General features: G+C 72.7%; 52 protein-coding genes (2 of these 52 cut by a window edge). 22 read left to right on the plus strand and 30 right to left on the minus strand.

Annotated features, from left to right (window positions below; genetic code table 11):
* Positions 1–6: the start of a class I SAM-dependent methyltransferase gene (locus tag AB0B33_RS02955; RefSeq protein WP_360766047.1), read on the minus strand. The gene continues 669 nt to the left of window position 1, outside the view; only the first 6 of its 675 coding nucleotides appear in the window; the start codon lies at positions 4–6; its stop codon lies beyond the left edge, outside the window.
* A 93-nt stretch (positions 7–99) separates the two neighbouring features.
* Here AB0B33_RS02955 and AB0B33_RS02960 point away from each other — a divergent pair, with 93 nt between their 5' ends.
* Positions 100–4095 (plus strand): alpha-(1->3)-arabinofuranosyltransferase, encoded by a 3996-nt coding sequence (locus AB0B33_RS02960; protein WP_360766049.1) that lies wholly within the window; start codon positions 100–102, stop codon positions 4093–4095.
* Between the two features lie 287 nt (positions 4096–4382).
* Here the strand turns inward: AB0B33_RS02960 and AB0B33_RS02965 are convergent, their stop codons facing one another.
* A complete protein-coding gene (locus tag AB0B33_RS02965; protein ID WP_360766052.1) occupies positions 4383–5585 on the minus strand; it encodes a polysaccharide biosynthesis protein in 1203 nt (400 codons plus the stop codon).
* A gap of 70 nt (positions 5586–5655) precedes the next feature.
* Here AB0B33_RS02965 and AB0B33_RS02970 point away from each other — a divergent pair, with 70 nt between their 5' ends.
* From AB0B33_RS02970 to AB0B33_RS02980, 3 genes are read left to right on the plus strand one after another with little or no spacing between them, the layout of a single operon-like run.
* Positions 5656–7338 carry a hypothetical protein gene (locus tag AB0B33_RS02970; protein WP_360766054.1) on the plus strand — a complete coding sequence of 561 codons (1683 nt, stop codon included), beginning with the start codon at positions 5656–5658 and terminating at the stop codon, positions 7336–7338.
* A 3-nt stretch (positions 7339–7341) separates the two neighbouring features.
* A complete protein-coding gene (locus tag AB0B33_RS02975; protein ID WP_247019567.1) occupies positions 7342–7524 on the plus strand; it encodes a hypothetical protein in 183 nt (60 codons plus the stop codon).
* A gap of 4 nt (positions 7525–7528) precedes the next feature.
* Complete coding sequence (locus tag AB0B33_RS02980) at positions 7529–8581, plus strand: hypothetical protein (RefSeq protein WP_360766057.1); 1053 nt, start codon at positions 7529–7531, stop codon at positions 8579–8581.
* Positions 8582–8633: 52 nt separating this feature from the next.
* Here AB0B33_RS02980 and AB0B33_RS02985 read toward each other — a convergent pair whose 3' ends face one another.
* Positions 8634–9773, minus strand: coding sequence for a glycosyltransferase family 4 protein (locus tag AB0B33_RS02985; protein ID WP_360766224.1), 1140 nt, complete (start codon positions 9771–9773; stop codon positions 8634–8636).
* 160 nt (positions 9774–9933) lie between these two features.
* Between AB0B33_RS02985 and AB0B33_RS02990 the strand changes: the two genes are divergently transcribed.
* Positions 9934–10629, plus strand: coding sequence for a class I SAM-dependent methyltransferase (locus tag AB0B33_RS02990; protein WP_360766059.1), 696 nt, complete (start codon positions 9934–9936; stop codon positions 10627–10629).
* Here the strand turns inward: AB0B33_RS02990 and AB0B33_RS02995 are convergent.
* Complete coding sequence (locus tag AB0B33_RS02995; RefSeq protein WP_247019573.1) at positions 10626–11690, minus strand: DUF3068 domain-containing protein; 1065 nt, start codon at positions 11688–11690, stop codon at positions 10626–10628. The genes AB0B33_RS02990 and AB0B33_RS02995 overlap by 4 nt on opposite strands.
* 249 nt (positions 11691–11939) lie before the next feature.
* On the opposite strand from AB0B33_RS02995, the gene AB0B33_RS03000 reads away from it, so the two are divergent.
* The gene (locus AB0B33_RS03000) at positions 11940–12449 is read left to right on the plus strand and encodes a hypothetical protein (protein ID WP_360766064.1); all 510 of its coding nucleotides are present in this window, start codon (positions 11940–11942) and stop codon (positions 12447–12449) included.
* Positions 12450–12452: 3 nt separating this feature from the next.
* Here the strand turns inward: AB0B33_RS03000 and AB0B33_RS03005 are convergent, their stop codons facing one another.
* From AB0B33_RS03005 to AB0B33_RS03025, 5 genes are all read right to left on the minus strand, one after another.
* On the minus strand, positions 12453–12935 hold the full coding sequence (locus AB0B33_RS03005; protein WP_360766066.1) for a DUF4234 domain-containing protein: 483 nt from the start codon (positions 12933–12935) through the stop codon (positions 12453–12455).
* Between the two features lie 109 nt (positions 12936–13044).
* Positions 13045–13251, minus strand: a complete 207-nt coding sequence (locus AB0B33_RS03010; protein WP_072476895.1) for a helix-turn-helix transcriptional regulator — start codon at positions 13249–13251, stop codon at positions 13045–13047.
* Entirely contained in the window at positions 13251–13730 is a 480-nt protein-coding gene (locus AB0B33_RS03015; RefSeq protein WP_360766069.1) for a DUF2975 domain-containing protein, read from the minus strand. The genes AB0B33_RS03010 and AB0B33_RS03015 overlap by 1 nt, the downstream gene beginning before the upstream one ends.
* Before the next feature lie 39 nt (positions 13731–13769).
* On the minus strand, positions 13770–14948 hold the full coding sequence (locus tag AB0B33_RS03020; RefSeq protein ID WP_247019577.1) for a helix-turn-helix domain-containing protein: 1179 nt from the start codon (positions 14946–14948) through the stop codon (positions 13770–13772).
* Positions 14949–15045: 97 nt separating this feature from the next.
* Positions 15046–15675 (minus strand): methyltransferase domain-containing protein, encoded by a 630-nt coding sequence (locus AB0B33_RS03025; protein ID WP_360766073.1) that lies wholly within the window; start codon positions 15673–15675, stop codon positions 15046–15048.
* A gap of 132 nt (positions 15676–15807) precedes the next feature.
* Here AB0B33_RS03025 and AB0B33_RS03030 point away from each other — a divergent pair, with 132 nt between their 5' ends.
* Positions 15808–17736 (plus strand): glycosyl hydrolase family 28-related protein, encoded by a 1929-nt coding sequence (locus AB0B33_RS03030; protein WP_360766075.1) that lies wholly within the window; start codon positions 15808–15810, stop codon positions 17734–17736.
* Positions 17737–17778: 42 nt separating this feature from the next.
* On the plus strand, positions 17779–18255 hold the full coding sequence (locus tag AB0B33_RS03035; protein ID WP_360766078.1) for a nitroreductase family deazaflavin-dependent oxidoreductase: 477 nt from the start codon (positions 17779–17781) through the stop codon (positions 18253–18255).
* Here AB0B33_RS03035 and AB0B33_RS03040 read toward each other — a convergent pair.
* Complete coding sequence (locus AB0B33_RS03040) at positions 18245–18778, minus strand: GNAT family N-acetyltransferase (RefSeq protein WP_247019581.1); 534 nt, start codon at positions 18776–18778, stop codon at positions 18245–18247. The two genes, AB0B33_RS03035 and AB0B33_RS03040, sit on opposite strands and share 11 nt — an antisense overlap.
* Positions 18779–18863: 85 nt before the next feature.
* Here AB0B33_RS03040 and AB0B33_RS03045 point away from each other — a divergent pair, with 85 nt between their 5' ends.
* Positions 18864–19448 carry a YdeI/OmpD-associated family protein gene (locus AB0B33_RS03045; RefSeq protein WP_360766081.1) on the plus strand — a complete coding sequence of 195 codons (585 nt, stop codon included), beginning with the start codon at positions 18864–18866 and terminating at the stop codon, positions 19446–19448.
* A gap of 115 nt (positions 19449–19563) precedes the next feature.
* Positions 19564–20910 carry a pyridoxal-dependent decarboxylase gene (locus tag AB0B33_RS03050; RefSeq protein WP_360766226.1) on the plus strand — a complete coding sequence of 449 codons (1347 nt, stop codon included), beginning with the start codon at positions 19564–19566 and terminating at the stop codon, positions 20908–20910.
* On the opposite strand, the gene AB0B33_RS03055 is transcribed toward AB0B33_RS03050, so the two are convergent.
* Complete coding sequence (locus tag AB0B33_RS03055; protein WP_247019585.1) at positions 20904–21296, minus strand: hypothetical protein; 393 nt, start codon at positions 21294–21296, stop codon at positions 20904–20906. The genes AB0B33_RS03050 and AB0B33_RS03055 overlap by 7 nt on opposite strands.
* A gap of 147 nt (positions 21297–21443) precedes the next feature.
* Between AB0B33_RS03055 and AB0B33_RS03060 the strand changes: the two genes are divergently transcribed.
* A complete protein-coding gene (locus tag AB0B33_RS03060) occupies positions 21444–22640 on the plus strand; it encodes a glycoside hydrolase family 18 protein (RefSeq protein WP_360766085.1) in 1197 nt (398 codons plus the stop codon).
* Positions 22641–22685: 45 nt separating this feature from the next.
* On the opposite strand, the gene AB0B33_RS03065 is transcribed toward AB0B33_RS03060, so the two are convergent.
* Positions 22686–23852 (minus strand): MFS transporter, encoded by a 1167-nt coding sequence (locus AB0B33_RS03065; protein WP_360766088.1) that lies wholly within the window; start codon positions 23850–23852, stop codon positions 22686–22688.
* Between the two features lie 54 nt (positions 23853–23906).
* Here AB0B33_RS03065 and AB0B33_RS03070 point away from each other — a divergent pair, with 54 nt between their 5' ends.
* Complete coding sequence (locus AB0B33_RS03070; RefSeq protein WP_247019591.1) at positions 23907–24275, plus strand: MerR family transcriptional regulator; 369 nt, start codon at positions 23907–23909, stop codon at positions 24273–24275.
* A 730-nt stretch (positions 24276–25005) separates the two neighbouring features.
* On the opposite strand, the gene AB0B33_RS03075 is transcribed toward AB0B33_RS03070, so the two are convergent.
* Together AB0B33_RS03075 and AB0B33_RS03080 are read right to left on the minus strand one after the other, a co-directional pair.
* Complete coding sequence (locus AB0B33_RS03075; protein WP_360766094.1) at positions 25006–27756, minus strand: BTAD domain-containing putative transcriptional regulator; 2751 nt, start codon at positions 27754–27756, stop codon at positions 25006–25008.
* A gap of 269 nt (positions 27757–28025) precedes the next feature.
* Positions 28026–28457 carry a DUF5709 domain-containing protein gene (locus AB0B33_RS03080; protein WP_247019596.1) on the minus strand — a complete coding sequence of 144 codons (432 nt, stop codon included), beginning with the start codon at positions 28455–28457 and terminating at the stop codon, positions 28026–28028.
* Between the two features lie 89 nt (positions 28458–28546).
* Here AB0B33_RS03080 and AB0B33_RS03085 point away from each other — a divergent pair, with 89 nt between their 5' ends.
* Positions 28547–29368 (plus strand): cyclase family protein, encoded by an 822-nt coding sequence (locus AB0B33_RS03085; RefSeq protein WP_360766097.1) that lies wholly within the window; start codon positions 28547–28549, stop codon positions 29366–29368.
* 98 nt (positions 29369–29466) lie between these two features.
* Here the strand turns inward: AB0B33_RS03085 and AB0B33_RS03090 are convergent, their stop codons facing one another.
* From AB0B33_RS03090 to AB0B33_RS03105, 4 genes are all read right to left on the minus strand, one after another.
* Positions 29467–31773 carry a bifunctional diguanylate cyclase/phosphodiesterase gene (locus AB0B33_RS03090; RefSeq protein ID WP_360766100.1) on the minus strand — a complete coding sequence of 769 codons (2307 nt, stop codon included), beginning with the start codon at positions 31771–31773 and terminating at the stop codon, positions 29467–29469.
* 87 nt (positions 31774–31860) lie between these two features.
* The gene (locus AB0B33_RS03095; RefSeq protein ID WP_360766103.1) at positions 31861–32679 is read right to left on the minus strand and encodes an ABC transporter permease; all 819 of its coding nucleotides are present in this window, start codon (positions 32677–32679) and stop codon (positions 31861–31863) included.
* Positions 32669–33562, minus strand: coding sequence for an ABC transporter ATP-binding protein (locus AB0B33_RS03100; protein WP_360766106.1), 894 nt, complete (start codon positions 33560–33562; stop codon positions 32669–32671). The genes AB0B33_RS03095 and AB0B33_RS03100 overlap by 11 nt, the downstream gene beginning before the upstream one ends.
* On the minus strand, positions 33471–34013 hold the full coding sequence (locus AB0B33_RS03105; RefSeq protein WP_247019605.1) for a hypothetical protein: 543 nt from the start codon (positions 34011–34013) through the stop codon (positions 33471–33473). Before AB0B33_RS03105 ends, AB0B33_RS03100 begins: the two co-directional genes overlap by 92 nt.
* Positions 34014–34125: 112 nt before the next feature.
* Here AB0B33_RS03105 and AB0B33_RS03110 point away from each other — a divergent pair, with 112 nt between their 5' ends.
* Together AB0B33_RS03110 and sigJ are read left to right on the plus strand one after the other, a co-directional pair.
* Entirely contained in the window at positions 34126–35172 is a 1047-nt protein-coding gene (locus AB0B33_RS03110) for an amidohydrolase family protein (protein WP_360766109.1), read from the plus strand.
* A 41-nt stretch (positions 35173–35213) separates the two neighbouring features.
* Positions 35214–36059, plus strand: a complete 846-nt coding sequence (sigJ, locus tag AB0B33_RS03115; RefSeq protein ID WP_360766113.1) for an RNA polymerase sigma factor SigJ — start codon at positions 35214–35216, stop codon at positions 36057–36059.
* Between the two features lie 4 nt (positions 36060–36063).
* Here sigJ and AB0B33_RS03120 read toward each other — a convergent pair whose 3' ends face one another.
* The 4 genes from AB0B33_RS03120 to AB0B33_RS03135 all read right to left on the minus strand — a co-directional run bounded on the left by AB0B33_RS03120 (position 36064) and on the right by AB0B33_RS03135 (position 39853).
* Complete coding sequence (locus AB0B33_RS03120; protein WP_360766116.1) at positions 36064–36234, minus strand: hypothetical protein; 171 nt, start codon at positions 36232–36234, stop codon at positions 36064–36066.
* A 53-nt stretch (positions 36235–36287) separates the two neighbouring features.
* Entirely contained in the window at positions 36288–37289 is a 1002-nt protein-coding gene (locus tag AB0B33_RS03125; protein WP_360766119.1) for an SEFIR domain-containing protein, read from the minus strand.
* Positions 37290–37342: 53 nt separating this feature from the next.
* Positions 37343–39514 carry a helix-turn-helix domain-containing protein gene (locus AB0B33_RS03130; RefSeq protein WP_360766122.1) on the minus strand — a complete coding sequence of 724 codons (2172 nt, stop codon included), beginning with the start codon at positions 39512–39514 and terminating at the stop codon, positions 37343–37345.
* A gap of 177 nt (positions 39515–39691) precedes the next feature.
* Positions 39692–39853: a hypothetical protein gene (locus tag AB0B33_RS03135; RefSeq protein WP_360766125.1), complete on the minus strand. Its 162-nt coding sequence runs from the start codon at positions 39851–39853 to the stop codon at positions 39692–39694.
* 267 nt (positions 39854–40120) lie between these two features.
* Between AB0B33_RS03135 and AB0B33_RS03140 the strand changes: the two genes are divergently transcribed.
* Positions 40121–41095, plus strand: a complete 975-nt coding sequence (locus AB0B33_RS03140; RefSeq protein WP_360766128.1) for a hypothetical protein — start codon at positions 40121–40123, stop codon at positions 41093–41095.
* 42 nt (positions 41096–41137) lie between these two features.
* Here AB0B33_RS03140 and AB0B33_RS03145 read toward each other — a convergent pair whose 3' ends face one another.
* Together AB0B33_RS03145 and AB0B33_RS03150 are read right to left on the minus strand one after the other, a co-directional pair.
* The gene (locus AB0B33_RS03145) at positions 41138–42736 is read right to left on the minus strand and encodes a protein kinase (protein ID WP_360766131.1); all 1599 of its coding nucleotides are present in this window, start codon (positions 42734–42736) and stop codon (positions 41138–41140) included.
* A 2-nt stretch (positions 42737–42738) separates the two neighbouring features.
* Positions 42739–45549: a toll/interleukin-1 receptor domain-containing protein gene (locus AB0B33_RS03150; protein WP_360766134.1), complete on the minus strand. Its 2811-nt coding sequence runs from the start codon at positions 45547–45549 to the stop codon at positions 42739–42741.
* Positions 45550–45897: 348 nt separating this feature from the next.
* On the opposite strand from AB0B33_RS03150, the gene AB0B33_RS03155 reads away from it, so the two are divergent.
* Together AB0B33_RS03155 and shbA are read left to right on the plus strand one after the other, a co-directional pair.
* The gene (locus AB0B33_RS03155) at positions 45898–46305 is read left to right on the plus strand and encodes a hypothetical protein (RefSeq protein ID WP_247019617.1); all 408 of its coding nucleotides are present in this window, start codon (positions 45898–45900) and stop codon (positions 46303–46305) included.
* Between the two features lie 31 nt (positions 46306–46336).
* Entirely contained in the window at positions 46337–46987 is a 651-nt protein-coding gene (gene shbA / locus AB0B33_RS03160) for an RNA polymerase sigma factor ShbA (RefSeq protein ID WP_360766138.1), read from the plus strand.
* A gap of 67 nt (positions 46988–47054) precedes the next feature.
* Here shbA and AB0B33_RS03165 read toward each other — a convergent pair whose 3' ends face one another.
* Complete coding sequence (locus AB0B33_RS03165; protein ID WP_360766141.1) at positions 47055–47567, minus strand: sigma-70 family RNA polymerase sigma factor; 513 nt, start codon at positions 47565–47567, stop codon at positions 47055–47057.
* 150 nt (positions 47568–47717) lie between these two features.
* Between AB0B33_RS03165 and AB0B33_RS03170 the strand changes: the two genes are divergently transcribed.
* A complete protein-coding gene (locus AB0B33_RS03170; protein ID WP_360766144.1) occupies positions 47718–47852 on the plus strand; it encodes a hypothetical protein in 135 nt (44 codons plus the stop codon).
* On the opposite strand, the gene AB0B33_RS03175 is transcribed toward AB0B33_RS03170, so the two are convergent.
* Complete coding sequence (locus tag AB0B33_RS03175; RefSeq protein WP_247019620.1) at positions 47849–48214, minus strand: RNA-binding S4 domain-containing protein; 366 nt, start codon at positions 48212–48214, stop codon at positions 47849–47851. The genes AB0B33_RS03170 and AB0B33_RS03175 overlap by 4 nt on opposite strands.
* Positions 48215–48423: 209 nt before the next feature.
* On the opposite strand from AB0B33_RS03175, the gene AB0B33_RS03180 reads away from it, so the two are divergent.
* Positions 48424–49986: a GMC oxidoreductase gene (locus tag AB0B33_RS03180; RefSeq protein ID WP_247019621.1), complete on the plus strand. Its 1563-nt coding sequence runs from the start codon at positions 48424–48426 to the stop codon at positions 49984–49986.
* 49 nt (positions 49987–50035) lie between these two features.
* On the opposite strand, the gene AB0B33_RS03185 is transcribed toward AB0B33_RS03180, so the two are convergent.
* Both AB0B33_RS03185 and AB0B33_RS03190 read right to left on the minus strand, forming a co-directional pair.
* Entirely contained in the window at positions 50036–50521 is a 486-nt protein-coding gene (locus AB0B33_RS03185) for a carboxymuconolactone decarboxylase family protein (RefSeq protein WP_360766148.1), read from the minus strand.
* Positions 50518–51597 carry a dihydrodipicolinate reductase gene (locus AB0B33_RS03190; RefSeq protein WP_360766151.1) on the minus strand — a complete coding sequence of 360 codons (1080 nt, stop codon included), beginning with the start codon at positions 51595–51597 and terminating at the stop codon, positions 50518–50520. Before AB0B33_RS03190 ends, AB0B33_RS03185 begins: the two co-directional genes overlap by 4 nt.
* A 113-nt stretch (positions 51598–51710) precedes the next feature.
* On the opposite strand from AB0B33_RS03190, the gene ilvD reads away from it, so the two are divergent.
* Positions 51711–53402, plus strand: a complete 1692-nt coding sequence (gene ilvD, locus AB0B33_RS03195) for a dihydroxy-acid dehydratase (RefSeq protein ID WP_360766154.1) — start codon at positions 51711–51713, stop codon at positions 53400–53402.
* A 21-nt stretch (positions 53403–53423) separates the two neighbouring features.
* Here ilvD and AB0B33_RS03200 read toward each other — a convergent pair whose 3' ends face one another.
* Both AB0B33_RS03200 and AB0B33_RS03205 read right to left on the minus strand, forming a co-directional pair.
* Positions 53424–54788: an AMP-binding protein gene (locus AB0B33_RS03200; RefSeq protein WP_360766157.1), complete on the minus strand. Its 1365-nt coding sequence runs from the start codon at positions 54786–54788 to the stop codon at positions 53424–53426.
* 13 nt (positions 54789–54801) lie between these two features.
* Positions 54802–55215: an SsgA family sporulation/cell division regulator gene (locus AB0B33_RS03205; protein ID WP_247019630.1), complete on the minus strand. Its 414-nt coding sequence runs from the start codon at positions 55213–55215 to the stop codon at positions 54802–54804.
* Positions 55216–55560: 345 nt separating this feature from the next.
* On the opposite strand from AB0B33_RS03205, the gene sigK reads away from it, so the two are divergent.
* Positions 55561–56082, plus strand: partial view of an ECF RNA polymerase sigma factor SigK gene (gene sigK / locus AB0B33_RS03210; protein WP_360766160.1) — the 5' portion only. The gene runs 75 nt beyond the window's last position; the window shows 522 of its 597 coding nt (coding positions 1–522); it begins with the start codon at positions 55561–55563; its stop codon lies beyond the right edge, outside the window.

A 56082-nucleotide genomic window follows, 5' to 3' on the forward strand; every position in this document is an offset into this window, starting at 1 on the left:
GGCCAAGGCCCAGGCATCTTCGAACGAGATGGCGCACCTGCCTGAATTCGGGAGGATCGTCGGCACATGGTAGCCAGGTTTCCGCCTAGTATCTACCGGATGGTAACCGGCACCCGCGAACGAACCCGGGACGACGCCCCACCTTCCGGGCGCGTCCGGAAGGGCGCGTTCTTCCGGCGGCCGGGCACCTGGATCGTGCTGGCGCTGACCACGTTGTCGTTCCTGCAGATGCCGGGCAAGACGACGTTCGACACCAAGCTCGACCTCGCCGTCGACCCGCTCGCCTTCCTCGGCCGCGCGCTGCACCTGTGGAACCCGCAGGCCACGGCGGGGGAGCTGCAGAACCAGGCCTACGGCTACCTCTTCCCGATGGGCCCCTTCTTCGCGCTGTGCCAGGCGGTGGGCGTGCCCGCGTGGATCGCGCAACGGCTGTGGGGCGCGATCCTGCTGTCGGCCGCGTTCGGCGGGGCGCTGCTGCTGGCGCGCGCGATGAAGATCGGCACCGAGCGCACGCGGCTGATCGGCGCGCTCGGGTACGCGCTCGCCCCGCGCATGCTGACCGAAATCGGCGGTCTGTCCGCGGAAATGCTGCCCGCCGTGCTCCTGCCGTGGGTGCTGGTCCCGCTGGTGCGGGCCGGGACGACCGGGTCCCCGCGGCGCGCGGCGGGGCTGTCCGCGCTGGCCGTGCTGTGCATGGGCGGCGTCAACGGCGCGATGGTCGTGATGGCGCTCGTCCTGCCGGGGCTGTGGCTGCTCACGCGCCAGTGGACGCGCGAGCACGTCCGGCTCGTCCTGTGGTGGTTCGCCTTCGTCGTGGGCGCGACGCTGTGGTGGATCCTGCCGCTGCTGCTGCTCGGCGAATACAGCCTGCCGTTCCTGGACTACATCGAGTCCGCGACGAACACCACCGCGCCGATGTCGCTGTTCGAGGTGCTGCGCGGGACCAACCAGTGGGTCGCCTACGTCGTGCAGGGCACGCCGTGGTGGCCGGGCGGCTGGTCGCTGATCGACAACCCGGTGCTGATGCTGGCCACCGGCCTCGTCGCCGGCGTCGGCCTGTTCGGGCTGACCCGCCGCGGCCTGCCGGAGCGGCGGTTCCTCGTCCTCGGCGTGCTCACCGGGCTGACCCTGCTGACCATCGGCTACGTCGGCACGCTCGACAGCCCGGTCGCCGAGCAGGTCCGGCACCTGCTCGACGGGCCGCTCGCCCCGCTGCGCAACGTCCACAAGTTCGAACCGGTGCTGCGGCTGCCGCTGATGCTCGCGTTCGTGCACGGCATCGCGAGCCCGGCCCGGGTGAAGCCCGCGCGCCGGTTCCTGCGGCCCGCGCTGGGCCTGCTGCTGGTGCTGGTGATGGCCGCGCCCGCGTGGCTGCTGAACCTGCGGTCCGGCCCGGGCTGGGACGAGGTGCCCGGCTACTGGTACGACGCCACGGGGTACGTCGCCAAGGCCGACCCGAACGCCCGCACGCTGCTGCTGCCGGCCACCGGGTTCGGCGAGTACGACTGGGGCCGCACGGTCGACGAGCCCGCGCAGGCGATCGCGAAGAGCCCGTGGGCGGTGCGCAACCAGGTGCCGCTGGGGTCCGAGGGCAACACGCGGCTGATGGACTCCGTGGACGCGGCGCTCGCCGACGGCCGCGGCGATCCCGGCCTGGCCGCGCTGCTCGCCCGGTCCGGGTACCGGTTCCTGCTGCTGCGCAACGACATCGAGCGCGAGCGGACGAACGCCCCGCCGATCGCGACCCTGCGCGCCGGGCTGGCCGGCTCGCCCGGCATCGCCAAGGCGGCGGAGTTCGGCCCGCTGGAGGTCTACGAGGTGCGGCGGCCGGTGCCGCTCGCCACCGCGACGTCCACAAAGGACGTCCCGACGGTGAGCGGTGGCCCGGAAAACCTGCTGCCGCTGATCGACTCGGGCCAGCTCGACCCCTCGACGCCGACCGTGCTCACCGGCGACGGCGGCTCGCCCGGCGGCCCGCGGCTGGTGACCGACGGCCTGCGCCGCGCCGAGCGGAACGTCGGTGGCGTCCGCGACAACCTCAGCCAGACGCTGACCGCGGGCGAGGCCTACCGCCAGCAGCGCGCGGCGGGTGACGTGCTGCCGTTCCCCGGGCCGGAGCACCAGACCGTGGCCGCCTACCGGGGGATCCGCGCGGTGACGGCGTCCACGGCGGCGTCCTTCGCGGACGCGTTCGGCGGCTCCGACCCGGGCCACCAGCCGTTCGCCGCGATCGACGGCGACCCGCGCACGGCGTGGCACTCGTCGTCGTTCACCGGGCCGATCGGCCAGTGGCTCGAGGTCGAGCTGGACACCCCGCGGCTGGTCAATGCGGTCGACCTGCAGCTGGTGGACGACATCCGGGTGGGCTGGCCGCCGACCCGGATCCGGATCACGACCGACAACGGCTCGGTCGACCAGCCGGTGATCCGCGGTGCGGGCACGCACAACTACGGCGTGGCGGGCGGGGTCACCCGCAAGGTGCGGATCACGCTGCTGTCGCTGGTGGTCGGGCGGCAGGACGGGAACGTCGGCATCGCGGAGCTGAAGATCCCCGGCACCGAGCCGCAGCGCGCCCTGGAGGTGCCCGCGGACCTGCCGGTCGGCCCGGCGCCCGGCTTCGCGTTCACGCGCGGGGCCTCGCCGCGGTACGCGTGCCTGTCCGCGGGCGACGCCGTGCGGTGCGACGCTTCGACCGCGCGCGACGGCGAGGAACCCGACGGGATCCGGCGCCTGTTCAGCACCCCGGCCGAAGAGACGTACCTGGTCGGCGGCTCGGTGCTGCCCGCGGGCGGCGGGCGCAACCCGGTGCGGCTGCCGGGGGTGACGGTCGCGTCGACGTCCCAGCTGGCCGGCGACCCGGCCGCGGCGGGCTTCGCGGCGGTGGACGGCGACGCGGGCACGACGTGGCGCCCCGACGTGACGGATCTACGCCCGACGCTGACCCTCGGCTGGACGTCGCCGAAGCGGATTTCCGGGCTGCACATCGGGGTTTCGCCGTCGAGCGGGGCGCGGGTGCCTCGCCAGGTGGAACTGGTCGGCCGGTCGGGCGCGCGGACGGTCGAGCTCGACGCGGGCGGGTCGGCGTCGTTCGAGCCGCTGGACACCGACCAGCTGCAGGTCGTGCTGCCGGGCGACGACGACGATCCGACGGCCCGCGCGGTGGTCGGCATCGGCAGCCTGGAGCTGTCCGGCACGGCCGGTCTGCTGCCCGGCCCGGACCCGGCGTTCACGGTGCCGTGCGGGTCGGGGCCGAACATCCACCTCGACGGCCTCGACTACCGGACGTCGGTGCAGGGGACGCTGGCGGACATCACCGCCCACCGCGCCTTGGAACTGCGGATGTGCCGGGACTCCGAAGGCGGCATCGCGCTGCCGGAGGGCGGGCACGAGCTGCGGACGGACCCGGCGGAGTCGTTCGTCGTCCAGGACCTGTGGCTGCGTCCGGCGAAGGCGTCGTCCGCGCCGCCGGGGCACCGGACGGTGCAGGTGGGGACGTGGGACGCGACCGCCCGCACGGTGACGGTCGGCCCGGGCGAGGAGGCGGTGCTGGCCATCCCGGAGAACGCGAACGCGGGCTGGGTGGCCACAGTGGACGGTCGCGAGCTGGCCCGCACCCGGGTGGACGGCTGGCAGCAGGCCTGGCTCGTCCCGGCCGGCGCGGGCGGGGAGGTTTCGCTGACGTTCACGCCGGATTCGTCGTACCGGACGGGCTTGCTGGCCGGCGCGGTCGCGGTGCTGCTGGTGCTGATCGGCACGGCGTGGCCGGCCCGGCGCCGGTCGTTCACGGTGGCCCCGGGTGGCGCCGTCGTGCCGGTGGTGCTGATCGGGCTGCTGGTGGCGCTGGGCGGGATGCTGCCGGTGGTGCTGCTGATCGCGTGCCTGCTGGCCCGCCAGTTCTCCGAGCGGGCACCTCGCTACCTGGCGTTCGGCGGCATGGCCGTGGCGGCGGTCGTGTCGGTGACGGGCCGGGTGCTGGGCCACGGCCAGGAGTGGGCGTACGGCCCGGTCACCCAGGCAGCGCTGTTGCTGGCGGCGGCAGCGATGGTGGCGACCTGCGTGGACTGGTTCACCCGCAAGGACGTCGTGAGTGGTTAGGGCGGTTCTGACCGCCTTAACCACTCACTGCGAGGCCGCTCACCGCGGTCGCGACCTGGGTCGCGGGTCCGCGCGTGAGTCTGTCGGGTGCGGGATGTCAGGAAAGAGTCGTTCATGTCGCTGGGCGTCAGGAAAGAGTCGTTGATGACGTTCGGCGGGCTCGCAGTCGCAGGACCGATCTGGCTACCGTGAGGCGGTCCGCGCTGCAGGCTGCTGCGGTCGCGACCTGGGTTGCGGACCGTGTGACGCGTGGGTACGTCGGACGCCGGACGTCAGGAAAGAGTCGTTCAGGACATCCGGCGTGCCCGCAGCTCCAGCACCGCGCCGGCCACCGCGAGGCCGCCCGCGCAGCAGGCCGCCGCCGTCACCACCTGGGCCGCGGATCCGTGCAGCCAGAACAAGATCAGCGCGGCCTCCGCGCCCACCGCCGTCCACATCAGCACCGTCACGCGCCGGTCGCCGTCCGCCAGCCGGGCGTACAACAGGATCTGCACCAAAGCCAGCATCGAGCCCGCCAGGGCGAACGGCCACACCGGCATCGTGCTCCCGGCGTAGCGGGAACCGCCGATCAGACCCAGCAACGCCGGCCCGACCACCACGGAAACCAGCAGCACCACGGCATCCAGGCAGGCGCACACCGCCAGCGCCACCGGCAGCACCCGCCGCCGTCCCGACGACACCGCGAAGCGGGGCAGCACCAGCACGCCCACCGCCTGCGGCAGCCAGTACGCGATCTTCGTGACGATCGCCCCCAGCGCGTACTCGCCCGCCGCGCCGGCCGGGAGCGTGTGGCGGGCCAGCACCAGGTCCAGGTTCACCAGCAGCACCAGCGCCAGCATCGCTTGCGCCGTGTGGAGCACTTCGCCGCCGTGGCGGTCCGCCCACCGGGGACGCGGACGCCCGCAGATCTGCCAGCCCGCCGCCACGACCACCAGCGACCCGATCGCGGTGCCGGCCAGCGCGCCCGTCGTCGACCTCGTCAGGAGCAGCCCGAAGAACGAGCCGCCGACCTTGCCCAGGCCCTCCAGCGCGATCAGCCCGGCCAGCGTCGCGAACCGGTGTGCGCCCTGCAGGAGGCCGTGGAACAACCCCAGCAGCGTCAACGGCCCGAGCGCGGCGGTCAGCAGCAGCGCCGGCGTCAGGGAACCCAGGTGCAGCAGGAGCACCAGCAACGGGCTGAGCGTCAACGCCGCCGTCGCCACGATCCCGCTCGTCACCAGGCCGAGCGCGAACAACGGCCCCCGGGCCGGCGACGACGACCGCGCCACGCGCAACGCGACGACCGTCTGCAGCCCCATCGCCGGGACGACGCCGATCACCAGCACCGCCAGCAGCGAGCTCAGCTCCCCGAACGCGCCGGGCGCGAGGATCCGCGCGGCCGCCAGGCTGAGCACGTAACTCGCCGCGTTGTTGCCCGCGAGCGCGAGCGAGACGAGGATCGCCGCGACCCGGTTGCCGGTCCGGGCCGGGGCTTCGGTGGCTACGCTCAACGGCGGGCTCCCATTACCGGCGAGTAATGAGCAGCGACCATAACCGCGCGCGCACCGGAAAGGAAGGGCCGTGGACGCACCGGGCAGGCGCCTCGCGCTCCCCGCGCTGTCCGCCGTGCTCGCGTTCGCCGTCTGCACGCCCTTGCTGCGCCGCGGGTTCACCCTCGGCTACGACATGGTGTTCGCGCCGAAGCAGTACTTCGTGCCGGACGCCTTCGGAATCGGCAGCACGCTGCCGCGGTCGGTGCCCGCCGACGCCGCCGTCGCGCTGGCGACCACCGTGCTGCCCGGGGACATCGTCCAGAAAGCCGTCCTGCTCCTGGCCATCTTCGCCGCCGCGCTCGGCGCCGGCCGGCTCGTCCCGGCCGAACGCCTGAGCACCCGGCTCGTCGCCGCGACGACGTACGCCTGGACGCCGTACGTCGCCGAACGGCTGTTCATCGGGCACTGGCCGCTGCTGCTGACCTACGCGTGCCTGCCCTGGATCGCCGCCGCCGGGCTCGCCGCGCGCCAGCACGCGCCGAATTCCCTGCCGAGGCTGGTGCTCGCGAGCGCGGCGGCGGTGCTGACCCCGCCCGGTGGCGTGCTCGCGGCCGCTGTCATGGTCGTGGCCGCCGGTTCCCGGCGGCTCTGGCAGACGCTCCCGATCGCGATCGCGCTGAACCTCCCGTGGCTGGTGCCCACGTTCCTCAACGCCGGAAGTACGTACTCCGACCCGGCCGGAGTGGCGGCGTTCAGCGCCCGCGCCGAAAGCTGGGGCCCCGCGCTGCTCGGCGTGCTCGGGCTGGGCGGCATCTGGAACGCCGAAACGGTGCCCGGCAGCCGGGCCATGCCGCTGGTCCCGGTGCTGACGCTCGTCGTCGCCGCGATCGCCGTGGCCGGGCTCCGGACGCTGGCGAAGCGGTGGGGGAAGGCGCCGGCCTGGTCGCTGTCCCTGCTCGGCGCCGCGGGGGTGCTGCTGGCGTCGCTGGCCACGTTGCCGGGCGGCACCGCATTGCTCACCGCCGCGACGCGGTACGTGCCCGGCGCCGGGCTCCTGCGTGACGCCCAGAAGTGGGTGGCCTGGTGGGCGTTGCCGCTCGCGCTGGGCTTCGCGCTCGCCGTCGAAGCCGCCGCGGCCAAGCTGAAGACCGAGCGCGGCCGCATCGCCTTGGCGGCGGCGGCGATCGCCCTTCCGCTGGTGACCATGCCGGACCTGGCGTGGGGTGGCTGGGGACGGCTCGGCACCGCGCAGTACCCGGCCGACTGGCGGGCAGTGTCCGAAGTGCTCGGTGACCGCCCCGGGGACGTGCTCGCCCTGCCGCTTTCGACGTTCCGCGGGTTCGCCTGGAACGACGACCGCACGCAGCTCGACCCGGCGCCGCGCGCGCTGCCGGAACCCGTGCTGGTGGACGACACGCTGCAAGTGGGGGACGAGCGGATCGCCGGCGAGGACCCGCGGATCGGCGATGTGCGCGCCGCGACGTCCGCGCGGGAGCTCACCGACGCGGGGATCGGCTGGATCCTCGTCGAACACGGGACACCCGGCGACGTCGACCCGCGGTTGCTCGCCGGCGCGACACCGGTGTGGTCGGGTGAATGGCTGACGCTCTACCGGACCCCGGGTGTGCCGGTGGTGAAAGCGATCTCGTGGACGCCCGCCTTGGTGGCGAACGGAGTAGCGCTGGGATTGCTGTGCGTCGCACTGTTGTGCCGCATGTTACCGATGCGTACATTGGGCCGCGGCAGGATTTCCCCGCCGCGGAAGGAGTGACACGTGGGCACGGTCATCGGCGCGGTCGTCGCCGTCATCATCGGCGGCGGGGTGGCGACCGGCGCGGGGTTCGCCCTCGTCAAGGGCGCGGACCCGGACACCTCCACGCAGGTGCAGGACAAGCTCAACGCGCAGGTCAAGTACAACCCGGCCGACCACCCCGGCAAGATCTACGGGAACCGCTGACGCGGTGACCCGGCTCGCCTCCGACCACGCGCACCGCGTCGTCGGGCTCTACGGCGACCCCACCGTTTCCTGGAGCATCCTCCTCGAAGCGGAACTCGGCACGACCGCACCGGAACCGGAAAAGCTCCGCGCGCGCCTCGCCGCCGCGATCCAGCAGTACCCGCACCTCGGTGCCGTGCCCGGAATCGAGCGGGCGGACGACTTGGCCGCCGTGCGCGACCGGTTCGCTTCGGCGCCCTACGAACGCACCGCGCCGCTCATCCGCGTCGCCGTCCGGGCGGACGCACCCACCTTGCTCGTCGCCGCGCACCACGGCGCCCTCGACGGCCTCGGCCTCCTCGCGCTGCTCGGCATCCTCCTCGACGTCCCGGTTTCCTCGGCGGCGACCGGCATCGGCGAACGTGGCGGCGGCAAACCCTTCCTCGTTTCGGCCTTCCAGCGGCTCGCTGAGGCGCTTTTCGCGCCACCGGGCCGGATCGTGCCGGATCGGACCGAGCCGTCCTCAGGGGACGTCTTCGCGGCCCTTCACGAACCCCGGCTGCGGCTCGGCGCGCCCGGGTTCGTCACGGCCGCCGCCCGCGCCACCGAACGCTGGAACCGCGCGCACGGCGCCCGGACCGCCCGGGTCGTGGCCGCACTCGGTGCGTCACGGCGTTCGGGCGCCGCCCCGGAACCGGTGCACGACAGCGCGTTCTTCCGCCTGCGGCTGGGCGGCGCCGACGTCGCCGGGCTGCTGCGGGCGCAGCCACCCGAGCCGGACTTCCCGGCGCGCAGCAGCCGGCTCGCCCGGCTGGGCACGCGGTTGCTGGCGGGGCGGCTGGGTTCGACGTTCCTGGTGTCGAACCTCGGCTTGGTGTCCACTGGGGACACCGTGCGCTCACTCGCGTTCTACCCGGCGGCGAGCGGCCGGTCCGGGGTGGCGTTCGGCGCCGCGACCACCGGCGGCACCACGACCGTGACGGTCCGCGCGCGCCGTCGCGACTTCGACGCGCCGGCGGCGGCCCGTCTCCTGGCCGGGTTCGCCGACGCGGTGCGGGACCAGGGCTCGCCGCAATGACATGAACGACCCTTTCACGTCGCCAGACGACATGAAAGAGTCGTTCATGGCGTCACGGGCGCGGTTCGGCCAGTTCGGGCATCCCGGCCAGCACGCGCGGCCGGGGTGCGGGCCGGCCGGAGACTTCCTTCACCAGTGAAGCGAATTCGGCCGCACTGCGGTCCCAGCTGAACATCCCGGCCCGCTCGACCCCGGCCAGGCCCATCTCGGCGCGGCGCAGGCCGTCCGCGAGCAGGCCGTCGACCTGCGCCGTGAAGTGCTCGAAGTCGTCGGCCAGCAAGCCCGTGCGGCCCTCCACAATGGATTCGGCGACGCCGCCCGCCGCGCGGTAGGCGACCGAGGGCACGCCGTGCGCCGCGGCCTCCATGATGACGATGCCCCAGCCCTCCTTCACCGACGGGCACAGGTGCAGCCACGACCGCGCGAGGATCTCGTGCTTGGCGTGCTCGTCGACCCAGCCGTGCAGCACCACGCGGTCGGTGACCCCGCGGGCAGCCGCGTGCGCGCGCAGCACCTCGTCCCACGGGCCCTGGCCGACGACCTCCAGCCGCAGGGACGGCCAGCGCCCGGCGAGCCGCGCGACGACGTCGATGGCGTGCTCGATCCGCTTGTGCGGCACCAGTCTGCTCACCGCGACCAGGGTCGGCTCGGGATCCCGCTCCGACACGCACGCCGGCGGCGCGTCCAGCCCGTTCGGCACCACGGCGACGCGGCCGGGCTCGACGCCGAGGCCGCCCAGCTCGGTCTTGGTGACCTCGGAAACCGTGACGTACCGGCACTTGCGGAACAGCCACGGCGCCAGCCGCGACTCGATCCACCAGCCCGCCCGGCCCAGCGCCTCGCCGAGCGCGCTGATCCACTGTTCCTTGTGGACGTGGTGCACGAGCACCAGCACGGGACAGCCGGCGACCAGCCGGGCGAAGAACGGCATGCCGTTCTGCACGTCCACGACGAGATCGGCGCGGGCGCGGCGGATCGCGCGCACCGCGTGCGCGTACACGCCGAACTTCCCGCCGCGGCGCCGGTAGCGGACGCCGTCGCGCCATTCGCCCGCGGTCGCGCCCGGGTAGGCCGCGCACTGGATTTCGACCCGGTACCCCGCTTTCGCGAGCCCTTCGGCCATCCGCTCGACGTACCGCTCCGACCCGCCGCCCTCGGGGTGGCCGGTGTCGCGCCAGTTGACGAGGAGCACACGAGGACGTTCCATCGGGTTATCCCAACTGTAGCGACGGTGCTAGGTTACTGGTGCGTACACAGTAGATGAACGTATTCGGGAAAGCGACGGTTCAATGGTAGGTAATCCGGTGCTCTCCGCGACGGCACAACCCCATCGCGCCACGCTCGGTCGTTCCGTGACGCTGTTCCGGGCGTTCCTCACCGAGCAGACCGACCCCGACGGCTTCTATTCGACGCTCGCCGCCGACTCCGTCCGGCAATTGGCGTCCCACACGCCGTTGTCCGGGCGCACGGTGCTCGACGTCGGCGGCGGGCCGGGCTATTTCTCCGACGCCTTCCGCGCGGCCGGCGCGGTCTACCTCGGCCTCGACCCGGACGTCGGCGAGCTGTCCGCACGCGGCGAGCCGGGGGAGAACATGATCCGCGCCAGCGGCACGGATTTGCCCGTGCGCACCGGATCCGTGGACGTCTGCTACTCCTCCAACGTGCTGGAGCACGTCGCCGAGCCGTGGGTCATGCTCGGCGAGATGTGCCGCGTGACCAAACCCGGCGGCACGGTCTTCGCGTCGTTCACCCCGTGGTATTCACCGTGGGGCGGGCACGAGACCGCGCCGTGGCACTTCCTCGGCGGGCACTACGCCCGGCGGCGTTATGCGCGGAAACTCGGGAAGCAGCCCAAGAACAAATTCGGGGAAAGCCTGTTCCCGGTTTCCGTCGGTGCCGCGCTCCGCTGGGCGAAAACGACGCCGCTCGCCGATCTGGTGGCCGGGTACCCGCGCTACCACCCGGGCTGGGCGGTGGGGATCGTGCGGATTCCCGGCCTCCGCGAGATCGCTTCGTGGAATCTGGTCCTGGTGCTGAGAAAGCGTTAGGTGCGGGCGAAGGCCACCTGACGCCGGCGCGGCGGCGCGGGTGGCTCGGCCGGGCGGCGGCGGAGCAGCAGGACGATCGCGACGATGATCAGCACGCCGCCCCCGATCCCGAGCCAGAGCGGGCCGGTGCTCGAGAGGAACTCCAGCCTGCCCTTGTTCGCGTTCACCTGGTCCACCATCTGCGAGATGGTCTTGCCGTTGTAGGCCAGCGTCCCGTCGAAGACGACGGTCGGGGTCGTGGTGCCGGTGCGCAGTTCCTGGTGCTGCTGTTGCTGCTGCTTGACCTGGATCCCGGTCACCGGCTCGACCCACATCGTGTTGACGCCGCGGTAGTAGAGCTCGGCGTCGGCGGTCGGCTGGGTGGAACCGACGAGCGAGCCGGGCACCTGCTTCGTCGCGATCTTCGTGTCGGGGATGTCCTGGACGAACTTGTAGGTCTCGATCCCGTTCACCGTCTCGGTGCCGGTGTACCGGGCGGTGACGGCCGCGCCGGTGTTGTCGTCGTAGACCTGGTAGTCCTTCTGCTCGGCGCCGAAGGGGAACTTGAAGTTCAGCCCGGGCTGCGCCTTGTAGTCGTTGGTCTCCGCCGGCGTCTCGCCGTCCTTGTCCGCCTTGTCCTTGAGCTCGACGACGAAGCTGCTCTTGGCGTCGCACGGCGGATCGGTTTCCCCGCGCGGGTCGTAGCCTTCCCCGGTGCGCCGGTCGAAGCAGACCTGCCGCTTGCTCGCGCTGACGACGGTGTCGTCGGCGTCGTCGGTGACCCGCACCGCGAGCAGCCAGACCGCGTAATCGGTGTCCTGGCGCATCTCCGGCGTGGCGAAGTTCGCCTGCACGTGGGCGACCGCGGTCAGCTTGGCGTTCTCGCGGATCTCGGTGACCGGGCCCTGACCCTTGTCGGTGACGGCGAGGACTTTGCTTGCGGTGCCCTCGAGCACCGACGTCGAGTCCTGGTCCAGTGGCACCTTGGCGAGTTTCGGGTACACGTAGGACGGCAGGAGCACCGCGCCCGCGACCGCGAACACCCCCAGTGCCAGCAAGATCAGGCCGAAAGCTCGTCGCAACGGTCCTCCAGGGTCGTACTCCGGACACAAATTACCCGGCGGTAATCAGTGCACGGATAGTGGCCCGCGCCACGTCGCGCGTCAAAGTGTGACCGGCGGTCACAGCTACCGCGTGCGACCGGAAGGGGGCATGGGCACCCCCGTTCGGACCAAGCGACCAAACATGTTTGTTCCCGGGCACAACGGGCACGGCCCCACCATCGGACGATCCGTATCCGCCGCGCCGGAGAGCGAAGGAGAAACTCCCTGTTGTCGCAGGACCCATCGCTGGTCGCCATCGCGGCCACCGCGCGCTGGCGGGCCCGGATCGTGGCGGCGGCCGCGAGCGCGGGCATCACCATCACCGATCCGCTGGCCGGCGTGCCGGGCGTCCGCGTGCTCACGTGCGCCCCCGGTGACCTCGCCCGCCTGGTCCCGAGACTGGGCGCCGAGCCTTCCCGCGCGGCGATCGGCGCGCACTCGGACTCGATCGCCGACCGCGAGCTGCGCGACGCGGTGGCCGACGTCGCCGCCCTGCTTTCGTTGCACGGCAACGTGGTCCTCGACCTCGACGCAGCGGGCCGCCGCCGCGGAGCCGTGCGGCCGGACGTGGTCGTCTCGGCCGCCCCGAACCGTCCCCAGTGGACGGAACCGGCGGTCGCCCTCCCGGTGGGCACGGACCGGCGCGGGAGCCCGCTCACGGTGGAGCTCACCGCCGGCCCGGGATTCGAGGGAACGCTGCTGGAATTGGCGAGATTGGTGGAAGCCGACGCGGCTTGAGCGTCAGCCGTAAAGGGAGATCTGCGTGCCGGCCGGCACCTCGTAGGCGGCCGTGATCTTGCCGAGTTCGATTTGGTGGTAGAGCACGCCGAGGCCGATGAACAGCATCAGGACGCAGCCGATTCCCGGTGAGCACGATTCCCGCAGCCCGGCCGCGCGCTGGGCGGCGCGGATGCGGACGCCCGTGTTGTAGTAGCTGACCATCGGGGCGACGAACGTCCAGCCGAGGAACAGGATGACCAGCAGCGGACCGGCGGTCGGGACCGTTCGCCTGCGGTCGAACCCGGCCATTTCCCGGTGGATCTTGTAGTACCAGATGTAGTGGTAGATGCCGAAGGTGAGCATCGGCCACAGCAGCCAGACCAGGACGGGGTGGCGGTACTTCATCGCCAGCCCGCTCGCCACCGGCCTGGTGCCGACCAGTGCCGCGGGGTGGGTGCTCGGCGCGGCGATTCCGGTGTAATTCGCCGATACGGGTTCGGTCATGGTGAATTCCTCGCTTTTCGGCGCTCGGATCGAGCGCTCCGGGCGGTGCTGCCCTCCCTATTCGCGGCGCGGGAGAAGCTTGTTACGCCGGCCGGAGAATCGAAATGCTTCAGTCGTCCACCCACTCCAGGAGATCGCCGGGCTGGCAACCGAGGACCCGGCACATCGCTTCCAGCGTGCTGAACCGCACGGCTTTCGCGCGCCCGTTCTTCAGCACCGCGACGTTCGCCGGCGTCAGCCCGACCTTTTCGGCGAATTCCCCGACGCTCATCTTCCGCTTGGCCAGTTCGACGTCGATGCGCACGACGATCGGCATCAGATGACCGCTTCCATGTCCGAGCGGAGCGCGGTGGCTTGGCGCAGCAAGGCGCGCATCACCACCATCAGGAGCCAGAACACCGTGATCGCGACGGTCACCAGGAACAGCAGCATCGGCATCCCCGGGTCGTCGGCGTTGAAGCCGACGAAGAGCAGCATGCCGGCGAACACCAGCCACACCGCGGCCACCGCCCAGACGATCACGTCGACCCACCGCAGCGACGCGGTGGTGAAGATCCGGTCCTTCTTGACCAGGGTCAGCAGCTTCCAGGTCGCGACCAGGACCACCTCGACGCACAGCACGAGGAACACCGCGATGGCGGTCAGCGGCCAGCGCAGGTTTGCGTCGTGGGGATTCTGCGACGTGTTGTAGGCGATCCCGCCCGGCAGCGACATCGTCTGGAACACCACGAGGACGGCGAACAGCACCACCAAAAACACTCTGAGCGCGGCAACAGCCCACTTCTCGGTAACCATGCGACGACTATCGCTTGATTTCTATCGAAAGTCAATCGATCAGTCGAGCTCCGGGTCCAGCCGCACCGACTCCAGGGCGACGTACAGCTCGCCGATGTCGACCGGGTCGGTGAGGTCGCGCTTGGTCAGCTCCTGCACCCTCCGCAAGCGGTAGCGGACCGTGTTGGGGTGCACGAACAGGCGGTCCGCGGCCTCCTTCGCCGAGCCGTGGCCGGCGAACCACGCGAGCAGCGTGTCGAGCAGGACCTTGCGTTCCGCGCCCGGCAGGGTGAGCACCCCGGCCAGCGCGGAGCGGACGACGTCGCGGGCCATCCCCGGGGCCGCGGCCACCAGCGTGGTCACCGGCGAATCGCCGAACACCACCACGCCCGCGGTCGCCGACGGCAGTGAGCGGCGGGCGATCCGGGCGCGGTGCAGTGCGTCCGGGACGTCGGGGAACCCGCTGAACGGACGGCTCATTCCCGCCGCCACCGGCAGCGAGCCCAGCACTTCGCGCAGCCGCCGGACGTCCTCGATCCGGTCGATCGCGACCAGGCCCGCCTCGCCGCCGGGCCGCCACGCCGACCGCCAGCGGCGTGCCCGCAGCAGCGCTTCGACGGAGTCCTGCTCCTCCTGCTCGACGCGTTCGGTGACCACCGCGACGAACATCCCCGCGGTCGGCAGGCCCAGCTCGCGCGCGGCCGCTTCCATCTCGGCCTGGCTCACGAGCCGGCCGCGCAGCAGGTCGTCGAGCAGCCGCGCGTTCGCGTGCGACGGCTCGGCCGCGACCTCTTCGTACGCCGTGGTCAGCGCGTCGGAGTAGAGGTCGATCGCCTTCCAGACGTAGGAGTTGATCTCGATCGTCCGGGTCGGGTTGAGGAAGTCCGGGCCGGCGAGCTCGAGCAGGCCCTCGTAGACGAAGGTGCCGCCGATGCGGAACGCGCGCAGCACCGCGGGCAGCGGGATGCCTTGGCGCGCCTGGACGAGCCCGGTCTTGCGGGCGGCGTCGAGGGCGAGGCCGCGGCCCTCGGCCAGCGCGGTCAGCGCTCGTTCGAGGTTGGCCCGGCAGACCTGGCGCAGCTCACCGGGCGCGACGCGCTCCACCTGGCGGTAGAACTCGTCCTCTTCGCTGAGCAGGCGGGCCAGCCGATCGGCGAACTCCGGCAGCCTGGTCAGCATCTCGCGCACCAGCTCGCGGTGCTCGCGAGGTACCGGCCTGGCCAGAGCTTCGATGCCCATCCCTCACTTTAGCTCGGGTCCCCCGCCCTGGATACGCACGAACTTGAGCAAAATTCATATCCGCCGGGTGATCTTGCCGGTGGGTACTTGACGGAGCTCAGGCCGGCTTGCGCGCGGTGAGGTAGACGTGCGGCTCCGGGCCGGCGTCCGGGTGGTCGGGCACGAACAGCGCCTGCTCCTCGCGGACGATCTCCAGCCCGGCCGCGCGGAGCCGCTCGGCCAGCGCGTCCGCCGCGAAACTGCTCGCGCGGACCGGGTGGCCCATGAAGACGATGTCGACGCCGTCGACGTCGGCCGGCACGGTCGCGAACACCAGCAGGCCGCCGGGCTTCAGCCAGCGCGCCAGCCGGCCGAGCATGGTTTCCTGGTCGGCGCGGGGGAGTTGCAGCATCGAGAAGAACGCCGTGATCGCGTCCCAGCTGCCGTCCTCGAAGGACAGTCCGCGCATGTCGCCGAGCTCGAATCGCGCGGCGGGGACCTGGGCGCGCGCGATCTCGACCATCTTCGGCGCGACGTCGTAGCCGGTCACCGCGCAGCCGGCCGCGGCGAGCTGTTCGGCGACCGGGCGGCCGGTGCCCGAGCCGAGGTCGAGCACCCGTGCTCCCGCGGGCAGCCGCTCGGCGAGCGCGGTGAGCGCGGCCCGCTGCTCGGCCAGGTTCCGGAACGCGTGTTCGTAGTCCGTGCCGAGCGCGTCGAAGACCTCGGCGGCGGATTCGGGGCGAGTCATGGGAGAACTCTGCCAGAAGAAACCTTGCGCAAGGAATCGACTTCTTCTTGCAAGTTACCGGCAGAGTCTTGTTTGATGCGCGAGCGTCGCCTAATCTTCCGCCGCAGTCCCTCCGGCGAAACGAGGCCCTGGATGTCGCGACGCACCTTCGGAGCCGCGCTCGTCGCGGTCACCGCTCTCGTCTCGGTGGCCGCACCGGCGGCCGCCGCCGACCGGCCGGTCGTGACGCGCGCGGCGCTCGACCCCGCGCTGGTCGCGGGGCGCGGCGCCGCCGTCGGTTTCCTGGAGCAGGAAGCGGAGAACGCGCACACCGACGGCGTCGTGATCGGCCCCGACCGCACGGCGTACACGCTGCCCTCGGAGGCGTCCGGGCGGCGGGCCGTCCGGCTGGCGCCGGGGCAGTACGTCGAGTTCACGCTGCCCGCCGCGGCGAACGCGATCACCGTCCGCTACAGCATTCCCGACGCCCCGCGCGGCGGCGGCGTCACCGCGCCCCTCGACGTCACGGTGAACGGCGGCCACCGGCAGCGGATGACGCTGACTTCGCAGTATTCGTGGCTGTACAACCAGTACCCGTTCAGCAACGACCCGGACGCGGACCTGCTGCACCCGGACTGGTGGATCACCGAGTGCGGGTGCGTGCCGTCGGCGACCACGCCGGCGCCGGTGCTCGCGAAACCGTTCCGCCCCAGCCACTTCTACGACGAGCAGCGGCTCCTGCTCGGCCGGTCGTACCGGGCCGGGGACAAGGTGCGCCTGACTGCCTCGGCCGGTGCCGCGTGGACGGTCGTCGACCTGCTCGACTCCGAGCAGGTGGCGCCGCCCCGCGTGGTTCCCTTCGCGGCCAACGCTTTGCTCTTCGGCGCCGACCCGACCGGCCGCCGCGACTCGGCCGACGCCCTCGACCGCGCCATCGCCTTCGCCCGCCGCGTCCACTTGAAGGTCTATCTGCCGCCGGGCACCTACCAGGTCAACCGGCACGTCATCGTCGACGACGTCACGATCGAAGGTGCGGGCAGCTGGTACACGATCCTCAAGGGCCACGGCGTCGGCGTCTACGGCGAAGAAGCCGCCGCCGGGGGCAGCCGCAACGTCCACCTCTCCGGCTTCGCGGTCGAAGGCGACGTCCGGGAACGCGTCGACACCGACCAGGTCAACGCGATCGGCGGCGCGCTCAGTGAGTCCACCGTGGACTCGGTGTACCTGCACCACACGAAGGTCGGTCTTTGGTTCGACGGCCCGATGAGCCGCTTCCGGCTGACGAATTCCGTGATCGCCGACCAGATCGCCGACGGGCTGAACTTCCACACGGGAGTCACGGATTCGGTGGTGGCGAACAACTTCGTCCGCAACACCGGCGACGACGGGCTGGCGATGTGGTCGGAGAAGATCCAGGACGCGCGCAACGCGTTCGACCACAACACCGTCCAGACCCCGGTGCTGGCCAACGGGATCGCGCTCTACGGCGGCGTGGACAACACGGTCTCGGGCAACCTGGTGGCGGACCCGATCCGCGAGGGCAGCGCGATCCAGGTGGGCTCGCGGTTCGGCGCCGAGCCCTTCGGCGGGACGCTGCGGATCGCGGGCAACACGACCGTGCGGGCCGGGACGTTCGAGCTGAACTGGAAGATCGGGCTGGGCGCGATCTGGTTCTACGCGCTGGAAAAGGACATCGCCGCGGACGTCGAGGTGACCGGCGACCACTTCCTCGACAACACCTACAACGCGATCATGCTGGTCAGCGACTTCCCGGTGAAGGACAAGTACTCGATCACCGGGCTGGCGTTCGCGGACCTGCGGGTCGACGGCGCCGGGACGTCGGTGCTGAGCGCGCGGTCGGCGGGGTCGGCGTCGTTCCGGAACGTCGACGCGCGCAACGTCGGTGCGGTGGGGGTGAACAACTGCGGGTCGTTCAGCTTCCCGCCGACGGGCTCGGAGTTCTCGCTGACGGACCTCGGCGGCAACGACGGCGGCTGGCTGGCGCCGTGGCTCCTGCCGAACACGATCACCTGCGACGACCGGCCGCCGGTCGTGCCACCGCCGGCCCCGGCACGGTGGTGAGGTCCGGCAGCGGCGGGCGAGCGTGCACTAGGGTCGTCGACCGTGGCTGGTTGGCGCGGGGTGTTCGCGGGGTTCGGGAAGAGCAAGGCCTTTGCGGTGCTGGGGCGGGCGCTCGTGCCGGCCGACCGGGTGCTGCTGCGGGTCAGCGGCGGCCGGGTCGGCGTCGGCGCGGCGGTCGGATTGCGGACGTTGCTGCTCACCACCGTCGGCCGCCGCAGCGGTGAGCCGCGGCAGGTGCCGCTGCTGTACGTCGAGCGGGACGGCGGTTACGTCGTGATCGGCTCGAACTGGGGCGGCGAGGCCCACCCGGCGTGGTCGGCGAACCTCCTGGCGCAGCCGGCGGCGACGGTCGCGGTGCACGGCCGGACCGTCGAGGTCACCGGGCGGCTCCTGACCGGCGGCGAACGTCAGGAAATGTGGGACGCCGTCGCCGCGTACTGGCCCGCGTACGACCGGTACGCCGTGCGGGCCGAGCACCGCGAAATCCGCGTCTTCCTGCTGGAGCCGGTCAGTCGATGAGGTCGGTCTGCCGGATCCGGTACACCTGGAGCCGCAGGTTGTAGTACTTGTCGGTCTCGCCGACCCACTGCATGCCGAGCCGCTTGGCGACGGCGATCGCCCGCGTGTTGTTCGGCCGCGCGACCGCGAAGAGCTCTTCGGTGTCCTGGGTGAAGGCCCACTCGATGAGCGCGGTCGCCGCTTCGGACGCGTAACCCTGGCCCCAGACACCGGGGCTGAGCTGCCAGGACAGTTCGAGGTCCTCTTCGAACGGCGGCAGCAACCGGATGCCGAGGCCGCCGATCACGGCACCGTCCTCTTTGCGCTCGATCGCCCAGCGGCCCCGCGGCGGCGGCAGGTTCGGCTGCGCCTCCTGCCAGGCGTGCAGCACCGCGCGCATCGCGCCGATGTCCCCGACGCGGTCCATGGCCGGGGTCAGCCAGTGCGTGACGTCCTCCGCGCCGTAGACGGCGAACGCGGCCTCGGCGTCGTCCACCGTCCAGTCCCGGATCACGAGCCGGTCGGTGTTCAGCGGGGTCTCCATACCAGGACGCTACGCCGGGAAGGCCGGGATTGTTCCCGCGGCAAAGTGCTCAGAAGGTGAACAGTTTGATGCCGATGATGTGGGCATGGAGCAAATCGAAGGTGTCGCGGTGGTGGAGGTCACGTCGGCGGCGGGCTGGCGCGACTGGCTGGCCACGGCGTCGGTCCCGTCGGTGTGGCTGGTGATCCGGCGCAAGCACAGCCGGGTGCCGGGCGTCCTGGTGCACGAGGCGATGGAGCAGGCGCTGTGCTTCGGGTGGATCGACAGCAAGGCGCTCCGGCGCGACGCGGAGAGCACGTACCTCTGCTTCACGCCGCGGAAGCCGCGGAGCACGTGGAGCCGGGTGAACCGCGAGCGCGTGGAACGGCTGACGGCGGCGGGCTCGATGACGCCGGCGGGGCAGGAGACGGTCGACCTGGCCCGGCGGACGGGGACCTGGGACGTGCTCGCCGAGGCCCAGGACGGGGTGGTGCCGCCGGACCTGCGCCGGGCGTTCGAGGGGGAGCCGGTGGCTTGGCGGTGCTTCGAAGGGTTTCCGCCTTCGTCGCGGCGGTTGATCCTGGAGTGGATCGCGCGGGCGAAACGACCCGGGACGCGGCAACGGCGGATCGTGGAGACGGTGGAGCTGGCCAGGGAGAACCGCCGGGCCGCCCACCCGAAGGCGGCCTAGCAGCGAGCGCGAACCCGGCGCGCTGCCGGCCTGAGCGCGGTGGCGAGCCGCACGTCCGGCCGGAAACCGGCGGCCCGCTCGCCCCGACCGGCCTACAGTCGGGCGCGTGGACGAGATGCGCACCCTCCTCACCCGCGCCGCCGAGCTGGCCGCCGACTACCGCGCGAGCCTCCCGGAACGACCGGTCGCGACCGCCGCCACCCCCGCGGGCTTCGGCGGCCCGCTCCCGAAGGACCCGGCCCCACCGTCCGAAGTGCTCGAAGAGCTCGCCCGCGCCGCCGAACCCGGGCTCGTCGCCACCGCCGGGCCGCGGTTCTTCGGGTTCGTCATCGGGGGCGCGCTTCCCGCCGCCACCGCGGCCGACGTCCTCGCCGCCGGGTGGGACCAGAACGGCTTCAACGCCGTCCTCTCGCCGGCCGCCGCGGCCGCGGAAGAGACCGCCGGGCGGTGGCTCAAGGACCTGCTCGGCATCCCCGCCACCGCGTCCGCCGGGTTCGTCACCGGCGGCCAGGCGGCGAACACCGTCGGGCTCGCGGCCGCGCGGCACCACGTTCTCGCCGAAGCCGGCTGGGACGTCGAGCGCGACGGGCTCGCCGGTGCGCCGCGCGTCCGGATCGTCGCGAGCGAAGAACGGCACGCCACCATCGACCGCGCGCTGCGGCTGCTCGGTTTCGGCACCAGCGCCGTCGAGCCGGTGGCCGCCGGGAGCCAGGGCGCCATGGATGTCGCCGCTCTGGAACGGACGCTCGCCGCCGGGAGCGGGCCCGCGATCGTCTGCCTCCAGGCGGGCAACGTCAACACGGGGGCCTGCGACGACCTGCGCGCCGCCTGCGAAGCCGCACGCGCCCACCGGGCCTGGGTGCACGTCGACGGCGCCTTCGGGCTCTGGGCCGCGGCGAACCCGGCCACCGCCCCGCTGCTCGACGGCGTCGAGCTCGCCGACTCCTGGGCCTGCGACGGGCACAAGTGGCTCAACGTCCCCTACGACTCGGGGTTCGTCTTCTGCGCCCGGCCGGACGTCCACGCCGAAACGATCGCCTACCGCGCCGCGTACCTCGCCGGCGCCGGCGAACTCGCCGGCATGGGCGACCTGACCCTCGAATCCTCACGTCGCGCTCGGGGCTTCGCGGTCTGGGCGGCGCTGCGCGAACTGGGCCGCGACGGCGTCGCCGAGCTCGTCGACCGCTGCTGCCGGCTCGCGCGCCGGTTCGCCGGGAAGCTCGCGGACGGCGGGGCCGCGATCGCCAACGACGTCGTGCTCAACCAGGTCCTGGTGTCCTTCGGGGACGGAACCGACGACCTCGTCCGGCGGATCCAGGACGACGGCACGTGCTGGATCGGCGGCACCACCTGGCGCGGCCGCCGCTACCTGCGGATCTCGGTCTCCAACTGGTCGACGACCGAGGCCGACGTCGACCGCTCGGCCGCCGCGATCCTCCGCCTGGCCGGCCGCGTTCAGTAGCCTTCGCGCACCGAAAGGGAGTCCGTCCGCCAGCCGATCCGCTTCTCCTCGCCGGTCGGCCAGCTCGAGGAAAGCCGACGCCGGACGCTGCCGAGCGCGCCGAGTTCCGCGAGGTCCACGCGGGACCCCTGCGCCGCCAGCGACGTCACCTCGGTGGCCGTGATCGGGACGAAGTCGAAGTACTGCGCGTCCTCACCGCCCTTCCAGTCCACGAATTCCGTGAAGATCGCGGCGAACGCCTGGCCGCATTCCGGGCATTCGCGCAGCGAAACGCCGAAATGCGACCGCTGGACCAACCGGTGGGTTTCGCGCAGGCGGGTCGTGCAGAACGCCAGCGCGGTGAGGGCGTCGGCGCCCGAGCAGCGCGCGCAGCCGAACTCGGTCATCCGCCGATCATCGCACGCCGTGAATCCGCACCCGGCTGCGGGGGCACCGGGAAACCCTTTGACCCCAACGTTTGGCCCTGGTCCGCAGTGGTCTGGACCTGTTAGCCTCACCGGACCCGCACGGGCGGTTCGCCGAAGGAGATTTTCGTGCACCGTATGAAAAAGAGCATCGCCACTGTCGCGCTTGCACTGGCCGGTGCCGCCGTCATCGCTCCACCGGCCGAGGCCGGGCCGTCCCAGGGCAAGGTGATGGCCTACTTCGCCGACTGGGACGTCTACGCGCGCAACTACCACGTCAAGGACATCGAGACGTCCGGTTCGGCCGCGAAGCTGACCCACATCAACTACGCGTTCGGCAACGTCACGGGCGGCGGCTGCGCCGTCGGCGACCCGTGGGCCGACCACGACATGCCCTACGACGCCGCCACGAGCGTCAGCGGCCAGGCCGACAGCGGCACGCTGCACGGCAGCTTCAACCAGATCCTCGAGCTGAAGAAGCTGCACCCGAAGCTCAAGGTGCTGTGGTCCTTCGGCGGCTGGACCTGGTCGGCCGGCTTCCCCGAGGCCGCGAAGAACCCCGCCGCGTTCGCCGAGTCCTGCTACAACCTCGTCAACGACCCGCGCTGGGCGGGCGTCTTCGACGGCATCGACATCGACTGGGAATACCCCAACGCCTGCGGCGACACCTGCGACACCAGCGGGCCCAAGGCGTTCACCGAACTGGTCAAGGCGCTGCGCGCGAAGTTCGGGCACCGGCAGCTCGTCACCGCCGCCATCACCGCGGACGGCTCGAAGAACGGCAAGATCGACGCCACCGACTACGGCAGCGCGAGCCGGTACCTCGACTGGTACAACGTGATGACCTACGACTACTTCGTCGCGGGCGGCAGCCCGGCCGGGCCCACCGCGCCGCACTCGCCGCTGCGGTCCTACCCGGGCCTCCCGCACGCCGGGTACTACGCCGACGCCGCCATCCAGAAGCTGCGCCACCAGGGCGTGCCGTCGTCGAAGATGCTGCTCGGCCTCGGTTTCTACGGCCGCGGCTGGGACGGCGTCACGCAGAAGCAGCCCGGCGGCACCGCCACCGGCCCGGCGCCGGGCACGTACGAAGCGGGCGTCGAGGACTACAAGGTCCTCAAGACGACGTGCCCGGCCAACGGCAAGGTCGCCGGTACGGCGTACGCGAAGTGCGGTTCGCAGTGGTGGAGCTACGACACGCCCGAGACGGCCTCGGCCAAGGCGGGCTACGCGAAGTCCCAAGGGCTCGGCGGGATGTTCGCCTGGGAGCTGTCCGGTGACACCGCGAACGCGGAACTGCTGCGGGCCATCGCGGGCCGCTGCTGAAAGCTGGAGGGCCCGGGCGCGAACGCGTCCGGGCCCTTCGTCCACTCAGGACGCTGTGCGGGAGGGGAATCCGTGCCGCCGGGCGCCGAGCACCACGGCCAGCACCGGCAGCAGGAGCACGAGCAGCGTCCAGGGGAACGATGAAGGCCCGGCGGCGTCGAGCAGGACGCCGCCGGCCACCCCGCCCGCGGCCATCGCCGCGTTCCACAGCGTGACGAGCATGGCCTGCGCGTTGTCCGCCGCCTCGCCGCCCGCGTTCCCCGCCGCCGTCTGGAGCAACGTCGGGACGCCGCCCCAGCCGAGTCCCCACAGCGCCACGGCGACGTAGACGAGGGCCGGGCTGCCCGAGAACGTCGCCAGCACCGTGGCCGCCACGGCGACCAGGATCGTGCTGAGGACCGTCAGGGTGCGCAGGGCACGGTCGATCAGCGCGCCGACGATCCCGATGCCCGCCATCGACGCGACGCCGAACACCAGCAGGACGACGTCGACGGCGCCGCCCAGCCCGGCGTGGGCCAGGAAGGTCGCGATGTAGGTGTAGAGCACGGTGTGCGCCAGGACGAACACGAGCGTCACGGCGAGCACCGGTGCCACGCCCGGCACGGTGAGCGTGCGCCGGACCGGGAACCGGCCGCCCGCCTGCCCGGGCTGGTCCGGGACCCGCGCGGCGATCCAGGCCAGCAGCACGGCCGCGATCGCCGACATGACGCCGAACGCCCAGCGCCAGCCGAGCAGGTCGCCGAGGAACGTGCCCGCGGGAATGCCGAGCGACAGCGCCAGCGGGATGCCCGCCATCACGACCGCGATCGCTTTGCCCTGGCGGTCCGGGACGAGCCGGCGCGCGTACCCGGCGAGCAGCGCCCAGACCACGCCCGCGGCGATCCCGGCGACGAATCGCGCCACCATCGTCAGCGCGTAGTCCGCCGACAGCGTCGTCACCGTGTTGGCCACGGCGAACCCGGCGACGCCGGCGAGCAGCAAACGCTTGCGGGGCCAGGCCGCGGTGGCCGCGGCGAGCGGGATCGCGGTGAGCGCGGTGCCGAGCGCGTAGATCGTCACGGCCTGCCCGGCGGCGGCCTCGCCGACGCCGAGCCCGGCGCTCATCCCGGGCAGCACCCCGGCGGGCAGCGCCTCGGTGAGCACGGTGACGAACGCGGCGGTGGTCAACGCGAGGAGGGCGGGCGTCGCCGTCCGGCTGCGGGAGATCGTCATGCGGCTATGCTCAGACCTTCACATACGTGTGAAGGTCTACGTGAGGTGGCGCACATGCGGATCGGCGAGCTGGCGGAACGCACCGGCACCGCACGCCGGCTGCTCCGGTACTACGAGGAGCAGGGACTGATCATCGCTTCCCGCGGGGCGAACGGCTACCGGGATTACGACGAGCCGACGGTCGACCGGGTGATCCAGGTGCGCGGGCTGCTCGACGCCGGGTTGCCGACGCGGATCATCAAGCAGATCCTGCCGTGCCTGGACAAGCCGCGGGCGATCTACTTCCCGGACGCCACGCCGGAGATGCTGGCGACGCTGGAGGCGGAGCGCGACCGGATGGCACGGCGCGCGGAGTGCTTGCTGCGCAACCGGGACGCGATTTCGGAGTACCTCGACGCGGTCCGTGAGTACAACCGCGCTTAGCGCCGCGCGTCCGAGGTCCGGTGACCGCGGCCGGGCAAGCGCCCCAATGGGCTTTTTTCATCGTGGTTTGTACTGGTGAGAGCAGTCTGGCCGGGCTGGTTGGCCGAGGGCTTCGACCCCATTTCTTACCAGGTCACCCTCCCGCTCTCTCGCGTCGGAACCTGCAGATGGTCGCCGACCTGATCCGCACCCGACGGCGGCAGGTGCGGTCCCGGTGGCGCAAAGCCACCCCCGCGGAGCAGGCACTGGTGGTGCTGGCGGTGCTGCGCCACGACCAGTGACTGGCTGACATCGGCGGCGGTCAGGGGATCTCGGCCAGCACGGTGCGACGCTGGGTGCCGGAAGTCATCAGGTTGCTCGCCGCCCGCGCATCCCGGCTGGACCGGGTCCTGCGGCGGCTGTGCGCGCGAGGTGCGGCGGTGGTGCTGGTGGATGGGGTTGCGGGAGCGGCTGCACGAGCATGGTCTGTCCCCGGCCGGGGGCAAGGGGTTTCACGGCTGGCACAAAGACGTCCGCGAGACCCGGGACTGCGCGGGGTGCGGCGGGTCGTGTGAGCAGGTTGTGTTGACCCGTACATGGCTGAGGCGAAACGGCCGTTGACCAAGGGACAGCAGCGGGCGAACGCGGATCCTCACCAAGCTCCGCTGCCACCCCCGCCACGCCACCACCTTGTTGCGTGCTCTGCTGGTACTGAGCCAGCACGAGCCACATCGGGGTGCTTGGGCCGACGTCAGCCGGCCGGTTCGAGGGCGAGGAAGCACGCCTCCACTTCCTTGAGCTGTGCGCCTTCCGGGTGCGCCCGGTACCGGGCGAGCGCGTCGTCGAGCACCCGGCGAGCGTCGTCCTCGCGGCCCACCAGGCGATAGCTGTCGCCGAGGGCCACCAGGAAGAACGCCGCGTGGCGCTCGTTGCCGATCGTCGTCAAGATGGCGACCGCCCGCTCCAGGTGGCCGACGGCCTCCGCCCAGTTTCCGCTGCGCAGGGCGACGAAACCCAAGTTGCCGATCGCGTGCGCTTCGCCGTCCGGGTCGCCGTACTCGCGGGCCACCTCGACGGCCCGGTCGAGCCAGTGGCGGGCGCCCGGCCAGTCGCTCCACTGCAGGTGGCAGAAGCCGACCAGGTCGAGGGCCCGGATGTAGAGGCGGGGTGCGTCGTCCGGCTCGATCAGCTCGAAGATGCGTTCGCACTGCTCGAGTTCGGCCCGGTAGTCCTGGGAGTGGTACTCCCACGCGCCGGCCAGGACGTAGTGCAGGTGCGCCTGCTGCAAGCGGTCGCCCGCGCGCTCGGCCAGCGCCAGCGCGCGCGGCAGGCCCTCGAGCGCCACTTCGGGGTGGCCCGCGAAAATGCCGGCGCTGGCGTGGATCCGGTACGCGATCAGCTGCGCGGTGACGTCGCCGAGCTGTTCGGCGGCCGCCAGTGCGAGGCGGCCCGCGGCCTCGCGCTCGCGCAGCTGTCCTTGGCGGGCGCGGAATTCGTTGAGCAGCCAGGCCAGCTGCCAGACCTGCGTGTGCCACGCCCGCGCCGCCGCCAGCTCGGTCGTGGCGGTCAGGCAGGCGTGCTCGGCGGCGAACCAGCGCACCGCCTCGGCCTGGCCGGTGAACCGCTGCGGCTCGACGCCGGGCAGCGGCGGCTCGATCGGGATCGGCGTCTGGAGCGGTTCGATCGCGAGGTGCCCGTGCCAGGACGTCTGGAGGTAGAAGTCGGTCACCCGCCGCAGCGCGGCCTCGCGGACGTCGGCGGGCAGCGCCCGTTCCGCCTCTTCGGACGCGTAGAGCCGGACCAGGTCGTGCATCCGGTAGCGGCCGCTCGCCGTGCGCGTCAGCAGGTGCGCGTTTTCCAGCGCGCGCAGCACCGTCCGCGTCGCGGCGGGCGGCCGGCCGGCCAGCGCCGCCGCCGCGGGGAGGCCGAGGTCGGGCCCGGGTGCGGTGGCCAGCAGGCCGAACAACGCCGACGCCTCGGCCGTCAGGTGGCGCAGGGACCACGAGAACACCGTCCGCAGGCTCAACCCCGCTTCGCCCGCGTCCAGCCCGTCCAGCCGCGCCGCCTGGTCGCGCAGTTCCTCCGCCAGCAGCGACGGCGGCAGTTCCGGTGACGTCGCCGCGCGGGCCCCCACGATGCCCAGCGCCAGCGGCAGCCCGGCGCAGAGCCGGATCAGCTCGGCGGCCGTCGCGTCGTCGAGCCGCCCGGGACCGATCTGCCGGTCGAGCAGTTCCCGCGCCTCGCGCGCGGACAGCACGTCCAGCGGCACCGGCCGGGCCCCGTGCGCCGCCACCAGCCCGCCGAGCCGGTTCCGGCTGGTCACCAGCACGCGGCAGGTGGGACTGCCGGGCAGCAGCGGGGCGGCCTGCCCGCTGTCGGCGGCGTTGTCGAGCACGACCAGAACGCGCTTTCCCGCCAGCAGGCTGCGGTACAGCGCGAGCTGGGCGTCCGGGTCCGGCGGCACCGCGGCGCCGTCCACGCCCAGCGCGTGCAGGAACCCGCGCACCGCGACCGAAACCGGCATCGGCTCGGCGACCGGGTCGAAGCCGCGCAGGTTCACGTACAGCTGCCCGTCGGGGAATTCGGCGAGCTTCCCGGACGCCCAGTGCAGCGCCAGCCACGTCTTCCCGATCCCGCCCGCGCCGCCGATCGCCGAAATCACCACCGGGCCGGCGGTTTCCGCCGCCCGGTCGAGTTCCGCGAGCAGGCCGGCGCGGCCGACGAACGTCGCCGGGGCCGCCGGCAGCTGGTGCGGGACCGGCCGCCCCGCGGCGGCGCGCGGGCGCGAGTCGCCGCGCAGGACCCGTTCGTGCACCTGCCGCAGCGCCGCGCCGGGGTCGGTGCCGAGCTCCTCGGCCAGCAGGCGGCGGATCCGGTCGTACTCGCGCAGGGCGTCGCCCTGGCGGCCGGCCCGGTGCAGCGCGAGCACCAGCAGGCCCCGCACGCGCTCGTCCAGCGGGTGGGCTTCGGCCAGTGCGGCCAGCTCGGGGACCAGCTCACCGGGGCGGTCGCCGTCCAGCTCGAGGTCGGCGAGGTCCAGCCGCGCGCCGAGGCGGCGGCTCGCGAGGGCTTCCCGCTGGTTCACGAACCACGGCGTGTCGAGGCTGCCGAACGGTTCGCCGGTCCACAGGGCCAGGGCCCGGGTCAGCAGCGCGGCCTTCTCCCCGGCGTCGGCGGTCGCGCCGGCCTCACCGAGCAGGCGCCGGAAGACGTGCAGGTCGACCGCGTCGGGATCCGCCGAGAGCAGGTAGCCGCCGGAGCGCTGCGTGATGAGCGCTTCCCCGAGTGCCGTGCGCAGCCGGGAAACGTAGCTGTACAAGGCGTTGCGCGGCTGGGCGGGCAGCCGCTCGCCCCAGATCCGCGCGGCGAGGACGTCGGCGGGCACCACCTTGTCGAGGTCGGTCAGCAGCGCGATGAGCAGCCCCTGCAGGCGGGGCCGCCGGATCTCCACCGCCCGGTCGCCGGCGTGGACGTCGAGCTCGCCCAGCAGCCTGAACCGCACCGATGCCCCTCCCGTGCCCGCCCGGCCGCCCACTGTAACCGACCCCGGCAAGCGGCGGGCAAGGTTCGTGCAAGGCCCGTCGGGCACCGTGGAGCGAGTCGGTGGCGCCGGCACGAACCGTCGAGGGGGCGGTTCGTGTTCCCTGCCACGGCCGCGGGGCCGGATCGTCTTTCCCCGTGGTGGCCGGCTACTCCACCGGCCACCGTCGATCCGGCGGGGGGAACGGAGCGGGCCCGGGCACCCTCGAACCCCGGGTCCGTTCCGTCACCTTACCAGCGGCGCGACGGGTCGATCACGTGGACGGCGGCCTCTTCGGCCGAGGCCGCGCCGCCGTCGATGCCCGCGTCCGACGCGTACAGCTCTTCGTCGGCGTCCTCGCCGGCGCCTTCGTCCGTGGCGACCAGCCGGCCCGCGCGGACGTCGCCGACCTCGTCGTCCACGAGCTCGCCGTCGGTGTCGTCGCTGTCGCCGAGGCCGTCGCCGTCCTCGTCCGACGACAGGTCCGGTACTTCACGCGCCAGCCGCGCTTCCCAGCTCTCGCCTTCCGCCGTCTCGCGGGCGGTGGTGCCCCAGCCTTCGGTCGCCTGCGCGCGTTCCGGCGGGGAGTAGCCCTCGGCCAGTTCGTCGCGGTCGTCCAAGGTGTCCTCGGGGTCGAGGATGCCGTCGTCGGCGCGGTCTTCGGAGTCGTCCATGCCGTCCATCCTCGCGCAACTCCTTGGCCGCGCCGAGCCTGGGTGATATCACCGTGCGAGACGCCGCACGGGCGGCACTGGTGGGAAAGGTGATCCCCATGCCGATGAGACGCAGGGTGCTGGCCGCGGGGCTGGCCGGGGTGTTCGGTACCGCGCTGACCGGGCGGACGGCGCAGGCGGCGACCCCGCCGGTGCGCCTCGACCAGCTGAACCTGGTCAGCCTCTCGCACGTCAACGACCCGGCGACGACCAACGTCTTCCCCGGCGACCCGGCCTTCGAGCTGGAAACCATCGCCACGATCCCCGACGACGGCTACTACCTGCAGTTCGTCCGCGAAGGCGAGCACACCGGCACGCACTGGGGCGCGCCCGGCCACTTCACCACCGGCGAGCCGCTGGCCGACGACATGGACCCCGGGGATCTGTTCCGGCCCGCCGTCAAGATCGACGTAAGAGCGAAGGCGGCACACAACCCGGACTACGCGGTGACGATCGACGACCTCAAGGCGTGGGAGCGGCGCAACGGCCGCATCCCCGACGAGAGCGTCGTGGTGCTGTGGACCGGCTGGGACGCCAAGTGGGGCACCCCGGCCTACCCGAACACCGGCGCGGACGGCGTGCTGCACCAGCCGGGCTTCTCGATCCCCGCGGTCCGCTGGCTGATCGACACCGGACGGCTGGGCCGCCGCGGCGGCACCGGCACCGACACGTTCAGCCCGGACGTCGGCACCGACGAGACGTACACGGTGTCGAAGCTGGTCTACCGGCGGCACCGGATCAGCCTGGAGATCCTGGCCAACCTGAAAGCGCTGCCCACGACGGGGGCGTGGGTACTGGCGGGCGGCCCGATCAACCGCCGGGGCGCGGGCTCGACGGCGACGATCTTCGGGGTGCTGCCGCCGGGGGTGTCGGCGGGCTAGCCGGGAGTCCCGGGACCGGACGCCATGAAAGAGTCGTTCATCGCGTCTGGCGAGGTGAAAGGGTCTTTCATGACGTGTCGGCGGAGAGCCGGACATCTTCAGCCCGCGGTGAGCGGGGCGGCCGAGAGCCGTAGCGAGGACAGCGGGGCCGGGTGGCCGAACCGGTAGCCCTGGGCGGTGGGGCAGCCCGCCCGGGTGACCAGTTCGGCCTGCTCGGCCGTCTCGATGCCCTCCGCGACCACCGCCACGTCGAGGTCGCGGCACAGCGCGACCAGCGAGCGGCACAGCGCCGCGTCGCGCTCGGGCTGGATGCCGGTCGTCAGCGCGCGGTCCAGCTTGATCTGGTCGACCGGCAGTGCGTGCAGCACGGTCAGCGAGCTGTACCCGGCCCCGAAGTCGTCGAGCGCCACCCGGACGCCGAGGGCCTGCAGGCGGCGGATCGCGGCGGCGCCGGCGGCGAGGTCCGGGACCGGGACCGTCTCGGTGATCTCCACGATGAGCCGCTCCGCGGGCAGGCCGTAGCGGGCGAGGCTCGCCGCGACGCTCTGCTCCAGCGCCTCGGCGCCGAGGCGGCTGGCGCACACGTTGACGTGCACCGTCAGGTCGACGCCGGCCGCGGTGATCTCGCGGCAGGCCAGGTCCAGCACCAGCGCGTCCAGTTCCGCGCCCATCCCGGCGCCTTCGGCGGCGCGGACGAACGTTTCGGGCGAGACCGACGTCCCGTCGTGCGTGGTCCACCGGGCCAGCGCCTCGACCGCCACCGGGGTCGCGTCCGGCAGCCGGACGATCGGCTGGAACACCAGGCCGAAGCCCGCCGGGATGCCGCCGTCCGCGCGGCGCAGGGCCGAGGGGAAGTCGGGCGGGCCGTCTTCGGAGGGGCGGTACACCACCGTGGTGTCCTTGCCGAGCCGCTTGCCCGCGTACATCGACGTGTCGGCGCGGCCGAGCAGCACGTCCGACGTGATCAGCGGTTCGGCCGGGTCCGGCACCACCAGGCCCATGCTCGCCCGGACCGGGACCAGCGTGCCGTGCACCGCGAACGGCCGCCGCAGCACGCCCTGGATCCGGTCGGCGACGGCCTGCGGCGCGTCCACCTCACCCTCCAGGAGGATCGCGAACTCGTCGCCGCCGAGCCGCGCCACCGTGTCGCCCGCGCGCACGCAGCTCAGCAGCCGCTGGGCGACCGCGTGCAGCAGGACGTCGCCGCCCGCGTGGCCGAAGCGGTCGTTGACCTCCTTGAAGTCGTCGAGGTCGACGAAGATCAGCACCAGCGGCCGCGGCCCGCTCTCGACGGCGCGGTCCAGCCGGTCGGCGAACAGCGCGCGGTTGGCCAGCCCGGTCAGCGGGTCGTGGTAGGCCTGGTGGGTCAGCTGCTGCTGGCCTTCGTACACACGGCGCAGCAGCAACCGGTTGTCCAGCAGGGAAAGCAGCTGCCGGGCGAGCACGAGGAACACCACGAGCACGCCGACGTAGACCTCGACGGCGTCCGGGCCCGCACCGGCCACCACCTGCACGGTGATCAGCAGCGCGACCGCGGTGACCGGCACGTACGGCAGCGCCAGCTGCCACCAGTCGATCCCGACCGGCTGGTTCGCGTCGTCGCGCCGCCGGCTGCCCGGCGTGGCCAGCAGCGCGTACGCGATGAACAGCGGGCCGAGCACGAACCCGCCGTCCGACCACGGCTTCATGCTCTCCGCGCCGATGCTGACCAGGTAGGCGAACACGCTGTCGGACGCGGCGAGCGCGACGATCCCGACCGCGGCCAGCAGCAGGTTCGCGCGGTAGGGCCGGTCCACCCGGTCGAACACGACCAGCAGCACCGCGACGACCACGATCACCAGGTCCGACAGCGGGTAGGAGATCGCGACCGCCCAGGTCAGCTTGTCCGGCGCGGTGGCGCGGACCAGCTGGGCGAGCGCCGCGGTCCAGGTGAGGATGAACAGCGAGCCGGTGACGATCAGGCCGTCGAGCACCAGCGCGACGCCGAAGTGCGCCGTCCACTGCGCGGGCTGCCAGCGTTCGCGGTCCGGCCGGACCCGCGCCCTGGCCAGCACGAACAGGGCGGCGAGCGCGAACACCGGGAAGCTCAGGTAGCCGACGTCGGCCAGCGACGGCGACGGCAGCCCGCGCCCGTCGATCAGCTGGTACCAGGACCAGACGCACTGCCCGAGCGACCAGCCGGCCATGCCGATCGCGACCAGGACCCGCCACCAGCGCTGGTGCCCGCGGAACCGGCGGGCGACGACGACGCCGCAGCCGACCGCGGTCAGCCCGGCGCCGAGCTGCATGGCGTCGTCGATCCACAACGCGAAGGCGTCGCCCCAGAACGCGAACCCGTTGACCACGACCACGACCGCCGTGACGACGACGAGCAGGATCGCGACCGGGTACCGCCGCACTGTCATCGCACCTCACGTGGGGTCACGCCTGCCGGTCGGACCGGGAAACACTACACCGCGCGTGACCGGGTACAAGCGCACCGCACCGGGCGCTCAGGCGATGTCACGCCGGTGCAGCAGCCACCCGCCGAGGACGCCGAAACCGACGACGTACGCGGCCAGCACGACGGCGGCCTGCCCGGACCCGACGATCGGCTCGACCCCCGGCGCGCTCGCCCCGAACGCGGCGGCCAGCGCGCCCGCGTTCGGCCCCGGCAGCCCCTTCTGCAGCTGCGCGACCCAGTCCAGCAGCGGCGCGGCGATCGACGCCAGGAGGTTCTGCACGGCCAGCAGCCAGACCAGGCCGAGCCCGATCGGCAGCGCGACCGAGCGCAGGCCGATCGCGAGCAGCACGCCGAGGGCGCCCCACATCGTCGTGACCAGCCAGCCGGCGCCGAGGCCGCGGACGACGTCGAAGACCGGCGGCCAGGTCAGCGGCTGGTCCCGCAGCGCCGCGACGAGCGCGCTCGCGCCCGCCGTCGCCGCGAACAGCGCGAGCACGACGGCCAGCGCGGCGAGCGCGACGGTGACCAGCTTCGCGCCGTAGACCGCGATCCGCGACGGGTGCTGCACCAGCACCGTTTTCCACGTGCCGTACCCGTACTCGCTGCCGGCGACCAGCACGCCGAAGATCAGCGCGAGGGCCCCGACGAAGATCGGCAGCCCGCCCAGCGCACTGCCGATGAAGGCGTCCGGCAGCATCGCCGCCAGCCCGCGGTTCGAGCCGGGTGGCCCGGACGTGGCCCCGCTCAGCCCGGCGTACGGGACGGCGTAGCCGAAGGTCAGGCTCAGCACGACGGCGACGGCCAGCAGCAGCCAGCTCGCCGGGCGGCGGGTCTGCTTGAGCAGCTCGGCGCGGATGTCAAGCAGCATCGGGGGTGCCTCCGGTCAGGGCGAGGAAGGTCTGTTCCAGGTCGGGTTCGTGCCAGCGCAGCTCGCTGACGACGCAGCCGGCGCCGACGAGCCCGGCGTTCACCCGGCCGGCTTCGGCGGGCTCGACGTCGAGTTCGAGGGCCCGGCCGTCGACCCGGACCCGCGGGTAGTACCGGCGCAGGTGGTCGCGGGCCTGTTCGAGCGGCTCGGCGACGACGCGCAGCGCGCCGCCCGCCCGCAGGTCCGCGACGGTGGTCTCGATGACGAGCCGCCCGTGGTCGAGCACGCCGACGCGGTCGCAGATCTGCTCGACCTCGGCCAGCAGGTGGCTGGACAGCAGCACGGTGCAGCCGTCCGCGGCGAGCTTGCGCAGGGTGACCCGCATGTCGGCCATGCCGGCCGGGTCGAGGCCGTTGGTCGGCTCGTCCAGGACGATCAGCTCGGGGTCCTTCAGCAGCGCCGCGGCGAGGCCGAGCCGCTGCTTCATGCCGAGCGAGTACGTCGAGTACCGGTCCTTGGCGCGGTCGGTGAGGCTGACGACGTCGAGCACGGCGTCGACGCGGGTCCGCCGCACCCCGGCGTGGTCGGCGAGGATCCGCAGGTTCGCCCGGCCGGACAGGTACGGGTAGAACGCGGGGCCTTCGATGAGCGCGCCGACGCGGGTGAGGCTGCCCGGGCCGGGCGCGGCGCCGAGCACCCGGACGCTCCCCGAGGTCGGCCGGATCAGGCCGAGCAGCATCCGCAGCGTCGTCGTCTTGCCGGCGCCGTTGGGGCCGAGGAAGCCGTACACCTCACCGGCGGGCACCGAGAGGTTCAGGTCCTCGACGGCGGCGGCCGGTCCGTAGCGCTTGGTCAGCGCGGTCGTTTCCACGGGCTGGGTCACGGGACTCCTTCCGGACGCGGCCCCACGGCTTGAAGACCGCGAGGACGCTGGCGAACAGCAACAGGCAGGGGGCGACGACGACGGGGTAGAGCAGGCCCTCGGGCCGCTCGGTGGCCTGGTCGACGCCGGAGCGCAGCGCGAAGAGGATCAGCAGCGCCATCAGGACGTTGATCGAGAGCTTGACGGCGACCCACCAGTAGCGGACCAGGCCGTACTTCGAGCCGAGGCCGAGCACGGCGCCCGTGCCGAGGGCGAGGAGCGCGGCGGTCAGCATCGGCCACACGGCGAACAGCTTGAGCGCCTGGAGAGCGGTGGCGCTGACGGCGGCGTCGCCGGTGAGCAGGGCGGTGCAGACCAGGATGCCCAGCACGGCGTCGATCCCGATCCACGCGCCGGCCGAGACGATGTGCCCCACCAGCCACCACTTCCGGGCCCGGGCCTTGAGCGTCATGGTGCCTCCTTTTCGACGCCTCCCATCCTCGGGACCGGGGCCCCCGGGAGCGTCCGCCGTCGTACGGCTCTTGCGGCTACGCCGGGGTGCGTACGCGGGTACGTTCGGTGTCGTGGTGATCCGCATCCGGGGCTACGCCTTGCCGCACGGCGAGTACGCCGACCTCTACGCCGACGGCGACCGCTGGACCACCGACCCGGTCCCGGGCGCGACCCTCGTGGGCGAGGGCTGGCTCGTGCCGGGCCTGGTCGACGCGCACACGCACCCCGGTGCGACCGAGCCGGGGCAGCCGATGGACGACGGGGTGCTGCGGGCGCAGCTGCACCAGCACGTCGACGCCGGCGTCACGCTGATCCGCTCGCCGGGCCTGCCGGGCGAGCCACCGCCGTGGTTCGGCGAGGACCCGGACGTGCCGCGCGCCCGGCACGCGGGGCCGTGGCTGGCCCAGCACGGCCAGTTCTTCGACGGCTGGGGCCGCCGCGCGGACCACGCCGAGCTGCCCGCACTGGCGGCGGCGCAGGCCGCGCGGACCGGCTGGGCGAAGATCATCGCGGACTGGCGCGTCGGCGACTCCGCGGTCCCGGCCGACGTGCTGACGGCGGTCGTGCGCGAGGTCCACGCGGTCGGCGGGCGGGTGGCGGTGCACAGCCAGCACCCGGAAGGCGGCACGGCGGCGGTCGAGGCGGGCGTCGATTCGCTGGAGCACGGCATGTGCCTCGACCCGGACCTGCTGGCGCGGATGGCTTCGCGGGGAACGGCGCTGACGCCGACGTTGTCGGCCGTCAACGCCGGGCTGGCGCGCCGGGAACAGGCCCCGGACAGTCCACAGCGGACTTGGTACCTCAGCGGCGCGCGCGTCCACGCGGCGCTGACGGCGGCCGCGGCCGAAGCCGGGGTGCGGGTGCTGGCGGGCACGGATTCCCTGCCGCACGGCGGGATCCTGGCGGAGATCCGCGCGCTGGCGGCCGCGGGCGTCCGGCCGCACGACGCGCTGGCGGCGGCGTCGTGGAGCGCGCGCGAATACCTGGGGTTGCGCGGTCTGGAGCCGGGCGCGCCCGCCGATGCCGTGGTCTACGCCCGCGACCCGCGGGCGGACCTCGACCTGCTGGCCACCCCGGTGGCGGTCGTGCTGCGGGGCAAGTGCGTGCGGCGCCGCTGACGCCGGTGTCACAACCCGGCCCCGGAGCTCGTCAAGGGGTCATGACCACTGCGATCGTGCACGAGCGGCGGCAGCTGACCGGCCTCGCCTACCGGCTGCTCGGCTCGCTCGCCGACGCCGAAGACGTCGTCCAGGAAGCCTTCGGGCGGTGGTACGCGCTGTCCGCACCGCAGCGCGAAGCGATCGAGTCCCCGGGCGCGTGGCTGACGACCGTCGCCGGCCGCATCTGCCTCGACCTGCTCGGGTCGGCGCGGGTCCGGCGGGAGCGGTACGTCGGCGAGTGGCTGCCCGAGCCGGTGCCCGAAGACCCGCTCGGGGATCCCGCCGACCGCGTCGCGCTGGCCGAGTCGGTCACCGTGGCGTTCCTCGTCGTGCTGGACGCGATGACGCCGGCCGAGCGGGTGGCGTTCGTCCTGCACGACGTGTTCGGCTACCCGTTCGCCGAGGTCGCGGCGGTCCTCGACCGGTCGGCGGCCGCGTGCCGCCAGCTCGCCTCCACCGCGCGGCGGCGGGTCCGGCCGGTCCCGCCGCCGTCGCGGGGGAGTGCCGCGGTCGTGCGGGCCTTCAAGGAGGCTTGGGAGGCCAAGGACATCGACGGCCTGCTCGGCCTCCTCGACCCCGACGCCACCGTGACGGCCGACGGCGGAGGCCTGGCGGCCGCGGTGCCGCACCCGGTCGAGGGCGGCGAGCGGGTCGCGCGCTACGCCGTTGGCCTCGCGACCCGCGTGTCCGGGATGACGCTCACCGAGACCGCGGTCAACGGCCGGCCGGGGCTGGTCGCCCGCCAGGAGGGCGTGGTCGTGGCCGTCATCGCGTTCGACGTCGCCGGGGACGCGATCCGGCGCGTGTGGGCGGTGCGGAACCCCGAGAAGCTCCGCCGCTGGTAGCCGGCTAGCCGGACGCCCCCGTGCCGCCCGGCCCGCGCGGTGCGGGCACGACGAAGGCGATCACCCCGGCCGCCAGCCCGACGACCACGGAGAGGTGCACCGCGGTCGGGACGGCGCTGATCAGGAACAGCCGCAGCGACCCCGAAATCAGCAGCCGCCACATCCTCGGGCTCATGATCGACAGTTACCCGGCCCCGGCGGGCGCCAACCCGGCCGCACCGGCCACGATCAGGTGTAGAGCACCGGGTCGCCCCAGCCGAGTTCGGGCAGGCCGTTGGACAGCCCGCCCGCCATCCGCGCGCCGGCGAGCATCGGGTGGACCGTGGTGTCGGTGCGGTAGGCCACGAGCCGCAGCCGGAGCACTTCGGAGACGTCGACGCCGAGGTGCGCCGGCGACCCGAGCTTCACGGTGGCCCCGGGGTGGGCGACGCCGTCGAGGAAGACCTCGAAGTAGCCGGTCTGCTGGGCGTCGCTCGCGTCGTCGAGGACGCCGACCGTCGCTTCGAACTTCTTGTACTTCCGCCCGAGGGTGTATTCGACGACGCCGCGGGGTTCGCTGCAGAACATCGAGCAGCGGTAGGCGATGCCGTTGCCGTAGTGCGTGCCGTCGATGCCGACCGCGCCGAGCCGGACGTCCGGCCCCTTCGAAACCGGCTTCAATTCGTTGGTCAGCAACAGTTTCCGGCGCCGCGCGAGCGGGACGAAACCGGGAACGGCGAACTCCCCCGGCTCGCTGCCGGGCCTGGGGTGTTCGGCCTGGCCGGCGATCGCCCGGATCAGGCTCTGCACGCCGGGATCGTCCAGCTGGAACTGCTGGATCTTGTAGTGCGACGCGGAATAGGGCGTGAGGAAGCCGGGGATCTCTTCGATCGCCCGGCCGGGCAGCACGACGGGGAGGATCCGCGCGGTGTACTCGTCGATGTCGCTGCTGAGCTGGTTGCGCAGGATGGCGCCCTCGAACTGGGCGCCCCAGCCGATCTGCGGCGGCTCGTCGCCGTCGAGCCGCCGCCGGTAGACCGGGGACGCGATCGCGAGCGTGAAGTCGGACTGCTGCAGCTGACGCGCCGCCCACTTCGCCCAGTCGATGCGGTACCCGTCCGCCCACTGGTCCAGGTGCACCTCGAGACCCACGTGCCGGTGCAGGAACTCGGCGAACCGGCGCACGAGTGTCTTGTGGGTCTCGTCGTCGTGCGAATACGACACGAAAACCCGGGGGCGGCGCGTCACCATCGTTCTCCGTCCGCTCGGGGGCGCCACCAGAGTCGGTGTCCCGTGGGTTCTCGTTACGCGTGCCGGGTGCGGGCTTCGCCGATGACGACGGGGTCGAGGTCGGGGTGGATCTTGTCGGCTTGGGCCCAGAACCCGGCCGCCTCCTCGCGCGAACCGCGGGCGGCCGCCACGTTGCCTAGGCCCGTGTACGCGCGTGCCGCCTCATGGCTGCTGTCGCAGGCTTCCGCCCGCGCCGCCGCCTCGCGGTAGGCCGCGGACGCGAGATCGTGCTCGCCGGTGTGGAAACGGGCCCAGCCCAGGCAGTTCAGCGCCATTGCCGCGTCGAAGTCCAGGTCGAGCCGGTCGAACACGGCCAGTGTGCCGGTCGCGAGCTCCGCGGCTTCGGCCGCCTCGCCGAGGCCGACGAGCACCAGGGCGATGCCGCGGTTCGTGATGGCGGCGTTGCGCTCGCTGCCCGTCTGCTCGTAGAACTCCAGCGCCGTCCGCAACGCCCGCAGCGCGGCCGCGTGCTCGCCGCGGTAGTGGTCGGCCCAGGCGTGGTGCGCGAGCGCCGTCGCCTCGCCGTGGCGGTCGCCGATCGCGCGGTACTCCCGCAGCGCTTCGCGGTAGCACTCGGACGCGCCGTCGAGGTCGCCGCGGTCGACCAGTGCGACGCCGAGGTTGGCCGTCGTGGTGGCCAGCGCCCACCGGTCGCCCGCCGCTTCGGCCGCGGCGCGGGCCCAGCGGTGCGTCGCGATCCACGGGTCCCACAGCTTCGCCAGGAAGAAGTAGCCGCGCAGGAAGAACGCGAGCTGCCAGCACCGGTCGTGTTCGCCCAGCTCGCCGGCCCGGCGGCAGAGCGCCACCAGGTTCGGCCACTCGGCGCGGAACCACGTGACGCCGTCGACCGCCGGTGGCTCGGGGAGGCCGGCGGGGTAACCGATGTCCGGGCGGTAGCGCTGCGGGGCCAGTTCCCGGTCGGCCCGTTCGGCCTCCCGGACGGCGAACGCGGCCAGCCTGCCGAACGCCCGTTCCCGCTCGCCCCGTTCGTCGTCCAGGCTCCCGGCGGCGAACTCGCGCAGGAGGTCGTGGAAGCCGTAGCGGTCGGCCGCGGGCTGGGTGACCAGGTACGCCTCGTGCAGCCGGTCGAGCAGCCGGTCGGTCTCCCGCGGCGGGAGCCCGGCCAGCGCGCTCGCCGCGAGGACGTCGAAGTCGCTGCCCGGGTGCAGGGCCAGCAGCCCGAACAGCCGGGCCTCCGCGGCGCCGAGCTGCCGGGCCGACACCGAGAAGACCGCGGACAGGTTGCGTTCGCCGTCGTCGAGCTGGCCGAGCCGGCCGGCTTCGCTCGCCAGCCGGCGGTCGAGTTCGGCCAGGTCCCACGCCGGGTGTGCGCGCAGCCGGGCCGCGGCGATCCGGATGGCCAGCGGCAGCCGGCCGCACCGCTCCGCCACCCGGGCGGCGTCGACCTCGCCGGCCCCGGTCAGCGCGGAGACGAGCTCCGTCGCGGCGGCGGCGGGCAGCACGTCGAGCGAGACGTGCCGGACGTCGTCGAGCGCGCTCAGCCGCGAGCGGGTCGTGACCAGGACGCGGCACTTCGGTTCGGCCGGCAGCAGCGGCCGGACCTGCGCGGCGCTGCCCGCGTTGTCCAGCACGAGCAGCAGGCTGCGGCCGCGCAGCCGCGAGCGGTAGAGGGCGGCGCGGTCGTCGGGGTCGGCCGGGATCCGCTCCGCCGGCACGCCCAGCACGCGCAGCAGGCGGTCGTGCACCGCGGCGGCGGGCACCGGGGTGTCGCCCTGGCCGCGGAGGTCGACGAACAGGCAGCCGTCGGCGAACGCCGCTTCGAGCCGGTGGGCGCAGCGGACCGCGAGCGCGGTCTTGCCGACGCCGCCCATGCCGGAAACGACGCAGACGCCGGCGTCGGCTTCGAGCGCGTCGCGGACCGCCTGCAGTTCGGCGGCCCGGCCGGTGAAGTCCGCGGTCGCCGGCGGCAGCCCCGACGGGCGGACGTCGGGCCGGGTGCGCCGGCGGGCCGGTTCACGCGGGAGCAGCGCGGTGAGCGCCCCGGGCGCGCCGAGTTCGGCCTCGCACAGGGCGGCGAGCGCCGCGTTGGGCGTCGTGAGGCCGGTTTCGACCTTGCTCAGGTAGCCCTTGCTGTAGTGGACGCGGTCCGCCAGTTCCGTGAGGGAGAGGCCGGCGGCACGGCGCAGGCGGCGCAGCTCGGCGCCGAACGTCGCTCGTTCGCTCATCAGCACCCACCCTCGTCGAAGGACAAGTATGGCCGTGGAGACGGTGCCGGGACACCGTCCGGGAAGGCCGGCCGGGGCGGCGGCCCCGGCCGGCTCGTGGTCGTGTCGCATGCCGGCCTCAGCCGAACACGACGGTCAGCAGGGCCAGGACGAGCCCGATGGCGTGGGTCTGCATCGTTACCGCACCTCCTCTCCGTACGCGGCGACCACCGGGGTGAGCTGCTGCGGCGCGCCGGCGAGGACCGGCTGGTGGCTCAGCACGACCCCGGCCACCAGCGCCGCCGCGGTCAGCCGAAAAGCCAGCCGCAGGAGCAGCGAAAACGAACAGACGACCTTCATTTCGACTCCTTCGACTGGGCGCACGCGGGCGCCACTCGGGCACCCGGGAACATCCCGTGGTCTTGTGGTTTATCGCCGCGGAATCGGTGCGGCCCTTGAAGAATGCGGCCGATCGGAACGGTCCGACAAGGAGTTTCCTGTTTCCGCTAACGAGAGGAAAGGAAACCCCGGCATAACGATCCGTTCGTCCCGCCATGATCGACTGGACACCGGCCGCGGGGGTGACGATTATTGATCCCCGTGCGTGGAACGGGCAGGGGAGGAACGGTGGACCTGAGTGCGGCGGACGTGGTCGGTGAGCTGAAGATTCTCCGCAAGGGGAGGGCAATTTTCACCACACCGCTCGGCGATCGGGTCGGCCCGGCGTTGCGCCGCACATGTGGCATTTTGGAAGATGACGACACCGTGGAGATCCGGCGTAAACTCGTGAATCGCTTGCGCCCGCTCGTCGAGACGCTGCCGGAGGACCTGAAGATCGCGCTGCTGGCGGCGTTCGCGCTGGACGAAGCCGCCCGGAAGCCGTTCTACCAGGAGCGGGTGCACTGGGCGGCGATCACGCTGGACCGCGACGACCGCACCGTCCGGCGGCGCATCGACGACGGCATCGAGCAGATCGCGGCAATGGCGGTGGCGGCGGGCAGGCAGCAGTCTCCGTCGCCCTACCCGAGCCGCAGTTGGCACACCGAAGAACTGCGCGTCTCACTGGCGCTGGACCAGCCGGTGGCGGAGGTGTTCGAAATCCGGCGGGTGGTCGCGGACGCGGACGAAATCAGTGAACTCGATCTCGCGCTGACGCTCACGACGCTGGCCAATTCCGGGGATTCGGTGAGTGCGGCGGATCTCGAGGTCGACGTGTTCCACGGCGGTGTGCTCACCAAGCGCGAGATGGAGTCGAGCGACCGCGTCGGCCTCGCGTTGCGATTGCCGGTGCCGTTGCAGCGCGGTCAGCAGCACGAGATCGCACTGCGGTTCCGGGCGCGGCTGCGAGAACCGCATTACGTGTGCGTCCCGCGGCACCCGTGCGAGTTGTTCGACCTGCACGTCCGCTTCCGCGACGAGGTGCCGGACCGGATCGTGCGGCTGGAGCGGGCGTTCCAGAACGACACGCGCGACCGGTTCCCGCGAGGCACGGCACTGACCGCCGACGACGCCGGCGAGGTGCACGTCCAGTTCCGGCACCTGGCCCCGGGCTTCGCCTACGGCATCCGCTGGCAGCCCGGCACCGAACCGCCTCGTGAGTGAGAAACAGTGTCCTGACCCTGTTTCTCACTCACGAGGTCGGGATCAGCCGGTCGGGGCCAGGGACGTCGGCACTTCGCCGGGTACGCCGAGCAGCTTGGCCTCGCCGAGGTTCAGGTAGTTGTCCGTGTCCCCGCAGGTCTGCCCGGCCTTGATCGGCTGCCAGCCGATCTTCAGCCGCAGCACACCGGTGACGTCGAGGTCGACCGCCGTGAGCTTGTTCAGTTCGAGGGTTGCCGAGAACAGCTTTTTGCCGTCGCCGAAGACCTCGAGCTGCACCTTCAGCGAAGAGTCCGCGGAGTTGTCGTCGAGGCCGGCCGAAGCGGTGAACTTCCGGTAGCCCTTCGAGATGTTCCACTCCACCGAACCCGCGTCCGCGCATTCCCGGATTTGCTTGGCCACGGTGTGCAGGTAGGGCTTGCCCGCGATGTTGCCGGTCTGGTGGCTGCCGTCGAAGGACCCGTCGACCGGGCTCACTTCGTCGAGGTACTGCTCGACCGTCGCTTCCCCGGCGGAACCGGAGGCGGGGACTGCCGGAGCGGACGTCGTCGTGCTCGCGCTGGTGGGGGCGGCGGCAGTCACCGTGGCGGTGGGCGGCGCCTGCGTGACCGTCACCGGCGCGGGTGCCGCCGACGGGGTGCCGCCCGAACTCGCCAGCGCCACCGTCGTGACGCCGGCCGCGGCCAGCACCACCGCCGCGGCCGCGAAGGGGATCCACTTCTTCCGCTTCTTCGGGGGTGGGCTGTACAACTGCTCGCCGAACATGTCGTCTCCGATCGGGAAGGGTGGCGGGGCCGCGTGGCTCCGCGCGGTTTCGGTGGGCGGTGGCCGGTCGAGGCGCGGCCCGACGGGGGCCCCGACGAGGTCCGGCAGCAGCGCGGTGAGCACGGTCGCGACCTGGCCCGCCCGCGGCCGCAGCGACGGCTCGACGGCCAGCAGCAGGCGCAGCAGGTCCCACAGCGGCGCCGGGATCTCCCCGGGACGGCCCGGGCCCTCGCCCGCGTCGCGGACGAACCCGCCGGCGAACGGCGCGACCCCGCAGTAGAGCTCGTAGAGCACGACGCCCAGCGAGTAGAGGTCGGCGGCGGGCCCCGGCCGCTCGCCGCGCACGACCTCGGGTGCCGCGTACTTCGACGCGGTCGCCAGCGACGTGTGCGTCCGCCGCGGGGCCAGGAGCGCGACGCCGGTGTCGGTCAGCTTCGGCACCCGCACCGCACCCGTGTCGTCCATCAGCACGTTCGACGGCTTGACGTCGCCGTGCACGACCCCGGTGTCGTGCACCACCTGCAGCGCCGCCGCGATCCCGGCGCCGATCCGGGCGAGCTCGGCGGGCAGCAGCGTCCCCGACGCGCTCAGCCGTTCGCGCAGGGAGCCACCCGGCACCCGGTCGACGACCAGCGCGACGACGTCGCCCTCGACGACGATGTCGTGCAGGGTCACCAGGTGCTCGTGCACCAGCCCGACGAGCGGGGACTGCGCGCGCAGGAACCCTTCGACGGCGTCCCGGTTCCCGGTCAGGCGCGCGTCGAGGAGCTTGACGGCGTACTCGCGGCCGTCGGGGCCGGTGCCGGCGAAGACTTCGCCCGCCGGTCCGCGACCGAGGGGAGGGCCGAGCCGGTAGCGGTCGGCCAGCTGACGTTCCATGGTTATTCGCCTTTCTCGCGGCCCGGCCAGATCAGCCGTTCGACGGTGAACAGCGCGGACACGAACGGCCGCGGGAGCCGCACGACGCGCTTCGCGGCCTGTGCCTTGGCCGACAGTTCGGTGGCCGCACCCAGCGCGTCGACGAGGTCGCGGGCGGCGCCGTCGACCAGCTCGGTCGCCCGCGCGCGCGGGCCGCGGCCGCTCAGCGCCAGTGCGATCCCCAGGTCGAGCCGGGTCTCGACGGTTTCCGGGTGGGTGCGCCCCAGCAGCCGGATCTGCGGTTCGAGGATGTCTTCGAGCAGTTCGGCCTGGCGGCCGAATTCGCGCAGCTGGGCGTGCGCCAGGCCCATGCCGTGCCGGATCCGGTAGCGCAGCGGGTGGTCCGCGCCGAGCACCCGCAGCACGACCTGCTCGGTGGCGGACAGCACGGCCAGTGCCCGCTTCGGCTGGCCGAGGGCCAGCAGGGCGCGGTCGGCGAACACGGCGGCGGTCAAGGTCAGCGGGTTCTCGGAGCCGTACCGCTTCGCGTAGTTCCCCTCGAGCTCCCGCAGCTCGGCCGCCGAACGCTCCCAGTCCGCCGGGGTGGCGCGCAGGTCGCGCAGGTCGAGCGCCAGCATCGCGTCGGCGCGCACGAGCTCGGCTTCGACGCAGCGGGCGTGCCGCTCCCGGCCGGTCGCGTGGTACTCGTCGACGACTTCGCCGGCGACCTCCCGCGCCCGCCGGGGCCGCCCGGCCAGCTGGAGGCTCCGCGCGTACTCGAGGCGGGTGGCCGGCGCGAGCTCGTCGCGGACCGGGCCCGGTGGCGCATCCCGCAGCTCCGCGAGCACGGGGTCGAGGAGTGCGACGGCGTCCCGCGGCCGTCCGCGCAGCCGCCGGGCGACGGCCACGGCGAGCGCGGCCCGGTAGCGCTCTTCGCCCTCGGCCGGGAGGTCGTCGCCGTGCCGCGCCCAGAACGTCCGGTCGGCGCCGGCGTAGTCGCCCTGGCAGTCGAGGGCCTGCGCTTCGGCGAGCCCGGCGGCGTACCGCTCGGCCTCGCCGCCGGCGCGCGCCAGCGCCGCCCGCGCGTGGCCGGCGGCTTCCGCGTACAGCCCGCAGGCGATCTCGACGCGGGCCGCCGCGGTGAAGTCGCCCGAGGTGGCTTCGCCGGTCGCGAGGACGACCGCGTGGACCTCGCCCGCCGTGCCCGGGTCGCCCTGCGTCTCGTACGCCGCGGCCACCGGGCGGAGCAGCCGGACCCGGTGGCCCGGGGCGTGCTCGGCCAGTGCGCGGGCGTGCTGGAGCAGGAAGTCGCGGTCGCCGGGGAGCCGGTCGAGGAGCGCCTCGGCCGCCCGCGTCGCGAACTCGGCGGGGGCGGGTTCGGTGCGCGCGACCTCGACGACGAGGGCCTGCAGCCGCAGTTCGCCGTCGGTCAGGACGGCGAACCCCCGCGTGACGAGGTCGTCGACGGCCGCGGTCAGCTCCGGCGCGCCGACCGGGCCGAGCACCGCGCACGCCAGGTCGGCCGGGAACGGCACCGGGGCCAGCACGGTCCCCAGCCGGACGACGTCGCGGGCCAGCGGGCCGAGTTCGGCGAGCAGGTCGCGGATCGCCTGCGGCGCGGTGTCCGGCAGCGCGGCGAGGACGTCGTCGGTGAGCGGCCCCGGCCGGTGCCGGACCGCGAACGCGGTGGCCCGCAGCGTGACCGGGTGCCCGCCGCAGCGGTCGGCGAAGCGGAGCACGGCTTCGCGTTCGGCGTCGTCGGCCGGCGCCCGGAACTCCGAGAAGAGCCGCAGGCCCTCCTCCGGCGTGAGGCCGGGAAGCTCGATCGTCGCCGCGTCCCACGGCGCGTGCCCGTACCGGCTGGTGATCAGCGTGTGCACCCGGTCGCTCGGCAGCAGCAGCCGGTCGAGGACGGCGGGCGGCAGGCCCGCCGGGACGTCGTCGACGAGCACCAGCACCCGGTCGCCCGCCGCGTCGATCCGGTCGGCGAGCAGCTCGCGCAGGCGGTCGAGGTCCAGCCCGGACACGTCCGTGCCGAGGCGGTCCGCGGCGGCACGGGCGAGGGCGAGCGGGAACTGGGCGAGGAAGTCGTCCGGTTCGTGGTGCCCGAACGGGCCCAGCCGGATCACCCCGCCGCCGAACGCGTCGTGGAACAGGTAGGCGTACTGCTCGGCCAGCGCCGTCTTGCCCGCGCCCGGCAGGCCGCGCAGCACGGCCACCGGCCGCGAATACGCTGTGGCACCCGGGAAAGCGGCCGCGTTCAGTGCACTGTGGACGGACCACAGCTCCGGGTACCGGCCGGCGAGCCGCGGTGGCGGCCGCCGGCCCGGCGGGGCCGTCCGCCCGGTGGGCGCGCCGAGCGGGACGCGGGTGCGCTCCACCTTCCGCCGCACCCGGCCGACCAGCTCCGGCAGCGCGCCGTCGGTCACCGGGCCGGTGCAGAACTTCGCGTCGGCCAGCTCGACCGGTGCGAGGTGGTCGGTCCCCGGTTCCGGGTTGATCACCAGCACGCGGTCTGCCGGGTCGCCGTGGCGCCGCGCGGCGACGAACGCGGCCGTCAATTCCCACTGGCACGCGTACCGGGACGGCAGGATCCGCGAATAGTAGACGAGCAGCACGCGCGAACCGGCGATCGCGTCCGCGAGTTCACGGGTGATCGGTTCGAAAAGGCCGATCCCGGAGTCGCGGAACACGCGAAGCCCGGCGGCGCGCAGCGCTTCTTCGATCCGGTCGACCGCGATCGCGCCGTCGGGGTCGGCCCGGGTGAAACACAGGAACACGTCGAATCGGTCCGCGGTGCGGGTGCCGGACAGACCGGGATCGGGATCCGTCATCGGGGAACACTCTCCGGTGGCGTCAAGTGGGGGCATTTCAGTGGGTGATCATGATGGGGTCCTGGTGGTCGGCGGCGGTACGGGCGGAGGATCGGTGCCGGGCTCGTTTTCGCTACCGCTCTTCGCGCGCCGGCGGGAATTGTCAAGAATTTGACCTGTAGTCCGGTGGTGTCCGCCGGGGCCGCCGAACAGGCGGTTTCTGGTTAACGGACAACTTGTGGACAAGAAGTGCGGCCGTGCAACGCCCCAGGTCAGCGCCTCGATAACCGAATTGTTCGGAGTGCGAATCGTAGGAGCGGACATGGAATGCGCGGATGATCCACAGTGGCCGGTGAGGCGGGCGGACCCGTGACCCTCCTCGTCATCCTGCTCGTGGTCGTCGCGGGCGGCTACCTGTGGTCGGCCGCGACCACCTGTTCGCTGACCGGGTTCGCCCCCGGCGCCACCGTGGTCAGCCAGGTGATGGGGCCGGGGGCGCACGCCGATTTCGCGGCGGCCCTCGCCGCCGTGCCCGGCGTGCGGGTGCTCGAACGGGCCGACGACGCCGTGCTGGTGTCGGCGATGCCGGTGCCCGGGTCGCTGGAGCGCGGGCTGGGGCTGTTCGCCGTCGCCCGGCGCACCGAGGACGACGGGATCGTGCTGCTCGGCCGCGGCAGGCTGCCCGTGGCACCCGGGCTCGAAGCCGCGCTGCGGCAACTGGAACGCGACGTGCGGATGCGGGTCTCGGAGGACCCGCGGTCCGGCGGCGATCGATGACGCCCCTGGTGGCGGACGCGAGGAGGGACCCGTGGAAACCGTGATCTCGGCGCCGGCGGTGCCGGAAGCACTGGACGGCTATTCCGTGCCGGCGGACTTGCCGCGACCGGAGGGCAAGCTGGGGAAGGAGGAGCTCGACCCCGTCGTGGCGGCCGCGCGGGCCGGGGACCCGGAGGCCGTGCAGACGCTGCTGCGGCTGGTCAAGCCCACCGTCGTGCGGTACTGCCGCGCGCGGATCGGCGGGCGCGACCTCTCCTACCTCTCCGCCGACGACGTCGCGCAGGAGGTGTGCCTGGCCGTGCTCAAGGTGCTGCCCGGCTACCAGGACCGCGGGGGCTCGTTCCTGTACCTCGTGCGGGCCATCGCCGCGAACAAGGTCGCCGACGCCTTCCGGTCGGTGGCGCGCGACCGGTCGAAGCCGGTGCCGGAGCTGCCGGACCGCCCGCTCGGCGGCAACGAGCCCGAGAGCCACGTGCTCGACCTCGACCTCGGGGCCCGGCTGGGCAAGCTGCTCGCGCTGCTGCCGCCGCTGCACCGGGAGATCCTGTCGATGCGGATCGTGGTCGGGTTGTCGGCGAACGAGACCGCGGAAGCGCTCGGCATCTCGCCGGGCAACGTCCGGATCACGCAGTACCGCGCGCTGACGAAGCTGCGCGGCATGATCGGCGAACGCGGGCTCTGAGCGCTGCTCCGGCCGGGCTGAAGGGGACTTCGTCTCCCCTTCAGCTCACGGCGCGGGCCTTGCCCGCTCAGCCCGCCACGGCTTTGCGCAGCTGGCTCAGCGCCCGGTGCTGGGCGACGCGCACCGCACCCGGCGTCGACCCGACCGCCTCCGCCGTCTCCTCCGCGGACAGGCCGACGGCGACGCGCAGCACCAGGATTTCCCGCTGCTTCTCCGGCAGGACCCGGAGCAGCTTCGCCATGCGCTCGCCGAGTTCGCGCTGCAGCGCGTGGTGCTCGGGGTCGAGCGCCGCGTCGACCTCGTCCGGCAGCTCGGCGACCGGCTCGGCCCACTGCCGCGCGGCGGCCTTGCGGGCGGCCTCGACCTGGTGGCGCGCGATCCCGCAGACGAACGCCGGGAAGGACCGCTCCGGCCGCCGCCCGGGCAGGGCCTTCAGCACCGCGAGGCAGACCTCCTGCACGACGTCGTCGGGATCCTGCCCGGTGCCGAGCCGGGCCCGGCAGTAGCGCACCACGAGCGGCCGCACCGCGGCCAGCAACCGGTCCGGGCCGGCCGGTTCCCGGGCAGCGCTGCTCGTCATGACGTCCTCTCCCCATCGCCCACGCCGGCGGATCGCGCACCGGCAGGGGGACTACCCGTTTTCCGGACGGCCCGACCCGCGCCCGCCGAATTCCCCGCTCTGTCCGGGCAAGCCGCGCCGCCGACGGTGATCCCTCGATCAAGTCACCGGATGACCATCGGCGGCTCGGGCCCGCGCGGTGCGAGCCGACGCCGAGCGCGGATCCTGGAGGTCGCGCGCACGGCGCCGAAGGCGTCCAGTGCCGAGCCGGCGTTGCTGCCGGGCGTCGTGAAGCCGCCGGCCTAGGGCTCCTGCTGCCGGAACGCGTCCAGCACGCGACGCTCCCTTTTGGTCGGCCGCCCCGCGCCGCGGTCCCGGCGGGCGACCGGGATCGCCGTCTCCGGCGGGGGTTTCGGGGTGCGGTCCACGTAGCACGTCGCCGCGTCCGGGGCGCCGACGCGCTTCTGGATCACGCGGACCACGTCGAGGACCTTGGTCGTGCCGGCGATGCGCAGGCGCACTTCGTCGCCCGGGACGACGGTCGTCGCGGGCTTCGCGGGTTTGTCGTTGACGCGCACGTGCCCGCCGCGGCACGCCGCCGCGGCGTCCGGTCGGGTCTTCGTCAGCCGGACCGCCCACAGCCAGCGGTCCACACGGGTCGACTCCACAGTCGTCCATCATGGCCCATTCAGCGGAACTCCCGCACAACCCGGCGATGTTACTCATGGGTATATGTCGACTTGTCTGCACCACTGAGCTATAACCTGTTCTAATATACCTCAACGGTGAGGACTATCACATGCGCGACGAATCCATGTGGAGTACAGCTTCTGGGGGAGTTTCCCGCCGTCTCTTCATCGCAGGAACCGGTTCTATCTTGGCCGGCGCCGCGCTGGCCGGCCGAGCGTCGGCCACGACCGCCGGAGCGGCCACCAAGGCCGCCATCCCCGACGGCGCCTCGGTCTCCGCGCTGGTGATCGGCACCGGCTACGGCGGCTCGGTCGCCGCGCTCCGGCTCGCGGAGGCCGGCGTCGACGTGCACATGGTCGAAATGGGCATGGCCTGGGACACGCCCGGCTCGGACGGCAAGATCTTCGCCAACACGACCACCCCCGACCAGCGCTCGTTCTGGTTGCGCACCAAGACGAAGCAGCCGCTGTCCAACTTCCTCGGGTTCCCCATCGACCGGGACATCCCGCGCTACACCGGCATCCTCGACGCCGAGGAGTTCAGCGGCATCACCGTCTACCAGGGCCGCGGGGTCGGCGGCGGCTCGCTCGTCAACGGCGGCATGGCCGTCACGCCCAAGCGGGAGAACTTCGGCGCGATCCTCCCGACGGTCAACGCGGACGAGATGTACAACACCTACTACCCGCGCGCCAACGCCGGGCTCGGCGTCGCCACCATCCGCCCGGCCTGGTTCGACACCACCGACGCCTACCAGTACGCCCGCGTGGGCCGGAAACAGGCGCAGCGGTCCGGGTTCCCGTTCGTGTTCGTGCCGGACGTGTACGACTGGAACTACATGGAGCAGGAAGCCGCGGGCACCGTGCCGAAGTCGGCGCTGGCCGGGGAAATCCTGTACGGCAACAACTACGGCAAGAAGTCCCTGCAGAAGACCTACCTCCCGCGGATCGCCGCGACCGGCCGCGTCACCATCTCCCCGCTGCACCGCGTGACGCAGGTGGTGCCCGCGTCCGGCGGCGGCTACACGGTGACGATCGAGCAGCTGACCACCGCGGGCGCGGTGGCCACCACCAAGACCGTGACCGCGGCCAAGGTGTTCTTCGCCGCCGGCAGCGTCGGGACGAGCAAGCTGCTGGTGAAGCTGAAGGCGACCGGCGCGCTGCCCAACCTGAACGGCGAGGTCGGCAAGGGCTGGGGCGACAACGGGAACGTGATGTGCGGGCGCGCCAACCACATCTGGGACCCGACGGGCAGCCTCCAGTCGTCCATCCCGTGCGGTGGCATCGACAACTGGAACGCGGGTGGTGCCTTCGCGGAGGTCGCGCCGCTGCCGACCGGGATCGAGACGTGGGCGTCGTTCTACCTGTCGATCACGAAGAACCCGAACCGCGCGCAGTTCACCTGGAACCCCACCACGCGCGCGGTCGAGCTGAACTGGCAGACGGCGTGGAAGCAGCCGTCGATCGACATGGCGAAGACCATCTTCGACAAGATCAACTCGACGGAGGGGACGATCTACCGGACAGACCTCTTCGGCGTGTACAAGATCTGGGGCGACCATCTCACCTACCACCCGCTCGGCGGCGCGGTGCTCGGCAAGGCGACCGACAACTACGGCAGGCTCGCCGGCCACCCGGGCCTGTACGCGATCGACGGCTCGCTGATCCCGGGCAACACCAGCGTCAACCCGTTCGTCACGATCACGGCGCTGGCCGAGCGCAACATCGAAAAGATCATCGCGACCGACTTCTAGCCCCACCCGGGTCGTGCGTGGTCAGGGCGGTCAGAACCGCCCTGACCACTCACGACCGGTGGGACGGCAGGACGCAGACGACGTCGAGACCCAGGACGTGGTTGAGGCGCCCGAAAGCCAGCCACGCGCCGAGGCTCATGCTGAGCTCGACGATCTCCTGCTGGCTGTAGCAAGCGGACATCCGCTTCCAGAACTCGTCGTCCAGGTTGTGGTGGTCGAGGGTGTACCGCTCGGCGTACTCGGCCGCGAGGCGGGTGCGCTCGTCGAAGCGGTCCGTCGTGCGCCACTCGAGAACGGCGTCCGCGAACTCCTCCTCGACCTTCTGCCCGTCGCGTTCGGTCCGCCAGTCCAGGCAGAAGACGCACCCGTTGAGCTGCGCGATCCGCAGCCGGGCGGCCTCGAACTCCCGCAGCCCCAGCGTGGTGTGCTCGTACACCGCGAGCGAGAACTGCGAAGCGGCGATCCCGATGCCGGGCACCAGCTCGCCCCACACGTACCCGATCGGGTCCTTGCCCTCGGGGATGTCGATGTTCACGAGCGCCTCCTTCCGAGCTTGCCGGCTGCCGGGCGCAGCGGGACGTCGAGTGCGTCGTAGAGACCGGGTTCCGCGCCGGCCAGCCAGTCGATGGCGCCGACGAGCCGGCCGACGGCGGTCGCGTTGCCGCCCGCGGACCGGTTTTCGCCTTCGTCGGAAGCTTCAACGCTGACCTCGATGCGCGGCCGGCCTTCGATGATCACGCGGTGGGCGCCGTCCCCGCTCGGCGGCGTCGGCCAGTCCGGCGCGCACGACGGGTGGATGCGGGTGACGTGCTCGACGACGATCCGCGGCTCGCCGTCGACGATCCCCTGGACCTCGAACCGCACCGCGCCCTGCGTGCCCTTTTCGAACTCGCCCATGGTCCGCGTGGACACGGTTTCCCCCAGGGGCCGCCGGTCGAGCGTCTCGCGCAGCTCGTCCACCTCGACGCCGAGGCCGCGCGCGATCAGCCGCACCTGGCCGCCCCACACCATCGACGGCACGCCGGTCATCAGCATCGGCGGGTCGTAGTCCATCGGCTGGCCCATGCCGACCAGGTACCGGACGGAGTCGGGCTGCTCGTAGGTCGAGTAGTCGAAGATCTCCTGGCAGCGGATGACGTCGACGTCGGTGCCGAGCCCGCTGATCAGCAGCGGCAGCACGTCGTTGCCCCAGCCGGGGTCGACGCCGGAGACGAACAGCGAGCCGCCGCCCTCGTCGATCGCCTTCAGCACCGGGTCGCGCAGCTCCGGCGGCGCGTTGCGCTGGTCGTAGAGCGGGTAGAGGGCCGGCGTCACGACGACCGCGCCCGCCCGGACGGCCCGCACGATGTCGGCGAACGCGCCGTCGAACCGGACGTCACCGGAAGCGGCGTAGACCACAGCTCCCGGGCTCGCCGCAAGCACCGTCTCGACGTCGTCGGTCGCTTCGACCCCCAGTTCGACGTCGAGCCCGGCCAGCGCGCCCGCGTCCTTGCCGACCTTCGCCGGGTCGTGGACGAGCACCGCGGTGAGCTTCAGCGCCGGATGGGCGTCGACGGCCCGGATTGCCGCACGGCCGACGTTGCCCGTGCCCCACACCACTGTGGCGATCATGGCCCGAGTTTTCGCCCGTGCGCGACGGTCCGGGAAGAGATTCGTTCCGCCCAGCGGACCGTCCCGACGTTGGTAGCATGCAGTTCGTCCGGACGTCGTATCGGAGGCCCACGATGACGATCGACCCCAAGCCCCGCAGCCGCACGGTGACCGACGGGATCGAGGCGGCACCCGCCCGCGGCATGCTCCGCGCCGTCGGGATGGGGGACGGCGACTGGCGCAAGCCGATCATCGGCGTCGCCAGTTCCTGGAACGAGATCACGCCGTGCAACCTGTCGCTGGACCGGCTGGCGCAGGCGTCGAAGGAAGGCGTGCACGCGGCCGGCGGCTACCCGCTGCAGTTCGGCACGATCTCGGTGTCCGACGGCATCTCCATGGGCCACGACGGCATGCACTTCTCGCTGGTTTCACGCGAGGTCATCGCCGACTCCGTCGAGACGGTCATGCAGGCCGAGCGGCTCGACGGCTCGATCCTGCTGGCCGGCTGCGACAAGTCGCTGCCCGGCATGCTGATGGCCGCGGCGCGCCTCGACCTGGCGTCGGTGTTCCTCTACGCGGGTTCGATCGCCCCTGGCTGGGTGAAGCTCACCGACGGCACCGAGAAGGACGTCACGCTGATCGACGCCTTCGAGGCCGTCGGCGCGTGCCGGGCCGGGCGGCTCAAGACCGATGACCTGGACCGCATCGAACGCGCCATCTGCCCCGGTGAGGGCGCCTGCGGCGGCATGTACACGGCGAACACGATGGCTTCGGCCGCCGAGGCGATGGGCATGAGCATGCCCGGCTCGGCCGCGCCGCCGTCCGCGGACCGCCGCCGCGACCACTACGCGCACCTTTCGGGTGAAGCCGTGGTCGGCCTGCTCGAGAAGGGCATCACCGCGCGGGACATCCTCACGCGCGAGGCGTTCGAGAACGCGATCACCGTCATCATGGCCCTCGGCGGCTCGACCAACGCCGTGCTGCACCTGCTGGCCATCGCGCACGAGGCGAAGGTCGAGCTCACCCTCGACGACTTCAACCGCGTCGGCGACCGCGTGCCGCACCTGGGCGACCTGAAGCCGTTCGGCAAGTACGTCATGAACGACATCGACCGCCACGGCGGCATCCCGGTGCTGATGAAGGCGCTGCTCGACGAGGGCCTGCTCCACGGCGAAGCGCTGACCGTCACCGGCCGCACGGTCGCGGAGAACCTCGCCGAGCTGGACCCCGAGCCGATCGACGGCGAGGTCCTGCGCCGGCTGGACAACCCGCTGCACCCGACCGGCGGCATCACCATCCTGCGCGGCTCGCTCGCCCCCGAGGGCGCCGTGGTGAAGTCCGCGGGCTTCGACACCGCCAACTTCGAGGGCCCGGCGCGCGTGTTCGAACGCGAGCAGGAGGCGATGGCGGCGCTGAACGAAGGCCGCATCGAGGCCGGCGACGTCGTCATCATCCGCTACGAGGGCCCCAAGGGCGGCCCGGGCATGCGGGAGATGCTGGCGATCACGGCAGCGATCAAGGGCGCCGGCCTCGGCCGCGACGTCCTGCTGCTGACCGACGGCCGCTTCTCCGGCGGCACCACCGGCCTGTGCATCGGCCACGTAGCCCCGGAGGCGGTCGACGGCGGCCCGATCGCCTTCGTCCGCACCGGCGACCGGATCGCTGTGGACATCAAAGCGCGCAGCATCGACCTGCTGGTCGACGCGGCCGAGCTGGCGCGGCGGCGCGAGGGCTGGGAGCCGCTGCCGAACAAGTTCCCGGAGGGCGTGCTCGGCAAGTACGCGAAGCTGGTCCGCTCGTCGTCCTACGGAGCGGTCACGAGCTGAACGAGGGCGGGCGCGGCCCCCTCACGAGCTGAACGCGGCCCGCAGCGCGCGCTTGTCGACCTTCCCGACTTCCGTGAGCGGTAGCGCGTCGAGGAAGTCCACGCCCGCCGGAACGTAGTGCTCCCGGCCGAAGGCGGCCCTCGCGTGGGCCCGGACCTCCTCGGCGGTGACCTCCCCAGCGGCGACGACGACGGCGTGCAGCAGCTGGCCGTCCAGGCCGGGAACGCCGAACACGGCCGCGCTCGTGATCGACGGGTGGGTCGCGATGGCGTGCTCCACCACGGTCGTGGGGACCTTCGTGCCGTGCTCGCCGACCACGACGACGTCGTCCGCGCGGTCGAGCAGGGAGAGGTAGCCCTCGGCGTCGAAGCGGCCGAGGTCGCCGGTGCGGAGCCAGCCGGGGCCGATCTCCGGGCCGCCGAGGTAACCGTCCATCATGGACAGTCCGCGCACCTCGACCTCGCCGTCGGCGGTGAGGCGGGCTTCCATGCCGGGCACGATCCGCCCGACCGAGCCCAGCCGCTCCGGGCGGTCGATCAGCTCGGCCGCGGAGATGCTCGCGATCATCGGGGCCTCGGTGAGGCCGTAGCCCTGGCCGACGACCGGCCCGAACACGTCAAGGGCCTGCGCGAGCCGGTGCGGTGGCAGCGGCGCGGCGCCGAGGGACAGCGAGCGGACGCTGCTCAGGTCGGTGGCCGGCCGCGCGGGGTGGTCGAGGACCGCCGCCAGGCGCGGTGGGGTCAGCGAGAGCGTGTCGATCCGGTGCTCCTGGATCGCGGCGAGGACCGCGCCCGCGTCGAAGCCGTCGTGCACCACGACGGTGTCGCGCCGCAGCAGCGCGCCGAGCACGGTGGCGTTGCCGGTCATGTGCGTCATCGGGGCGACGAGCAGCGTGCGGCCCGGGCCGTCCGGCGACGGCGCGAAGATGTGCGCCATGCCGTCGTAGATGCCGCTGTGGCGGATGAGCTTCGGGGTGCCGGTGGTGCCGCCGGTGGGGAAGAGGAGACGGACCGTTTCCGGCGGGTCGAGCGGCTCCGGCTCGCCGTCGAGCTCGGGGAGCGTCCGGACGTCGGTGCCCGGCCAGTGCTGCGGGCGGTCGGTGACGACGGTGGTCACGCCCGCCCGTTCGTAGCGCTCGCCGTCCGGTGCGGACGCCGGCACCAGCAGGACGGTCGCCCCGCGCAGCAGGGCGGCGAGCTGGACCAGGACCGTCTCCGGGCGGTTGCGGAGGTCGACCGCGACGACGCCGGTGCCGCCGAGGCCCGCGTGCAGCCGGCGGAGGCGGGCGCGGGCCTGGTGGTAGGTCGTGACGCCGCCGGAGATGAACAGGGGGCGGTCGCCGCCGTCGTCGAGCGCGGCGAGGACCTCCGTCAGGAAGTAGCTCACCCGGCGACGGTACTCAGTCCTGGTAGGAGAGCTTTTCGAGTTCGGTGTCGAAGTCGAACCAGTCGCTCTCGCTGCCGGCCGGCACGACGTCGTAGGTCCGGTCGAGGAACGCCGCGATCTCCTTCGCGGGCGCTTCGAGCACGGCGGCGCCGTCGGGGGAGTTCAGCTCCACGACGACGAGGGCGGGGTCGCCGGCCGGCCCGATGCGGACGTCGCCGTCGCCGCAGCGCGCGAGGAGGCCGTCGGCCAGCAGGTCGCGGCCGAAGAGCCAGCGGACCGCGCTCGGGCCGGCGTGCAGCACCACGGCGACCGCGTACGGGTCACGGGTGTCGTAGGCCAGCTCGGCGGGCACCGGCCGCGGACCGGCCCCGAAGGTGCGCAGGGCGAAGTCGATGCTGGCGCTGGTCTGGCTGTGCGGGTCGGTCATCGGACCGCCTTTGCTACTCGTCGGTTAACTTCGGCTGGTTCCACAGATAACGCATAGTGAGTTCAACGCCCAGCGTTCCGAAAAACTTTCACACTTCGGGGTGATCAAGAAGTGTCGGAGGTCACCGCCGGCGTGGCCGAACGGGCACTTTCTCACGCACCGTGACGCGCCCCGGGAACTTCGCGTCCCGAGTTTTCGGAGCTGCCCGGGGGCCGGATGGGTCGGCGCCCCGGAGTTGGGCCTTCCGGGTGGGAAGGACCACTGCGCACCAGTCCGCGCCGCCGTCCAGCCGCGAACCCCTGTCGAGGCCGGAGGGCGTGGTGGGTGACGTGGAGGTTGCCGGACATGGGTGAACGTGGACGGCTACGGCTGCATCCGGGTGAGGTGCCGGTGCCCGCGCCGGGTGCCGAAGAACTGCTCGGGCGGGTGGCGGTGGGGGACGAGACGGCGTTCTCGGCGCTCTACGACCTGATCGCCGGCCCGGTGCTCGGGCTGGTGACGCGCGTGCTGCGCAACCACGCGCAAGCCGAGGAAGTGGCTCAGGAGGTTCTGGTGGAGGTGTGGCGCAAGGCCGCGAGGTACGTCCCGGAGCGCGGGAGCGCGCTTTCGTGGGTGCTGACGATCGCGCACCGCCGGGCCGTGGACCGCGTGCGTTCGCACCAGGCCGTGCTCGACCGCGAAGACCGGGCGGGCCGGATGGACGTGCGGCGGCCGTTCGACGAGGTCACCGAGTCCACTTTGGCCGGTCTGGACCAGCAGCGGGTGCGGCAGTGCCTGTCCGCGCTCACCGACCTGCAGCGCGAGTCGATCGTGCTCGCCTACTACAACGGCTACACCTACCCCGAAGTCGCCGAGGTGCTGAAGGTG

Origin of the sequence: Amycolatopsis sp. NPDC049159 (assembly GCF_040648295.1) — a bacterium.
In the GTDB taxonomy this organism is placed as follows: domain Bacteria; phylum Actinomycetota; class Actinomycetes; order Mycobacteriales; family Pseudonocardiaceae; genus Amycolatopsis; species Amycolatopsis pretoriensis_A.

What these genes read in the sequence shown, in the direction of transcription:
- AB0B33_RS02960 (WP_360766049.1), top strand. Translation starts at nt 100, where the DNA reads ATGGTAACCGGCACCCGCGAACGAACCCGGGACGACGCCCCACCTTCC.
- AB0B33_RS03005 (WP_360766066.1), bottom strand. Translation starts at nt 12,935, where the DNA reads ATGACCGAACCCGTATCGGCGAATTACACCGGAATCGCCGCGCCGAGC.
- AB0B33_RS03010 (WP_072476895.1), bottom strand. Translation starts at nt 13,251, where the DNA reads ATGCCGATCGTCGTGCGCATCGACGTCGAACTGGCCAAGCGGAAGATG.
- AB0B33_RS03015 (WP_360766069.1), bottom strand. Translation starts at nt 13,730, where the DNA reads ATGGTTACCGAGAAGTGGGCTGTTGCCGCGCTCAGAGTGTTTTTGGTG.
- AB0B33_RS03020 (WP_247019577.1), bottom strand. Translation starts at nt 14,948, where the DNA reads ATGGGCATCGAAGCTCTGGCCAGGCCGGTACCTCGCGAGCACCGCGAG.
- AB0B33_RS03025 (WP_360766073.1), bottom strand. Translation starts at nt 15,675, where the DNA reads ATGACTCGCCCCGAATCCGCCGCCGAGGTCTTCGACGCGCTCGGCACG.
- AB0B33_RS03030 (WP_360766075.1), top strand. Translation starts at nt 15,808, where the DNA reads ATGTCGCGACGCACCTTCGGAGCCGCGCTCGTCGCGGTCACCGCTCTC.
- AB0B33_RS03040 (WP_247019581.1), bottom strand. Translation starts at nt 18,778, where the DNA reads ATGGAGACCCCGCTGAACACCGACCGGCTCGTGATCCGGGACTGGACG.
- AB0B33_RS03045 (WP_360766081.1), top strand. Translation starts at nt 18,864, where the DNA reads ATGGAGCAAATCGAAGGTGTCGCGGTGGTGGAGGTCACGTCGGCGGCG.
- AB0B33_RS03050 (WP_360766226.1), top strand. Translation starts at nt 19,564, where the DNA reads ATGCGCACCCTCCTCACCCGCGCCGCCGAGCTGGCCGCCGACTACCGC.
- AB0B33_RS03055 (WP_247019585.1), bottom strand. Translation starts at nt 21,296, where the DNA reads ATGACCGAGTTCGGCTGCGCGCGCTGCTCGGGCGCCGACGCCCTCACC.
- AB0B33_RS03065 (WP_360766088.1), bottom strand. Translation starts at nt 23,852, where the DNA reads ATGACGATCTCCCGCAGCCGGACGGCGACGCCCGCCCTCCTCGCGTTG.
- AB0B33_RS03070 (WP_247019591.1), top strand. Translation starts at nt 23,907, where the DNA reads ATGCGGATCGGCGAGCTGGCGGAACGCACCGGCACCGCACGCCGGCTG.
- AB0B33_RS03080 (WP_247019596.1), bottom strand. Translation starts at nt 28,457, where the DNA reads ATGGACGGCATGGACGACTCCGAAGACCGCGCCGACGACGGCATCCTC.
- AB0B33_RS03085 (WP_360766097.1), top strand. Translation starts at nt 28,547, where the DNA reads ATGCCGATGAGACGCAGGGTGCTGGCCGCGGGGCTGGCCGGGGTGTTC.
- AB0B33_RS03090 (WP_360766100.1), bottom strand. Translation starts at nt 31,773, where the DNA reads ATGACAGTGCGGCGGTACCCGGTCGCGATCCTGCTCGTCGTCGTCACG.
- AB0B33_RS03095 (WP_360766103.1), bottom strand. Translation starts at nt 32,679, where the DNA reads ATGCTGCTTGACATCCGCGCCGAGCTGCTCAAGCAGACCCGCCGCCCG.
- AB0B33_RS03105 (WP_247019605.1), bottom strand. Translation starts at nt 34,013, where the DNA reads ATGACGCTCAAGGCCCGGGCCCGGAAGTGGTGGCTGGTGGGGCACATC.
- sigJ (WP_360766113.1), top strand. Translation starts at nt 35,214, where the DNA reads ATGACCACTGCGATCGTGCACGAGCGGCGGCAGCTGACCGGCCTCGCC.
- AB0B33_RS03120 (WP_360766116.1), bottom strand. Translation starts at nt 36,234, where the DNA reads ATGAGCCCGAGGATGTGGCGGCTGCTGATTTCGGGGTCGCTGCGGCTG.
- AB0B33_RS03125 (WP_360766119.1), bottom strand. Translation starts at nt 37,289, where the DNA reads ATGGTGACGCGCCGCCCCCGGGTTTTCGTGTCGTATTCGCACGACGAC.
- AB0B33_RS03130 (WP_360766122.1), bottom strand. Translation starts at nt 39,514, where the DNA reads ATGAGCGAACGAGCGACGTTCGGCGCCGAGCTGCGCCGCCTGCGCCGT.
- AB0B33_RS03135 (WP_360766125.1), bottom strand. Translation starts at nt 39,853, where the DNA reads ATGAAGGTCGTCTGTTCGTTTTCGCTGCTCCTGCGGCTGGCTTTTCGG.
- AB0B33_RS03145 (WP_360766131.1), bottom strand. Translation starts at nt 42,736, where the DNA reads ATGGAACGTCAGCTGGCCGACCGCTACCGGCTCGGCCCTCCCCTCGGT.
- AB0B33_RS03150 (WP_360766134.1), bottom strand. Translation starts at nt 45,549, where the DNA reads ATGACGGATCCCGATCCCGGTCTGTCCGGCACCCGCACCGCGGACCGA.
- AB0B33_RS03165 (WP_360766141.1), bottom strand. Translation starts at nt 47,567, where the DNA reads ATGACGAGCAGCGCTGCCCGGGAACCGGCCGGCCCGGACCGGTTGCTG.
- AB0B33_RS03170 (WP_360766144.1), top strand. Translation starts at nt 47,718, where the DNA reads ATGACCATCGGCGGCTCGGGCCCGCGCGGTGCGAGCCGACGCCGAGCG.
- AB0B33_RS03190 (WP_360766151.1), bottom strand. Translation starts at nt 51,597, where the DNA reads ATGATCGCCACAGTGGTGTGGGGCACGGGCAACGTCGGCCGTGCGGCA.
- ilvD (WP_360766154.1), top strand. Translation starts at nt 51,711, where the DNA reads ATGACGATCGACCCCAAGCCCCGCAGCCGCACGGTGACCGACGGGATC.
- AB0B33_RS03205 (WP_247019630.1), bottom strand. Translation starts at nt 55,215, where the DNA reads ATGACCGACCCGCACAGCCAGACCAGCGCCAGCATCGACTTCGCCCTG.